The sequence below is a fragment of the Kitasatospora sp. NPDC004240 genome, from assembly GCF_053603215.1.
Window position 1 is genome coordinate 54,840 of the sequence record NZ_JBSGFD010000002.1, and the last position, 54,116, is coordinate 108,955.

The following is a 54,116-nucleotide window of genomic DNA, read 5'->3' on the forward strand; positions in this document are numbered from 1 at the left end:
GCGGCTGCCGGGTAGTGAGCGGCGTGGTGGGGGCCGGTCGGGTGGCTCGTCGTCGTCCCCGGTGGGCGGGTGCGGCGGTCCCGGAGGCGGGACGGCGCCGGGCGGTTTCGTCGGCGGCTCGTCCTCCTCGGTGGCGCTCGGTTTGCCGCTGTCCGTCGCCGGTGCGGGTTCCGGGGGCGGGGGCTTCTCGGCAGGCTCGGGCTCCTTGGGTTCAGGTTCCTTGGGTTCGGGCTCCTTCGCCCTGGGCTCCTCCGGGGCCGGCTTCGGCTCGGGCGCAGGTTTCGGCTCAGGCACCCGCTCGGGTTCGGGCGCCGGTGCCGGCGGCTTCTCCTCGTCGGGCCCGGCTGTCGGCGTCGCCTCGGTGGCCGGGTGGGGGCCTCCCTTGTGGCGCCGCAGCCGATGGGACCGGAAGAGGCCGTGGGACGTCTCCTCGTCGGTCGGCGGGGAGGTGAGCGACGGTACGAGCTGCGTCGGCGAGGTGTCGGCGATGTGGGTCCCGGGCGGTGGCTCGGCCGGCGTACTCGTCGCGACGGGTCCGGCCTCCCCGGTCTCCGCCTCGCCCTCGCCCTCCGCCTCACCCTCGGCCCCGCTCTCCGCGAGACGCGTCCGGGCCGCCGACGCCACCTGGGGGATGTCCGTCTCCGCGGTCTGCCGCAGGACCTCACGCGCGGTGAGGGCCCGGGCGGGATCGTCCCCGGTCAGCCAGGTGCCGAGGATGGCGACCCCGCCGAGGCGGACGGCCGGGTGGGGGCTGTCGAGGGCGCTGCGCAGGGCCTCGGTGAGCGGCGCGGGGGTGACGGTGATGCCGGAGGGGCTGCGGGCGAGCAGGATGTCCCCCTCGGCCCCGTACAGCCAGCGTTGCGGGGTCTGGCGGCTGCCCTGGTTGCGTAACTGGTCGAAGGCGTAGGCGTAGGCGTCGTCGACCGAGATGTAGCCGTCGTTGTCGCCGTCGGCCGCGCCGCTGCGGATGCCGTCGACGATGGCGCTGGTGAACACCGAGCCGCTCAGCACCTCGCCGGGCAGCGGGTCGCCCTCGAAGGAGTACTCGCTGCCGCGTGAGGCCGTCAGCACCACCCGGCCGCGGCCCTGGCCGTGGAAGTGCGCGCCCAGTCCGAGATCGGCCTCGCCCTTGATCCCCCGGGAGAACGCGCCGCTGAAGCAGCAGTCCAGGATGACCACCAGGCGTCGCGCCCGGCAGTCCTCCATCAGGTCGAGCAGCCACTGCGACTCGACACCGGTGGCGGCGAGGCGGGACTTGCGGGTGTCCGTGGCGGCGAAGTAGAGCCGGCGGCGGACGTCGACCAGCCCGTGGGAGGAGATGTACACCAGCAGCAGGTCGTCGGGGTCACGGTCGGTGAGGAACTCCTCGGCGGCCAGCCGGATCTCCTGGGCGGCCCGGTCGACCACCCGGGTGACCTCGAACCCGCCGACGGCCGGGTCGGCCAGGACGGTGCTCAGCTCGTCCGCGTCGTGGGCCGGGGCCCGTAACTGGCGCAGCGATTCGTCGCCGTACCGGGTGGTCGCGACCACCAGGGCGTAGCGGCGTCCGTCGGGGAGCTCAGGCGCGGGCCGGGTGACGGGCGAGCCACTCATCGATCAGCCTCTCCTGCTGCGCGGACGTCACGGCGGTGATCTTCAGGACGTCGCCGCCGTACGTCAGCTCGACGACGTGGTCGGTCCGGCCGACCCAGTGGCGGATGGCGTTCACCACTCCACGCAGCGTCTCGTAGGTCCCGAACTGGACGATCAACCAGCCGGCCAGGGTCGCCAGACCCTTCGCGTCGTCGGGTGCGGTCGGGTCGTCCACGGGATCGACGGCGGCCAGGTCGAGATCGTCCAGCAATTCGGTGCGGAGCCGGTCGGTGAGCTCCGCGTGCTCCTCCGGGTCGAGGTCGGAGTCGGGCCGGACCTGCACCAGCAGTCCGGTCTGCACTTCGAGGTTCGCCATGTCGCGCGCCCCTTCCGCGCCCCTGCTCGATTTCTTCGGCAGCCTCCCACCACCCCCTATAGCCATCATCATCCGGAATGCCCGGTGTGGCACGGCCTCCGCGGGAAGAGATTCAGGGAACCCGTCGGGTGGGGTCAGCCCGGCGGTCGCCGGGCGAGGGCAAGACTGCATCGTGTGCGATCCAGATTCCGGACGGTGACCGTCAGCTCCTCCCGACCCGGACCACGTCCTGCGGGCCCGCGCCCGGTGTCGAGGTGAGATCCCGCAGGTGGATCAGCCCCTCGACCCCGTCGGCGACCTCGACGAAGGCGCCGAACGGGACCAGGTGGGTAACCCGTCCCCGCAGGGTCCGGCCCACCCGGGTGTCGTCGGCGAAGGCCTGGAAGGGGTCGGGCCGGGTGGCCCGCAAGGAGAGCCGGGCCTCGCCGTTCGTGGTGTCGAAGTGGATGAACTCGCAGGTCACACGCTGCCCCACCCGGACGATCCCGGCGGGCGCCTCGAAGCGGTGCCAGGACAGCTCGGGGATCGTGATGAACCCGACGCCGGGGAAGGTCGGGTGACCGGGGCCCTCGTCCAGTGCCACGAACACGCCGAACCGCTCGATCGAGGCGACCGTGCCCGAGAGCCGGTCACCGACGGTGAGGGACTTCAGGAACGCGCCAGAGCTCAAGGTTCTCGTCGCTCCGTACGGGCTCGGGTCGGGGCTCGGGGTACGTCACGGGCGGAACCGTACCGCCGGGCGCCGGCCGGGAAAATCGGTGGGACGAGTCGACCACGGTTGGCATCATCGCCGGATGGGTGCATTGGACGCGGTGGCCGCCAGGGTCGCCGGTGGGGCCACGGTGGAGTTCCGGCCGAGCGGGTCGTCGATGGTGCCGCTGATCCGCAGCAAGCAGCCGGTGGTGGTGGCCCCGGTGGATCCGGCGCTGCTGGAGGTCGGGGACATCGTCCTCGCCCGCGTCTCCGGGACGGTCTACCTGCACCTGGTGTCGTCCGTGGACCCGGCCAGGCGGCGTGTGCAGATCAGCAACAACCGCGGCCGCGTCAACGGCTGGACCAACCACGACCGGGTCTTCGGCATCTGCGTCGCGGTCGACGGCAGCCCACGGCCCGGCGCCGCCGCCAAGACGCGTCCGTCCTGAACCGGGGAGCCGGGGGACGACGTCCGCCGAGCGTGCCGGGACGGCACCGGTCCCGGTGCCGTCCCGGGAAGGCGGCCGAGGCGCCGGCCGACGGCGCTCGGCGGGTTGTGGGTTCAGCTGGTTCGCCGCTCAGCGGGTGCGGCGGTCGGCGGCGTCGTGACGGGCGAGGGCGAGGGCGCCCGGGGCGAGGGCGGCGGCGAGGGCCCGGTGCTGACCGGTGTCGAGGCCGCCGAGGTCCTCGGCGAGTTCGGTGACCACGTCGGCCGTGACCTCGTCCGCCACCTCCTGCGGTGTCGCGTGCGGGCCGAGCTTGCCGACCGCGGCGGCGGCCCGGGTCGGGGTGAGCAACGTGGCCGCCTGCGCCAGCAGCCAGCCGGGGACGCCGGCCGCGCCCTCGGCCGGCGGACGGTAGGGGCGGGCGCCGGCGAAGCGCCCGTCCTCGGCGAAGGCGGGCTGCTTCACCTTGGCCACCGGGCGTTCGGGCCCGTCCGACGTCCACCAGTCGTCGGCGGGCTTGATCACCAGCCCCTCCGCCAGGTTGCCGGGCAGTTCCGGAAGGCCGAGCAGGCCGGGCAGCCGGGTCGCGAACTCGGCCGACAGCGCCTGCAGCCGGGTGAGGCCGCCGTGGCCGAGCAGTGGTGCGCAGTGAAGTCCCGCCGCCCCGGCCGCATCGCGCAGCCGCCCGTCGGACACCCAGCAGGTGCCGCGCGGCGCGCTGACGGTGGCGTCGAACGGGAACCAGTGCAGCCCGGGGCCGTACCAGACTCCGGTCTGCACCGGCTGCGACCCGGGGGAGGCGGGTACGTCGGGGTGCGGGTAGCGGCCGCCGGCCAGTTCGCCGTAGAGCGTCACGGGGCTGCCGGGTTCGGCGCCGTAGGCCGTACGCAGCGCGGCGGCGCAGCGGTCGGCGGCGACGGACAGCGCCGGCCAGATCCGGGCGAGGCCGAAGAAGCCGTCCAGCGCCTCGCCGTCGAGCAGTTCGCGCCGCTTGGCGGGGTGGGCGCCGGTGGCGTCGCAGAGGACGGCGAGGTTCGCGCCGTGCACCTTCTCGGCCGCCACCCACGTACGGACCCCGGTCGCGGCGGAGAGCCGGGCCCGGGCGGGGATCTTCGGGTACGGCGCCCAGTCGCGGGCGTCCGCGGGGCCGCCTGCGGGCCTGTCGCTGGAGTGAGGCATGAGTGAGATCATCACGCCCCGGCGGGGTGCCGGACAACCGACTTCCCGGTGGTCCGGGAGCGGGGCGCGCGGCCCTGGGAGATCTCCGCGTCCGGTGCGAGGCGCAGGCCCGCGAGGGCGAGGAAGTCGTCGAGCTCGATCACGCCGTCGTCCGTTCCGTCGTCCCACCTGGTCCAGAGCCTGGACTCCTCGCCGTCCCAGGTGTCGATGTCCTCGCCGGGGTGCTGCTCGACGCTGCCCTCGCCGTGGCGGTAGCGGAGGTACAGGTACTGGCCGCCGGTCGTCCAGGCGTCCCACTGCGCCGGACAGCCGCTGCGGGTCCGCACCACCTTCGCGAGGATCACGTCCTCCCGCAGGTGGGCCTCCACGGCGCCGAGGTGCTCGCCCTCCTCGGCGATGACGAGGTCGTCCACCAGGGCGAGCAACCGCACGCTCCCGCCGGGGAACCGGAGCGTCAGACCGGCCACGAAGCGGGCGCGGCCGTCGTCGTACCGGATCTCCCGCACCGAGCGCACCGGCTGCCCGACGAACCGGGTCAGCGGCACCCGCGGGGAGTCCTCCGTCACCAGGACGCTGCCGTGTTCGTCCATCGAGTACGGCCCGTGCGGCTGGTCGATGCTCAGCGCCAGTCCGGTGCCGGGCGTGTGGAACAGGACCGGCCCGAGCCCCTCCACATGGAGCCACAGGTGCACCAACGAGGGCTCGTCCACGCCGAAGTGGTGCCAGGCGGTGGTGACCCGGAGCAGCCGTCGGCCGATCAGGTCGGAGTCGTACAGCTCATCCGGTTCCTCGTCCTCGATCACGGCGCCGATGCTCGCACGCCCTCGCCGGTGGGGCCATCGGTTTGCCGGTCCACGCAGGGGGTACCGAGGTCGTGACCGCCGTCGCGCAGGACGCGGACGCCCTCCGGGGGGATTCGATCCTGCCGTCCCCGGTGCCGCGGCCCTGGACCCACTTGGTGTTGATGCCGTTGAGGTCGGCCTTGTCGGCCGCGATGTCGACCCGGGCCCGGCCGCCGTCCTTGCGGACGTCGATGCCGGGGCCCGGAGCCGGCCCGATCCGGTCCCCGGTCCGGCCGGAACGCCGGTGTGAACTCCCTTGGATCGAAAGCGCGTTGCAGGCCGGGGGCATCGCCCCGCCCGGGCCCCGGATCACTCCGTCCCGGGCCCGGCGGGGATGCCGAGGGCGGTCAGGAAGGCGGCCGCCGCCGGGGTGCGGCCGGAACGGCTCCAGACCGCGTACTCGACCCGGGCCGGCGCGTCGGCGACCTCGACGGCGACCACGCCGGTGAGCGACGGCACGAAGGACGAGGCGAACATGGCCACGCCGAGGCCCTGGCCGACGAGCCGGGCGATGTAGTCCGCGTTGGTCACCTCGAAGGCGACGTCACGGTCGAGGCCGGCGGCGGCGAAGGCCTGGTCGGACTGGACGCGTCCGGCGGTCCCGGCCGGCAGGTCCACGAACACCTCGGCGGCGAGCCGGCGCAGGCTCACCGCGGCCTCGCCGGCGAGCGGATGGTCCGGCGCGACGACGGCGACGAGCCGGTCGCGGGCGAGTTCGTGGGCGGCGACACCCCGTGGCCGTACGGTGGTCGGCAGCCCGAGGAAGGCGGCGTCGAGGGTGCCCTGCTCGACCTGCTCGGCGAGTTCCTCGCTGGCGCCCACCCGCAGGCTGATCCGCACCCGCGGGTAGCGGTGGCGGAAGTCGCGCAGCGCCTCCGGGACGTCGACCGCGGCGACCGTGGGGATCAGGCCCACCGCGAGCCGTCCGCGGACCTCGCCGACGGCCGCGGCGACCTCGGCGGCCGCGCGTTCGGCGGCGTCCAGGCACTGCCGGGCGGCCGGGAGGAATGCCGCTCCGGCCGGGGTCAGGCGCACCCGGCGGCTGGTCCGTTCGAACAGCTTTGCGCCCAACTCCCGCTCCAGGCGGGCGATCTGGTGGCTGAGGGCGGACTGCACCACCAGGCAGCGCTCGGCGGCCCGGGTGAAGCTGTTCGTCTCGGCGACCGCGATGACATAGCGCATCTGCTGGAGCTCCATGGATCCATCGTGGATCACGATCGGTGCGGTGACAAGCATGTGTTGGACTCATCGATCGCCGCCGGGTGGGATGGTCGGTATGACGAGTTCACCGGCGCGGCCGGCCGCTTCCGCCTCCCGCAGCGGCCGTGGAGCCGCCGCCTCCCGCAGCGGCCGTGGAGCCCCCGCCCCGCGCGGCCACCTGCCCCGCACCCTTCTGACGGCCCTCGCCCCGATGGCCTGGGGCACCACCTACGTCGTCACCACCGAACTCCTCCCGCAGGGGCACCCGTTGTTCGCGGGAGTCCTGCGCGCGCTGCCCGCCGGCCTGGTCGCGCTCGCCCTCGCCCGGACCCTGCCGCGGGGCGCCTGGTGGGGCAGGGCCGCCATGCTCGGCGTGCTGAACATCGGACTGCCCTTCCCCCTGCTGTTCGCCGCCGCCGAACGCCTGCCCGGTGGCGTCGCCGCCACGCTGGCCGCGGCCCAGCCGCTCGTCGTCGCCGTCCTGGCCGTGGCGGTGCTGGGCGAGGCGCTCTCCGCCTGGCGCCTCGCCTGGGGGGCGGCGGGCGTGCTCGGCGTCGGCCTGGTGGTGATCGGCCCGAACGCGGCGCTCGACCTCCTCGGTGTCGCGGCAGGCCTCGGGAGCGCCGCCTCGATGGCGTTCGGACTGACGCTCGTCAAACGGTGGGGACGCCCCGACGGGGCCGGGCCCACCGCCTTCGCGGGCTGGCAACTCACCGCGGGGGGAGTGTTCCTGGTGCCGGTCACCGCGATCGTCGAGGGGCCGCCGCCCGCGGTCGACGGGCACGCCGTGCTCGGCTACCTCTGGATGGGCCTGATCGGCGGCCTCGCCTCGTACGTCCTGTGGTTCCGCGGCATCGGCGGCCTGCCCGTCACCTCGGTGGCCGTGCTGGTGCTGCTGTCGCCGCTGGTCGCCGCGGTGCTCGGCGCCGTGCTGCTCGACCAGACCCTCGGGCCGGTCCAACTCCTGGGCTTCACAATCTCGTTGGCCGCGATCGTCGCCGGACAGCTCCCGGCGCCGACCCGCATCCGCCGCGCCTGACACCCCGCCGCGCCTGACACCCCGCCGCGCCTGACACCCTGCCACGCATGACGCCCCGCCGCGTCTGACACCCTCCATCGGAAGGAATCCAGCCATGACCGACCCCTCGACCCCGCCCGACCGTCGGACCGTCCTGGTCACCGGCGCGACCGGCGGCCAGGGCGGCGCCGTCGCCCGCAGCCTGCTCGCCGACGGCTGGACGGTCCGTGCCCTCGTCCGCGACCCGGACCGGCCGGCGGCCAGGCGACTCGCCTCACTCGGAGCCGAGTTGACCGTCGGAGACCTCGACCACCCGGGCTCCCTGCGCACCGCGGTGCAGGGCGTCGCCGGCGTCTTCAGCGTGCTGCCGGACCTGGCCGGTGACCACCCGTCGGTCGAGATACGGCGCGGCCGCGCCATCGCCGACGCCGCGGCGGAGGCGGCCGTCTCCCACCTGGTCCACAGCTCCGTCGGCGGAGCCGAACGCTCCACCGGCATCGCCCACTTCGAGACCAAGGCGACGATCGAGGCCCACCTCGACACCCTGGGCCTGCCCATGACCGTCCTGCGGCCGGTGTTCTTCATGGAGAACTGGCCGCACCTGCTGCCCGAACCGGCCGGTCATCGTCGCACCGCCGCGATCCCGCTCGACGCGGACACCCCGCTGCAGATGATCGCCCTGGCCGACATCGGCCGCATCGCCGCCGAGGCCTTCGCGAACCCCGCCGGGTACATCGGCAGCGCGACCGAGATCGCCGGCGACGAACTGACCGTACGCGAGATCGCCGCCACCTTCACCAGGGTCGACGGCGTCCCCACCCGTTTCACCCGCCGTCCGACCGCCGAACTCCGCTCCGAGGCCGAGGAGATGGCCGCCATGTTCGACTGGCTCAACACCCACGGCTACCGCGCCGACCTCCCCGCCCTCCGCGACCGCCACCCCTGGCTGCTCACCCTGGAGTCCTGGCTGCGCCGACGCCGCCGACAGGGCCGGCCGATGCGGGAAACCGGGGCGCTTCCCTCAGCCGGCCGGCGGTGACGGCTCCACCGGGGGAGGTTCGGGTGAGCGGTGGGCCCCGCGGGCGCTGAAATGGGCCAGGTGGTGGGTGATGCCGTCGCGCCGCAGCTCCATGGGCGGAGGATCGGTGACCAGGGGGGCCTGACCGGGTCGGCCGTCCACCCGGGCCCGGAGCTTCGGCGTGTTCCACGACCGTACCCAGCTCTCCGCCTGTTCCTGCGGCCACAGGTGGCGGGCGCCGAACTCCTTCTCCTCCCCGGGCTTCGCTCCGGTCAACGCACGCACCAGCGCCGGGCTGTAGACGGCACTGACCCGGAAGTTCGTCAGGAACCGGCTCCCGACGACGATCCGCGTGTAGCGACGGCCGGTACCCCGATGACGTCCGGCCACGATGACGTTCTCGCCGCCGTCGCCCCAGGCCGGGCGGGCGATCCACACCTTCGCCCCCGGCGCGAAGTGCCGCAGCCCCTCACGGATCTCCAGCCCGCCCTCGCCGTGGCCGGTCTCCCGGGCGACATTGGCCACGAGGCATACGCCCAGGGGCTCCGGTTCGGTTGCATCCGTCATGGCTGCCATGATCGCCCAAGTGCGGGTGTCGAGGCGCGGGAATTCCTCGGGGCCGGCCCCGAGGGTGTCGGGCGGCCGGGGCATCGTGCCGCCGGCCGCCTCGGATGCCACCGCGCGTCGGCCGTGGGACACGACGGGCTCGCCGCCCGTGACGGGGCGGCCGTGCCGGTCACGGCCGTCAACGGGTGGCGGTGACCGGCCCGTTCGGAGTGCGGCCTACCTCACCACGGTGAAGTGCCCGGAGCGGGGCGGGTGTTCGTGGCGATGTCGGGTATCGGTGCCGTCCACTCCTCGCGGAGGAGGCCGAAGAGGACCCGGTCGTGGTGGACGCCGGCGACGAGGGCGGCCTGGCGGCGGCGGCCCTCCTCGCGGAAGCCGGCACGGGTGAAGGCGCGGACGGCGCGTTCGTTGCCGCTCCAGGTGTCGAGTTCGAGGCGGCGCAGCGGGTAGGCGCCGAAGAGGTGGTCGACGAGCAGGCGCAGGGCCTCGGAGCCGTGGCCGCGGCCCCAGTGGGTCCGTTCGCCGATGGTGATGCCGAGGGTGGCGGTGCCGGTGTAGGGGTCGAGGTCGCGGTAATCGGCGAAGCCGATGGGGCGGCCGTCGGTGAGGTCCTCGACGGTGAGGACGGCGGCCTCGCGGGGCACCAGGCGAAGCATGGTGCCGAAGGCGATGTCGACGGCCTCGGCGGTGACGGGCCCCCAGCAGGGGTCGCCGGCGGCGGCGAGGCGGACGACCTCGGGGTCGTTGCGCCAGCGCAGGTGGTGTTCGGCGTCGTCCGCGTGCAGGGCGCGCAGCCGGACGAGGGTGCCTTCGAGCATGGTTCGGTTCCTGAGGGTGTCGGAGTGTGCGGGGCGGTGCGGGCCGGTGCGGTCGTGCCGGGGCTCAGCCGGCCGGGTTCTCGGCGAGGGTGTGGGCGACGAGGGCGTTGGCGTGGCCGTGGCCGAGGCCGTGCTCGGTCTTGAGCCAGGTGACCAGCTCCATGTGCCGGGTGAGCGGGGAGGAGCGGATGAGCTCCTTCCAGTGCTCGACGGGGTGGCCGTACTTCTTCTCGATGGAGGGGAAGTAGCTGGCGGGACCGGGTTTGGTGGCGGCCATGTCGGGGCTCCGTTCGGTGAGGCGGGGTCAGGCACGTTCGGACGAGGTGAGGTTACGTGAGGTTACGTGAGGTGCGGTGCGGGCGGACGGGTTCAGGCCGGCTGGTAGGTGAGGTCCAGGACGCCGCTGGAGTGGGCAACCGGCCGGCACGGCGCCCTGACCTGCCGCGGAGGGGGCGCATCCCGGGGCCCGCACCCCGCCGGCCTGCGGAAATCCCTTGGCGCGCCCGGTCCGGGTGTCCCTACCATCGCGGGCATGGGGCGGACCATCATCATCGGCGACATCCACGGCTGCTACGACGAACTGCTCGACCTCCTCGACCTGGTCGAACTCCGCCCGGAGGACCTGCTGGTCAGCGTCGGGGACCTCGTCGACCGCGGGCCGAAGCCCGGCGAGGTGGTGCGGTTCTTCCGGGAGCGGGCGAACTCCGTGGTGGTCATGGGCAACCACGAGCGCAAGCACGTGCGCGGGGTCCTCTCCTACGCCCAGGAGATCACCCGCCTGCAGCTCGGCGCCGCGTACGAGGAGAGCGTCGAGTGGATGCGGACGCTGCCGTACTCCTTCGAGAACGAGCACGTCCGGGTCGTCCACGCCGCGATGCTGTCCGGGGTGCCCCTGGGCGAGCAGCGGGAGGAGGTCCTCTGCGGTTCGACGCGGGGCGAACGGGAGCTGGCGGCGGCCTTCCCGGACGGGCACTGGCACGACCACTACACCGACGCCAAGCCGGTGGTCTTCGGCCACCACGTCACCGGCCGGGAGCCGATGATCCGCGACGGGCGGGTCTTCGGCCTCGACACCGGCGCCTGCCACGGCTGGAACCTCACCGCCCTGTGCGTGCCCGGCTTCACCGTCCACGCCGTCCAGGCGCGCGCCGACCACTGGGCGGACGCCCGGCGCCGGTGGCAGCTGCCCGTCCTCAGGTCCCGGCCCTGGCAGGACTCCACCTGGGAGGACCTGGACCGGACGATCGACCGGCACACCACGTCCACCGACCCCGCCACCGTCGACTGGCTGCGCTCGCTCCGGGCCTGGGCCGCGGAGCTGCGGTCCGCCCTCCCCGCCCTGCTCGCCGCCGCCCACCACGCCGCCGAGGGCCTCACCACGGACGAGCTGCGCCACCACCCGGCCGCCAAGCTGCTGTTCCAGGCCCACCACGGCCGCCTGGACCTCACCACCCTCACCCGGCACTGCCCGACGCCCCGCCGCACCCTCACCCTCGCCACCGCCCTCGGCGTCCCCCTGGCGCAGCCCCCGGCCTGAGCCTCAGCCGGCTCCCGCACGGGGATCCCGAGGGGCGCGCTCCGGTGGTGTCAGGCCGGGAGGGGGAGGTCGCAGGCGGTGAGCAGGTCCGTGATGGCGGCGCGGATGGCCTCGTCGTCGGCGAAGCCGCGCCAGCCGCCGCTGGTGCGCAGCCGCTGGTCGAGGGGCAGGAGGCCGCCGAGCAGGTGGGCGGCGGGCCGGGCGGGCCAGCCGATGCGGGTGAGGTGGCGGACGGCGGGGAAGGCGACCGGGAGGAGCCGGCCGTGGGGCAGGACCCGGACGGCGGCGGTGAGGGCGGGGACGGCGGTGTCGGTGTCGCCGGTGGCGGTCCAGAGGGCGTGCGCCGCCTCAGCACTGGTCCAGGGGTCGTCGACGGCCGTCAGAGCGCGGAGCGGGTCGGCGTACGGGGCGGCGAGCGGGCCGAGCTCGGAGATCATCCGCAGGGCCGGGTGCGGGACCCGGCGTGCGTCGGCGAGGTGTCCGAAGACCTCCAGGAGGGGCCCGGGCTCGCCGCCGACCTTCCAGGACGCCCAGGCCGCGAGCTCGGGCCAGGTCGTGCCGGTGCCCGTGCGGGCCAGCAGCGCGTCGCGGGCACCGGCGCCGGCCGGTCCGATCGCGGCGAGCGCCTGTGCGGCGGCCGCCCAGCTCCGGTCGTGGTCCAGGAGGGCGATCAGCCGGGGGACCATCGCCGCCGAGGCCGGGCCCCATTGCGCGAGCACCTCGCAGAGCCGGCCGACCGCGGGGTCGTCCGGGGCGGCGGCGTCGAGCCGTGCCGTGATCGCGGGCAGGAGCTCCCGCGCGTGGTCGGCGAGCGGGCCCAGCGCCTCGTGGAGGCCGGGGAGGACGGCGTAGTGCCAGTCGGACACGGGGTAGTGGCCGGAGATCCAGTTCCAGGAGCCCGCCCGCTCGGCGGCCACCGCCTCGACGAGGCCCGGCAGGCAGCGCGGATCGTTCATCCGGGCCAGCGCCCAGACGGCGGCCTCGGCGACCTGTTCCTGCCGGCGGGGGGCCCGGGCGACGCGATCGTCGAGCAGGGCGGCGACCTCGTCTGCGTGGGCGGCCGCGGCCGGGCCGAGGCAGGCCAGCAGCTCGACCGCCAGGAAGCGGACGTCCGGGGCGGGATCGTCCAGCCGGGCGGCGATCGCGGGCAGCAGGGCGGTGCCCGATGAGCGCCGGCGGGACAGCAGACCGCCCGCCACCGCCAGTGCGCCTTCGCGCTGCTCGGGGTCGGGGTGGTCGCGCAGCAGGCCGAGGGCGAAGGTGGTGGACGGCCCGTCGAGGAGGGCACCCGTCCATCGGTGGACGCCCGGCGGGCCGGTCGTCACGCTGCTGGTGCCCCGCCACAGGTCGACGCTCGGGTCCCGGACCGCCTCCAGCAGCTGGTCGAGCCGTCGCGCGGGGAGCTCCGGGTCGGTCGGGGCGAGCGCGTGCACGGCGGCCAGCCGGGTCTGCGGCTCCGGGTCGTCCAGTCGGCCGCGCAGCAGGTCGAGGGCCTCGGCGGCGCTCGCCTGGGCGGGCGCGCGTCCGGCCGCCCGGCCGAGGGCGAGGAGCAGGTCGAGGCGGGTGACCGGGTCGGTCTCGGCCGCCAGGGCGCGCAGCAGGGCGGGCAGGACGAGGCCGGCCGGGCCGTCGGCGAGGCCGAGGATGTGGGCGGCGTCGCGCCGGATCTCGGCGACCGGGTCGGCCAGCAGGGCGAGGACGTCCGGCAGGGCGCGGTCCCAGGCCGTGGGCCACTCGGGGTCCAGCCAGCGTCCGGTGACCGACCCGGCCTCCTCGGCGAGGCTGCGCACCAGCTCCAGCGTCACCCGGCGGGTGGGGAGCGCGGTGTCCGGCGCGGCGGCCAGGCGCAGCAGGAAGGGCAGCGCGGCCGTGGCCGCGGGGCAGATCCAACCCCCCTGGTGGAAGAGGTTGTTGAGCAGGTCGTACGCCGCGTCGACGGCGTCGTCCTCCGGCCCGGCGCAACGGCGCAGCAGCCCGGGTACGTCGTCGGCGTCACCGTAGTGGTGCTCCAGCGCCGCCCAGGCGATCTCGTCGAGTCCCTCCCACATGGCGGTGACCCTACCGGGAGAACCGCCGCCGCCGGCACCGGGTTTCCCCGCCTCAGGGGTGAGGGGCGGTGGAGGTCAGCCGCCCTCGGCCGGGGGCCGCAGGGCGCGCAGGACGGTCTCGGTGGTCCAGTGGCCGGCCGCGCCGGGGCGGGTGGCGAGGTAGCGGGCGGAGCGTGCCACCGGCCAGTCGTGGGCCTCGGCGAGGCCGCCGGCGACGTTGCGCAGATAGGTGGGGCTGGGCGCGTTCAGTTCGGCGTCGGGGAGGGCGACCGGCGCGGTGAAGGTGCAGACGGGGACGTCGTCGATGGTGCCGGGGCAGACCAGCGTCTGGTAGCGGCCGGGGCCGAGCCGGTCGCGGCCGGTGGCGAGCGTCCGGGTCAGGTCGAGGTCGGTGCCGGGGGCCCGGTGCATCTCCTGGGCGGCGAGGTCGCTGAACTGCCCGGCGGTGAGCAGGTACGCCCGGGCGGGCATCTCGCCGGGTTGGGAGGGGTCGTAGAAGCCCGTGCCACCGGTCCAGACGAGGGATTCCAGGGCGAAGTACAGCAGGCCGGGCAGCAGCACCGGGACGGTCCGCCCGGGCAGCCGGCGGTCGCGGCAGCCGGGGTAGGTGCGGGCCCCGCCGACCGGGCGGCCGCCCTGGATGTAGCAGGCCAGCCGGTCGGCGCGCATGTTCGAGCCGTACGCCGCGTACCAGACCGGCGCGTCCGGGCCGCCGCCGACGGCGGGCCGTCGCGGGGTGATGCGGGCCACCGCACCGGTGCTGACGGTCGGCCGGATCTCGTTCACGGTGGACCACGCTATCCGGCGGGGCCCGTCCGGGACGGGTGCCCGGCCGGGCGCCGCCGCCCGGGGGAGCGGGGTGGTTGCCGCCACGCGGCACGGGGGCGGTTGCCGCCACGCGGCACGGCGGGGCCGGCGGGGCGCCGGACGGTCATGGCCGGATGTGACAGAAGCTGGTCATTGCGGACGCACCCGTTCCGGCGGAAGGATCGGGGCATGTCCCAACCCCGTACCGTCGTCATCGCCGCCTTCCCCGGCGTCGAGCTGCTGGAGGTGACCGGCCCGGCCGAGGTGTTCTCGGTGGCCTCCCGCGTGGTCGCCGGCGACGCCCCCGCCTACCGGGTGGAGATCGCCGCCCCGCGGGCCGGTGTGCTGCCCACGGCCGCCGGCGTCTCCCTCGTGGCCCACCGCTCGCTGGACCAGGTGCGCCCCGGCACGGACACCCTGCTGGTGGCCGGCGGGATGGACCTCGCCGGCGGCCGGTTCGAGGCCGTCGTCGAGCCCGAGGTGGTGACCTGGCTCGCCGGGGCGGCGCCGTCCGCGCGGCGCGTCGGCGGGGTCTGTGCCGGGGTGCACATGCTGGCCGCGGCCGGGCTCCTGGACGGCCTCCCGGCCACCACCCACTGGCTCACCGCCGGCCGACTCGCCGACCGGCACCCGGAGATCGCTGTCGACCCCGAGCCGATCTTCATCCGGGCCGGACGGATCTGGACCTGCGCAGGGGTCACCGCGGCCCTGGACCTCGCCCTGGCGATGGTCGCCGAGGACCACGGCCCGGCCGTCGCGCTGGACGCCGCCCGCGCGATGGTCATGTACGTCAAACGGCCCGGCGGGCAGAGCCAGTTCAGCGTGCCGCTGGCGCTCCAGGGGGCCCTGCGCGGGGCGTCCGACGACCGCATCGAGGCGCTCTGCCGGTGGATCGACGAGAACCTCGCCCGGGAGCTCTCGGTCGAGTCCATGGCCGCCCATCTCCACCTGAGCGTGCGGCACTTCGCCCGGCTGTTCCGGCAGCGGACCGGCCGGACGCCGGCCGACTACGTGGAGGCGGTACGCCTGGAGGCGGCCCGGCGGCTGCTGGAGGACTCCGAGCGGGGTCTGCCGGAGGTGGCCGCCGCCAGCGGGCTCGGCTCCGTGGAGACGCTCCACCGGGCCTTCCGCCGCCGGCTGAACACCACCCCGGCCGAGTACCGGCGCCGGTTCCGCACACACCCGGCCGCCCGCTGAGCCACCGGCCCGGCCGTTCCCTCATCCCTCGTTCCCCTCAGCTCACCCCCGTTCCCCTCAGCTCACCCCCGTTCACAGGGCCGCCCGCCGGCCCTGCCCCCGGCGTGCCCGCGCACGACCGGTCACCCCCCCCACGCCCGCACTCACGCAGGAGAACTCCCGTGTCCCGTACGAAGGTCATCGCCATCCCCGTCCTGGGGCGGCACGCCGTCAACGCCTATCTGCTGCTCGGCCGGCACCCGGTCATCGTCGACGCCGGCACCCCCGGCAGCGGCGCGCGGATCGTCGAGCGGGTCGCCGCGCACGGCGTCGACCCGCAGGACGTCCGCCTCGTCGTGGTCACCCACGGCCACATCGACCACTACGGCTCCGCGGCCGAGCTGCGCCGCCTCACCGGCGCCCGGATCGCCGGACACGTCGCCGACCTCGCCCCCTACCGTTCCGGCCGGGCCCGGCTGCCGTACCTGCCGACCGGGCCGATGGGCCGGCTGATGGCCCGCAGCCCGAAGCTGTACGAGAGCGCCGAGCCCTTCGAACCCGACCTCCTGGTGGACGGGCGGACCTCCCTCGCGGACTTCGGCGTCGAGGGGAACATCGTGCCCACCCCGGGGCACACGGCCGGTTCGGTCTCCGTCCTCACCGACGACGGCGACCTGGTGGCCGGCGACCTCGTCGCCAACTCCTTCATGGGCCTCATCACCGGGCGTCCCGCCAACCCGCCGTTCCACGACGACCCGCTCGCCAACCTGGCCAGCCTGCGGTCGATGCTGGCCCTGGGCCCGACCCGGCTCCACGTCGGCCACGGCACGCCGCTCGACCCCGCCCGGGTGGAGCGCTGGGCCGTCGCCGAGCAGCGCCGGCTGGAGCGGCGGGCCGCCCGCGGACGGCTGCGCGTCAGGCCCCGGGAGCAGGAGACGGCGGACCGGGCCTGAGCACGACCGGGTTCGAGCGTGCCGGGCCGCGCCTCAGGACTGGTCCCAGGCGTCGACCGTCAGGAACCGGTCGGCGGGCAGCGCGGCGATCCGTTCGGGGAACACCCGCGCCCGGGCGGGAGCGGCCTACGCCGGGGGCGGGGTGAGCGGCGCCGAGAGCGCCGCCATCTCCTCCGCGTCCAGGGTGAGTTCGGCCGCCCGGGCCGAGTCCCGGATGCTGGCGGGCCGCCGGGCGCCGGGGATCGGCACGATGGCGGGGGAGTGGGCGAGCAGCCAGGCGAGCGCGACCCGCTGGGGCGAGACCCCGCGCTCGGCGGCGATGTGGTGGAACGCGTCGGGCTGGCTGCCTGCGGTGCCCGGGTTGTTCGGAAGACCGTCGCCGGGCCCGTCGAGGACGCTCCGGGAGATCCCGCCGAGCGGGCTCCACGGGAGGAAGGCCAGCCCCAGCCTCTCGCTGAGCCGCAGTTCGGGTTCGGCGTCGCGGACGGCGGGGGAGAACCGGTTCTGCACGGAGACCAGCGCGGGGCCGAGGATCTCGCGGGCCTCCAGGATCTGCGCCGTGTCGACGTTGGAGACGCCGGCGGCGCGGATCATCCCGGCGTCCAGGAGCCCGCGCAGCGCGCCCACGGACTCCGCCCACGGCACCCGCGGGTCGGGCTTGTGCAGTTGGTACAGGCCGATCTCCTCGACCCCCAGGCGCCGCAACGAGCCCTCGCAGGCCCGCCGCAGGTGCTCCGGGCGCCCGTCGACGGTCCAACTCCCGTCGCCGGGCCGCCCGCGGCCGCCCTTGGTCGCGACCAGGACGCCGGCACGCTCGGCCGCGGAGCGTCCGGCCAGCGCGCGGGCCACCAACTCCTCGTTGTGGCCGACCTCCCCGGAGTCCCGGTGGTACGAGTCGGCGGTGTCCAGCAGGGTCACCCCGGCGTCGAGCGCGGCGTGCAGGGTGGCGAGGGCGGCCTCGCGATCGGGGCGGCCCTCGACCGAGAGCGGCATCGCGCCGAGTCCGATCGCGCCGACCGTCGCGGTGCCGATGGTGCGCTGAAACATGTCAGAGTGTCCATTCGTCGGATCGGACGAGGGCGGCCGCCTCGTCGACCGCGCCGGGCAGCCACCGGGCGAGCGGCGAGAAACGCAGCCCCAGACCGACGGCCCGGCGGTTGTCCATCGGGTACCAGCGGTCGAAGGAGAACGGCGAGGCCGCCTCACCCTCCTCCACGACCCGGTAGCGGGCGGTGGTGCCGAGCCGTTCGGCGACCGCCTCGCAGAGCCCGCGTACGTCGAGCGCCTCCGGCGAGCAGGCGTTGACCGGCCCCACGGCCGTGGACGCGGCGACCCGGAGCAGCGCGGCGGCGATCTCCTCGTGGTGGACGAAGGAGGTCGGCCGCGGCTCCCGGTGCACGGGGACGGGCTCACCGGCCTCGATCAGCCGCGTGTAGTGGGCGAGCCGCCCGGTGAAGTCCTGCGCGCCGCCGCCCAGCACGTGCGCGCTGCGCACGCTCGCCCAGGGGAACGTCGCGTCCCGGGCCAGCACCGCCTCCGCCTGCCGCTTGCCCTCGGCGTAGCGGGCCGCCTCGTCCAGGCCGAACCGCTCGGCCAGGGCCGCCGGATCGTGCCACGGCAGGGCCGGGTCGACCGGGACCAGCGCCGGGTCGACGGCCTCCTCGGGCACCGGGACGCCCGCCTCGGTGCGGAGCGCGGGTGAGGTCGCCGGGTCGTACACCTCCATGGTCGAGGTCATCACGTACCGGCGGGTGCGGCCCGCGAAGACCCGGGCGGCCACCACGGCGTCGGCCGGCGTGTACAGCACCTGGTCGATCACCGCGTCGAAGGTGCGCCCGCCCAGCGCCGCGGAGAGCGCGGCCTCGTCCGAGCGGTCGGCGCGGACGTGGTCGACGCCGGGCGGCGGCGGGGTGGAGCCGCGGTTGACGACGGTGACGCGGACGCCGAGGTCCAGCAGCAGGGTGACCAGGTGCTGCCCGAAGTACCGGCTGCCACCGATCACGCAGACCTCCCGCAGGACGTCCCCGGGCTCGTTCGAAGGGGGGTTTCTCATGGCCACCACTCTGTCGGCCTATAGTCGCCAGCGGAACTGACGACCTGCTGAAGCAGTGTTAAGCGGAACTGTTGACCGGGGGAACGACATGATCGACGTACGACGGCTGACCGTGCTCCAGGCGGTGGCCGACCACGGCAGCTTCAATCGTGCCGCCGCGGCCCTGCTGCTCACTCCCTCCGCCGTCTCCCAGCAGATCGCCGCCCTCGAACGGGGCCTGGGCGCGCCGGTGGTCGTCCGCTCCACCCGCGGCGTACGGCTGACCGAGGCCGGGCGGGTGCTGGTCGAGGCGGCCGAGGCGGTCGGCGCCGAACTGCGGCACGCCCAGGAGCAGATCGGCCGGCTCGGCGCCGACCGGCCCCGGCTGACCCTGGTCACCTTCACGACCGGCGGACGGCACCTGCTGCCGGCCGTCCTCACCCGGTTCGCCGCCGAGCACCCCGAGGTCGAACTGCGCATCCTGGAACGGGAACCGGAGGACAGCCTGCCGATGGTCCGGGAGGGCGCCGCCGACCTCGCCCTCGCCTACCACTACGACGGACTGCTGCCCGTCCTGCCAGGGGACCGCTCCGGCCTCGACTGGACCCCGCTCATCGACGACCCGTTCTCGGTGGCCCTGCCGGCCGGCCACCGCCTGACCGGCCGGACCGGCGTGGAACTGGCCGAACTCGCCGACGAACGCTGGGTGCTGGGTTGTTTGAAGACCGAGGCCTTCCTGCGCCGCTTCGCCGCCGCGGCCGGCTTCGAGCTCCGGGTGGCGGGCTCCACCACCGACTACTTCTTCGCCCGCTCGCTGGTCGCCGCCGGCGTCGGGGTCTCGCTCGTCCCGCAGGTCGGGCTCGACCCCGAACTGCCCGGTACGCTCGTCCTCCCGGTGGCCCCGCCGCGCCCCGCCCGCCACTTCGGGCTCGCCCTCGCCCGCCGTCGCCGCACCCAGCCGTACGCCGACACGCTCGCCCGGATGCTCCGGGACCACGCCGCCTCGCTCACCGGGTGAACCGGGTGAACCGGGCCGTCGTCCGGAGCGGCACCGTGGCCTCCACAGGGCCGCGGCGAAACCGGGTTGATCGAACGGACGGCTGGCTCTACGCTGCCCGAGGCCGACCCGGCCGCATGCGAACCCTTACCGACACCGGAGGTCCTGCCGTGGAGTTGAGCAACCGTCACGCCGCCCTGATCGGCGCCGCCACCGCCGCCCTCGCCGCCGCGGCCGTCGTGGGCGCCGCCACCGTCGAGCCGCCCGCCGCCGCGCCCACCGGCATCGTCGTCGAGGCCCACATGGAGGTGGTCACCGCCCCGGCGGACCTCGCCGTCGCGGACCACATGGGGATCTGACGTCCCCCGGGGCCGGCCGCACCCGCACACCGGTGCCGACGAGGTAGCGAGGACCATGACCACCACCCCTCCGACGCGGCCGGCCCCGGACGGCGGACCGGCGGGCGACCCCACCGCCCGGCTCGTCACCGAGACCGCCGAACGCCTGATCCGGCTCTGGGAGCGGCACGGCGAGCTGCGCCACCCCGGCTGGGGCCGGTCCTTCCGCCCGCTCGCCGACCTGCTGCCCGAGCGGGACGTCGAGTTCGCCGCGCACAACCCGCAGATGGTGCCGCTGCTCTGGTACCCCGCGCTGCGCCGCGAGGCCGGCGGCGGCCGGATGGTGATCGACGTGTTCGACCACCTGCCCGCCGAGCTCGGGGCACCCCTGCCACGACGGCAGGAGCTCTCGCGCGTCTTCAGCTGGGCGCTGGCCTCGCGCACCGCCGTCGACTGGACCGCCGGGTGCCTGGACGGGCGCGGACTGCTGGAGGTGGGCGCGGGCAGCGGCTACTGGGCCTCGCTGCTGCGTGCCCGGGGCCTCGACGTGCTGGCCACCGACGCGGAGGCCCGGCCCGGCCACAACGGCTGGACCAACCGTTTCCGGTTCACCGACGTCCGCGCCGGCCTCGCCGCCGAGGACGCCGCCGCCCACCCCGACCGGGTCCTCGCCCTGCTCTGGCCCCCGCACCGCGACCCGATGGCCGTCGACACCCTCCGCGCCTACCGGGGCCCCGCCCTGCTCTACCTCGGCGACCGCCCCGGCGGACTCTGCGCCGACGACGCCTTCTTCGCCGAACTGGCCGCCCGCTGGCGCCCGGTCTCCCGCTGCCCGCTCGCCCTGCGCTGGCTCGGCAACCATGACACGGCCACCTGCTACGTCCGCCGCTGACCGAGTCGGGCCGACTCGGTCCGACTCGACCCTGCGGTAACACCCGGGCCCGCGAAAGCTCTTGACGGATGGTCAGGAGATCGGAATCCTCGCCCCATGGCGAAGGATCGCAGTGCCGACGAACTGGTGACCCGTCTCGCCCGGGCGGCCGTCGCCGAGCTGGCGCCGGCCGAACTGGAGCTGTTCGAGGAGACCAGCGCCGCCTACTTCTCCGCCCCCGCCGCCGTGCGCGGGACGGCCGCCAGGCCCGAGCCGCTGGGCATGGGGGTGGAGCTGGTCGAGGCCGTGCTCAGCGGGGTGGCACTCTCGGTGGCGACCGAGGTGGTCACCCGGCTGGGGCTGCGCGCGGCCGGCGGCGTCGGGCAGCGGCTGCGGCCCCGTCTGTCCAGGGTGTTCCGGCGCTCCCGACCCGCCGTGGCGGACGGGCCCGACCCGGCCGCCGGTCCCGCGCCGCTCGCCGCGCTCGGCCCGGCGGAGACGGTGACGCTGCGCCGGGTCGCCGTCGACCGGGCCAGGGCGCTCGGACTCGACGAGGCGCGGTCGGGCCTGCTCGCGGACGCCATCCTCGGCGCACTCGCCGCCGGGGCCGCCGACGCCGCCGCGACACCGGCCGCACCCGCGGCAGGCTCCGGCACGGCCCCGCCCGCCGGCACGACCTCGCCCGCCGGCACGGGTGGCGGCCCGGACGGGCGGCCGGGGCCGGCCGTCGAAGGGTCGTGAGCACACCGGGGCACGGCCGGGCGGTACGGCCGAACCCCTTCGCCGTCCCCTCGGGCACCTCGTTCCGGTTCGGGCTGCTGATCGTCGCCGTGACCGCCGCCGTCCTCACCAACGGCATCGCGCTGACCGCCTATCCGGTCTCCCGGTTCGACGACTTCCGCGACGAGGACCGGCCCGCCTACCACGACTGCATGCGCGCGCTCCTCGCCGACGCGCAGGCCGGCCGGCCGACACCGGAGGACTGGAACGGCCACTGCCACGGGCCCTCCCCGCTGCTGGAGTCGTTCGGCGAGCTCATCGCGCTGGCGCTGTTCTGGCTGGTGGTGCTGGCCTGCTGGTGGCTGCGGCCGGGCCTGCGGATCCGCCGCCGCGGACTGCGGCCCTTCCCGGCCGCCGCCAAGCCGCGCGAGGCCGCCGAACTGGCCGCGCTGGCACGGCTCTCGGGGGTCGCCGGACGCGTCGAGTTCCTGGTGGACCACCTGGACCCGACGGTCACCGGGCTGGCGTTCGGACGCCCCGGCCGCCGCTACGTCGTGCTCAGCCGGGGACTGCTCGCCCACCGCGCCACCGACCCCGCGGCGTACCGGGCGGTGGTCCTCCACGAGCTCGCCCACACGCGCAACCGCGATCTCGACATCACCTTCATCACCGATTCGGCCTGGCGGGTCTACCTGCTGGGGGTCTTCGTCCCGGCCGTCTTCTCCCTGCCGCTGACGCCGCTGCTCGCCGAGTACACCCCCGTCCCGGCCGCCTCGTACCTGTGGGACCTGTGGCAGCTGACCCTGCTCGCCGTGCTCGTCCCGCTCGCCCGCAACTCGGTGCTGCGCAGCCGGGAACTGCACGCGGACGCCCGCGCGGCCCGGTACCCCGGCGCGGCCGAGGGCCTGACCGCCGTCCTCGCCGCCGAACGCCCACGCGGGACCCCGCCCGCGTTCGGGGCCCGACCCGCGTCCGGGACCGCTGCTCCGGCTCCGGAGCCGGCCCCGGAGCCGGAGCTGCCGGACGTCCTGTCCACGCACCCGTCGCCGAGGACCCGCCTGGCCGCGCTGGCCGATCCGGGCCGGCTGTTCGCCTTCGGTCCCCGGACGGCCTTCGCCCTGGGCCTGGCCGGCTGCCTGGCCAGGGACGGGGTCACCACGCTGACGGCCATGGTCCTGCCGGACACCGTCGGCCCGCCGGCCCTGCTGCCACTGGCGCTGGTGCTCGGCGCCGGGCTCGCCTTCGGGGTCTGGCGGGGCACGCTCGCCGCCGTGCTGACCGCCCGTCGGTGGAACGCCCGTGGCGTGGGCCCGGGCTTCGGCCTGGGGCTCGCCGTCGGCACCCTCGGCGCCAACCGCAACCTGCTCGGGACCGTCGCCGAGGCCTCGTTCGCGGTCCAGGCCGCGTGGTTCGCGGGCTTCGCCGTCCTCGGCCACCTCTACACCCGGTGGCTCGCCCGGCTGGTCCGGGCGTGGGCACCGGCCGCCGTCCTCGCCGCCCGCCCGGCGGTCGTCACGGTCGGCACCGCCGTCCTCGCCGTGCTGGTGCTGGACGTGCTGCTCAGCCACATGTTCGCCGTGGTGGTGACCGGTTCGCTGCGGCCGGGCCTCACCGCCCCGCCGGTCCTGCTGGTGGCCCTCCTGGCCGCCGCCGTGGCCGCGCCCCTGCTGGGCGGCCCGGTGAGCCGCCGGATGCCCGTGGACCGGGCCGCCGTCGAGCGTTTCCTCCTCAGCCACCCGCACCGACCGCCGGAGCCGCCTCCGCCGTGAGCGGACGGCGCCGGACCGCACCACCACGACCGCTCCACCGAGGCGTTCTTCATGCTGGAGGGCGCCGTCCGGTTCCTGCCGGCCGGCCCGGAGGCCGTCCGCACCGAGACGGTGACCGCCGGCGGGCTGGTCGTCGTCCCGCCGGGCGCGGTGTACGCCTTCGGCGCCGCCCCGGACCGGAACGCGGACCTGCCGGTGGTGCTCACCCCCGGCATCGAACGCTTCGGGTGCTTCCGCGCCCTCGGCCGGGTCCGCCGCGGCGAGGAACCCTTTGCAAGCCTGCTGCCCCACCAGGGCCGCTAAGATGTCCACTTCGCCGAAGGCATGTGAGCCCGGCGCCTACGCCGCCGCCGCGGGGCTGTGCCGGACGACCGCCACCGGGCAGTGGGCGTGCTGGATCACCGCCTGGCTGGTGGAGCCGAGCAGCATGCCGGCGAAGCCGCCGCGGCCGCGCGCGCCGACGACCAGCAGTTCGGCGTCGCGGCTGGCCCCGATCAGCGCCTGGCGGGTGTGCTGGTCCACCAGGGTCGTGCCGACCGTGACGTCCGGGTACGCCTCGCGGTGGCCGGCCAGGGCCTCGGCGACCAGGCGTTCCTCCTCCGCGCGCCGGTCGGTGCCGGCGTGGGCGCGGCAGGCGTGCAGGGCGGTCAGCCCGGACCGCCGCGCCGAGGCCTCGGCGAAGGCGAAGGCCACCGCCTCCGCGCCCACCTCGGAGCCGTCCACCGCCACCAGCACACCGCCCGCCGGCTCCGGCCGGCCGCGGACGATCAGCACCGGGCAGTCGGCGTGCGCGGCCAGGTGCACCGCGACCGAGCCGATCAGCAGGCCGCTGAAGCGGCCCAGCCCCCGGCTGCCGACCACGGCCAGACAGGCGCCGCGCGAACGCCCGGCCAGCACGGTCAGCGGTTCGCCGGTGACGAGCGCCGCGTCGACGTCCAGGTCGGGGTCCCGGGCGAGCGCGCGCCGCCGCGCCTCGTCGAGGACCCGCTCCGCCTGGTGGCGCAGCCCGCCCTCGGCCGGGCCGTTCTTCGCGGGCCCGAGCGACACGTGCATCATCGGCCAGATGAACGCGTGCACGATCCGCAGGCCGCAGCCGCGCAGCCGGGCCTCGCGCACCGCGACGTCCACCGCGGCCAGGCTCGCCTCCGAGCCGTCCACGCCCACCAGCACCGGGTCGCTCATCGCGCACCTTCCGTCGGTCCACCCGCGTCACCGTCGCCGGCCGCGCGTCCGCCGCCCTCGTAGGGCACCACGGCGACCGGGCACGGCACGTGGTACAGGACCGCGTGGGCGACCGCGCCGACTTGGGCGGCCAGCGGCGACCTGCGCGCCCGCCGGCCGACCAGCACCATCGCGACGCCCTCCGCCCGCCGGACGAGCACCTGGGCCGCGCGTCCGTGCACGGCCTCCTCCACCACTGTCACCCGCGGGTACTTCTCGCGCCACGGCTGCACCACGTGCGCCAGCTCGCGTTCCGCGTGCGCGGCCAGCTCACCGACCACGTCGACACCCGCCGCGAGGCCCGCGTAGTGGAAGGGCGGCGGGACCGTCCAGGCGTACACGGCGTGCAGCGGCAGGCCCAGCCGTTCGGCCGTCTCGAAGGCGAGGGCGAGCACGGCGTCCGCCCCGTCGTGCGGGTCGACGCCCACCAGGACGGCGCCACCGCCCGTTTCGGCACCGGTCTCCGGACCGGTCTCCGCGGGCTCGCCGCGCACCAGGATCACCGGGCACGAGGCCCGGGCGACCACCCGGTGGGCCACCGAGCCCACCAGGAACCCCGCCACCGTTCCCAGCCCGCGCGATCCGAGCACCAGCAGCCCCGCCGAACCCGACTCCGCCACCAGCGCCCGAACGGGGTCCTCGCGGACCTGCACGGCGGCGAGGTCCGCCACCTCCGGGTGGCGCGCCCGCGCCCGGTCCTCGCCCTCCCGCAGCACCCGGGCGGCCTCCCGCTGCTCCAGATCGGCCAGGGCGAGCACCGACAGCGGGGTGAGCACCACCGGCGAGGCGTGCACCAGGCGCAGCGGCGCCCCTCGGCGGGCCGCCTCGTCCGCCGCCCAGTCCAGGGCCGCGAGACTCTCGGGCGAACCATCGACACCGACCACCACGGGCTCGGGCATGAGGGCCTCCACAGTTGTAAGAACGCGGCCGGCCCGGTTCGCCCGGCCACACCTCCACCCTCCCCGGACCGGCGCCGCCGACCCAGGGCCCAAGGTCCCGCCGGCCGGGCCATCGGTCCCGGCCGGCGGGGGTTGCGGCGTCGCCGCGTACGGGCCCGGCGCCGGGCGTGCGGCGTCGTCCGGGCTCGCCCCTCGGCTCGCCCGGTTACCCGGCTCGCCGGTTAATCGGATGCGGCCCCGGCGCCCGGCTCCCTAGACTCGCCGCGAAGAGCCCGCCGTCCGTGAACGGCGGCGCCACCGTGACGACATGGGAAGGGGAGACATCGTGCGCGAGCAGACCGCCGCCGTCGTCGTCCCCGCGTCGCGGTTCGAGGTGATCCTGGTGTCCTCGTCCGTCCGGTGCCGGCTGCGCGCCCGACACCGGATCCTCGCGACGAACGCCTGAGGGCCCCGCGCCCTCCCGGACGGCTCACCGAGCTCCCGAGCCCCCGCTCCGCCCCGCCCTGCCCCGCTCCGCCGGGGTGCGGCCGCGTGCCCGGAGCAGGCGTGTCCCGGCCCGTTCGTCCGCCCCATCGCGCCCCGCCCTTTTCACGTGTCACACCGAAAGGCCCTGGGCCGTGCGTACCGAGAACCCCGACCTCCGTCCCACCACCGTCACCGACGCCACCGTCACCGCGACCGACACGCTCGCCGCCGTCCGCAACCTGGGCATCCTCGCCCACGTCGACGCCGGCAAGACCACCGTCACCGAGCGCGTCCTGTACCTGGCCGGCGAGATCCACCGGCGCGGGGAGGTCCACGAAGGCACGACCGTCACCGACTTCGACCCCCAGGAACGCGAACGCGGCATCACCATCAACGCCGCGGCCGTCAGCTGCTCCTGGCAGGGCCACCGGATCAACCTGATCGACACCCCGGGCCACGTCGACTTCGCGGCCGAGGTCGAACGCTCCCTGCGCGTGCTGGACGGCGCGGTCGCGGTGTTCGACGCGGTCGCCGGGGTCGAACCGCAGAGCGAGGCGGTGTGGCGCCGGGCCGACCTGCACGGCGTCGCGCGGATCGCGTTCGTCAACAAGCTCGACCGCTCCGGCGCAGACCTCGACGCCGCCGTCGCCTCCATCCGCGAACGGCTGCACCCGGTGCCGCTGGCCGTCCAGCTGCCCATCGGGGCGGAGGACGCCTTCACCGGCGTGGTCGACCTGCTGCGGATGCGCGCCCTGCAGTGGCCGGCCGGCGGCGACGGCATGGCCGAGGGCCCGGTGCCGGACGACCTCCTCACCGAGGCGCGGCACCGCCGCCGCCTGCTGGAGGAGGCGGTCGCCGAACTGCACCCGGGCGCGCTGGAGGAGTTCTGCGCCACCGGCGCCCTGTCGGCGCCGGCCCTCGCCGGCGCGCTGCGCGAACTGACCGCGAGCGGCGAGGCGGTCGTCGTCCTCTGCGGGTCCGCCTACCGCAACCGGGGCATCGAGCCGCTGCTGGAGGCCGTGGTCGCCTACCTGCCCGCCCCGTCGGACGTCCCGCCGGTGCGCGGCACCCTGGACGGCGCCGAGCAGGAACGCGCCGCCGACCCGCGGGCGCCGTTCGCCGGGCTGGTGTTCAAGGTGAACGCCGCCACCACCGGCCGGCACGCCTTCCTGCGCGTCTACGCCGGAACCGTACGCAAGGGGGACACCGTGCTGGACACCGCCACCGGCCGCACCGAACGCGTCGGACGCATCCTGCGGGTGCGCGCCGACCGGCACACCGACGTGGACCACGCCGTGGCCGGGGACATCGTCGCCGTCGTCGGGCTCAAGGGGGCGCGGGCCGGCTCCACCCTGTGCGCGCCGGCCGCGCCGCTGCTGCTGGAACCGCCGTCCGTCGCCGACCCCGTGGTCACCGTCGCGGTCGAGGCCCGCCGCTCCACCGACACCGGCCGCCTCGCCGTCGTCCTGGGCCGGCTGGTGGAGGAGGACCCGTCGCTGGTGGTGCGCGCCGACCCCGAGACCGGCCAGACCGTGCTCTCCGGCATGGGCGAACTGCACCTGGAGGTGGCCGTGGAACGGATCCGCCGCAGCCACGGGCTGGAGGTCACCGTCGGCCGTCCGCAGGTCTCCTACCGGGAGACCGTGGTGGAGGGCGTCTCCGGCTGGTCCTACCGGCACGTCAAGCAGGACGGCGGGGCGGGCCAGTTCGCCCAGGTCGTGCTGGACGTCGAGCCGCTGCCCGAGGGCGTCGACGCGGCGTGCGGGTTCGAGTTCCGCTCGACCGTCACCGGCGGCCGGGTGCCGAAGGAGTACGTCCAGGCCGTCGAGGCCGGCTGCCGGGACGCCCTGGCGGACGGCCCGCGGGCCGGCCACCCGGTGACCGGCCTGCGGGTCACGCTCACCGACGGCGCCACGCACGTCAAGGACTCCTCGGAGCCCGCCTTCCGCACGGCGGGCAGGCTGGCCCTGCGCGGCGCCCTGCGGGCCGCGGTCACCGTGGTGCTCGAACCGCTGGCGGAGGTCACCGTCACCGTGCCCGACGAGGCCGTCGGCACGGTGCTCGGCGACCTGGCCTCCCGCCGCGGCCGCGTCACCGGCTCGGCCACCCGCGGCGGCACCGCCGTCGTCACGGCCCTGGTGCCGCTGGCCGGCCTCTTCGGGTACGCGACCGCGCTGCGCAGCCGCACCCAGGGCCGGGGGACCTTCACCACGCGTGCCGCCGGGTACGCGCCGGTGACGGCGGCGTAGCGCCCCGGCCGCCCGCCCGCCTCCTTCGCGGGGGCGGGCGGGCGCGGGCCGGGGAGTGTCGGAGGCGTCCCCTACAGTCACGGCCATGACGATCCTGCTGACCGATGCCGGGCCGGCGCCCGCCGACGCCCTCCTCACCCGGATCGGCGGCCGGCCGCTGGCCCCCGCCGGCACCGGCTGGCCGACGTGCGCGACCTGCGGAGGGCCGCTGCAGTTCCTCGCGCAGATCGTGCTGGATCCCGCCGGAGCCGAGGGCAGCGGCGTACTGTCGCTGTTCGCCTGCCAGATCGACCCGGGCCGCTGCCACGACTGGAGCGCCACCTCCGGGGCCAACCGCGCGCTGCTGTTCCCCGCCGAGGGTCTGGAGCCGATACCGCTGCCCGCCCTCGACGAGGACACCGAGGAGGAGGTGCTCGTCCGGTCGACCGTCCACGCCCTCGCCCCGCACACCGAGGACGGCGACGACCACGACGCGGCCCGCGCCGCCTGGGCCGAGCGGACCGGCCTGCCCACCCGTCAGGTCCTGGGCGGTCTCGGCGGCGCGCCCGCCTGGCTCCAGGACGACGAGACCCCCACCTGCCCGGCCTGCGCCACCCCGATGCCCCTCGCCGCCCAACTCCAGGAGGGCCCCGACCCCACCGGCGCGATGAACTTCGGCTCCGGCCGCGGCTACGCCTTCACCTGCCGCCCGTGCACCCGCGCCGCCTTCCTCTGGCAGTGCTGACAGGTGCCTCCGAGGCGGGGTCGGTCGAACGGGCGGCGGGAACGTTGCTTCTCCGCGGTCCGTGCGCCTGGCCCGCCCGGGTGTCGGTCACGTCTCCAGGATCACCAGCGTGCCCCGGCTGCCGGGGCGGACCGCGTGGGGGGTGTGGGCCGCCACCCAGTACATCTCGCCCGGACCCACCGTCACCTCGGTGTCGTCCACGAGCAGCTCAAGGATGCCGTCGATGACGAACAGCGCCTCCGGGGCCTCGTGGGTCTCGACCACCACGGGGCCCCCGTCCATCCGCAGGACCTTCACGCCGGCCGTCCCCACCTGACCCAGGAGGCGGGAGTTCCACGAAGCCGGCAGCGCCGATGCCGCCTCGAACACGTTGATCAGACTCATGGCACGCCTCTCAGCAGGCCGCCCTGCCGATAACAGGACGCCCGTGGACGAAAAGTGGATACCCGGAAGCTATCCGAGTACGGGCGCCGGTTGGTCGACCGTTTGGCAAAATCAGGGGCGCACCGTCGCCCGTGTGCGGTCGGTGGTCACCGAAGGCGCCGGCCCCGCCGCGTACGCACCGCCGCCGACGCGCTCCGCGAGCAGCCGCGCCCCGTGCCCGTCACGGCCCTCGATCGTCCGGAAGGTGCGGCGGTACGCCCGCGGCCCGACGCCGATGGCGGCCCGGAGGTGCTGGCGCAGCGAGGCGCCGGTGCCCAGGCCCGAGCGGACGGCGACCAGGTCGACGGGCCAGTCGGTGGTCTCCAGGTGGTGGCGGGCCAGGTCGACCCGCTGGCGGACGAGCCACTGGCCGGGCGTGGTGCCGGTCTCCGCGCGGAACCGGCGGGTGAAGGTGCGCACGCTCATGTGGGCGCGCGCGGCGAGATCGGCCATGGTCAGCGGGTCGGCGAGGTGCCGCATCGCCCAGGCCCGGGCGGCCGCGGTGCCGGTGTCGGCGGGGGCCGGTACGGGGCGCCGGATGTACTGGGCCTGGCCGCCGTCGCGCCAGGGCGGGACGATGCAGGAGCGGGCGACCTCGTTGGCGACCCGGCTGCCGTGGTCGCGGCGGACGAGGTGCAGACACAGGTCGACCCCGGCGGCCACCCCGGCGGAGGTGAGGATGTCGCCGTCGTCGACGAACAGCACGTCGGGGTCGACCCGGGTCCGGGTGAACATGCGTTGCAGGCGGTCGGCCTCGCGCCAGTGGGTGGTGGCGGGCCGGTCGTCGAGGAGCCCGGCGGCGGCCAGGACGTAGGCGGCGGTGCAGATCCCGACGATCCGGGTGCCGGGCCGTACGGCGTCGAGCGCCGCGCGCAGCGCGTCCGGGAGCCGACCCTCCTCGCGGATCGGGCCGAGGTCGTCGGAGGGCGGGATGACGACCGTGTCGACCTCGGCGAGCAGCCGGGCGTCGCGGGGGACGCCGAGGTGGTAGTCGGCGGCGGTGCGCACCGGGCCGCCGTCGAGGCTGCACGTGGACACCGTGTACAGCGGGCGGCCGGCGGTGTCGAGGGCGGCGCCGAAGATCCGGGCGGGGATGCCGAGTTCGAAGGGGAGGACGCCGTCCAGGGCCAGAACGCCGATGTGGTGCATGGCCGGATCCTTTCACTCGATGGCCGTGGCGCCACCACCGGGGGCCGGGCCGCTCCGGCACGCTGACGATGCGTCCGGAGCACCGGGCGCACCGTCCCGAGTACCACGATGTGAGACCGACATGACCATCCACGCCCACCCCACCACCATGTGCGCCGTCTCCCAGGACACCGCCGGCGGCCCCGAGGTCCTCAGGCTCGTCGAGGTGCCCCGCCCCCGCCCGGGCCGCGGCGAGGTCCTGGTCCGCGTGCACGCCGCCGGCGTCAACCCGGCCGACTGGAAGACCCGTTCGCGCGGTGAGTTCGCCACCGGGGCCCGGCCCCCGTTCACGCTCGGTTTCGACGTCTCCGGCGTCGTCGAGGAGGTCGGCGAGGGCGTCACCGTCCTGCGGCCCGGCGCGCCGGTGTACGGGATGCCGCGCTTCCCGTACCCGGCCGGCGCCTACGCCGAGTACGTGACCGCGCCCGCCCGCCACTTCGCGCCCCGCCCGGAAGGCCTGGGCCACCTGGAGGCGGGCGCCCTGCCGCTGGCCGCGCTCACCGCCTGGCAGGCGCTCGTGGACACGGCGGACGTCCGGCCGGGCCAGCGGGTGCTGATCCATGCCGCCGCCGGCGGGGTCGGCCACCTGGCCGTCCAGATCGCCAAGGCGCGCGGCGCCCATGTGATCGGCACCGCCAGTGCCGCCAAGCACGATCTGCTGCGCTCCCTCGGCGCGGACGAACTCGTCGACCACCGCACCCGGGACGCCGCCGAGGTGGTCCGCGACGTCGACGTCGTCCTGGACCCCCTCGGAGGTGCCAACCGGGCCCGCTCGCTGCGCACCCTGCGCCGCCCGGGCGGCACCCTGGTCTCACTCCTCCCGCCCGACGCGGCCTTCCCCCGGGCCGAGGCCGAGGCGGCCGGTGTCCGCGCCGTCTTCATGCTCGTCGAGCCGGACCTCCAGGGGCTGCGCGAGATCACCGCCCTGGTCGAGTCGGGCCGTCTGCGGGTCGTCGTCGACGCCGTGTTCCCGCTGGCGGCGGCCGCCGACGCCCACCGCCTGGGCGAGCGGGGGCGCACCACGGGGAAGATCGTCCTCTCGGTGGCCCCTGAGCCCCTGAGCCCCTGAGCCCCTGAGCCCTGGGCCCGCCCGCCTGCCCACGAGCGGCCGGGGCGAGCGGCCGGGGCGAACGGCCGCCCCGCCGGGCCCGGTGCGGGGAACGGGCCCATGATGGTCCTGGTGGCGGATTCCGGCCGGCGGTACGCGGTAGGTCCGCCGTCATCGCCCCACCACCCGGTTCGTCCGTCGTTCACCCGGCGCTCGACTTTCGGAGGGGCCCCGTTGGGGGTGGGCCGGGACGGTGGTGCCGGCCTGTCAGACCGAACCCAGGGCGGACATCGTGACCGAATCGCGCGCACCCCGGTGGCGCCGTAACCTCGCTCTCCTCCTCGCCGCCGTCGCCGGACCGACACTGGTCACCGGCGCGCTCGCCGTGGCACCGGCGTACGCGGCGCCGGCGGACGACATCCGGATCAACGAGGTGGTGACGACCGGGTCGGTCAACGACTCGATCGAGCTCCACAACAAGGGCACCGCGACCGTCGACGTCTCCGGCTGGATCCTCAAGGACGACAACAACGGCTCCACCTACACGATCGCCGCGGGCACCACCCTCGCCCCGGGTGCCTTCCGGGCGTTCGACGTGCACAACTCCTTCGGCCTGGGCTCCTCCGACAAGGCGCGCCTGTACCTGCCGAACGGCACCACCCTGGTGGACAGCTTCACCTGGAGCAGCCACTCCGCGCCGTCCTGGTCGCGCTGTCCGGACGGCACCGGCGCCTTCGCCCAGGCCGCGCTGACCCTGGGTGCGGCGAACTCCTGCGGCGGTGGCGGTGGCACCCCGGTGGCCTGGCCCGGCAGCGGGACCGTCACGACCGCGGACGCCTCCAACGTGTTCGGCACGGACCTCAGCGGCCTCGCCCCGGAGGGCAATGTGCTGTGGGGCGCGCAGAACTCCGGGAAGCTGTGGCGGCTGGTCCCGAACGGCTCCGGCGGCTGGACCCCGGACACCGCCAACGGCTGGGGCTCGGGCAAGACGCTGCGCTTCACCAACGGCTCCGGCAACCCCGACAGCGAGGGCGTCACGCTCACCGACGCCGGCGCCGCGGGCGGGGTGTACGTGTCGAGCGAGCGTGACGGCGCCGTGTCCGGCACCAGCCGGCTGTCGGTGCTGCGCTACGACGTGAGCGGTACGGGCACCTCGCTGACCGCCACCAAGGAGTGGAACCTGACCTCGGCCCTGCCGGCGGTGGGCTCCAACGCCGGCCTGGAGGCCGTCACCTGGGTGCCGGACGCGGCGCTGACCGCGGCCGGGTTCAAGGACGAGTCGACGGGCGCGGCCTACGACCCGGCCGGGTACGGCGCCCACACGGGCGGCGTGTTCTTCGTCGGCGTCGAGGGCACCGGCATGGTCCACGGCTTCGTGCTCCAGGACTCCGGCACCTTCACCAAGGTGGCCTCCTTCAGCAGCGGCATGGCCGGCGTGATGGAGCTCCAGTGGGAGCCGCAGGCGGGCCGCATGTGGGTCGTCTGCGACGACACCTGCAGCGGCCAGCACCGGACCGTGCAGGTCAACGCGTCGGGCGTGTTCTCCACCGTCGCGATCTACAACCGCCCGAGCGGGATGTCGAACATCAACAACGAGGGCTTCGCGGTCGCCGCGGCCGCCGAGTGCGTCGGCGGCTCCAAGCCGGTCTACTGGGCCGATGACAGCAACACCGGCGGTCACGCGCTGCGCAAGGGCTCCATCACCTGCTGAGCACCCCGCACACCACGCGCACCCGCGGCCCCGCCGGTCCTCCGGCGGGGTCGCGGCCTTTCACGCGGTCATGCGCCGGCACACGGTCAAGCTCCTTCGCGCGGTCATGGTTCAGGGCACCCGCTTGAGCGGGGCCGTCAGCTTGCCCGTGACCACCAGGGCGAAGTCCTGAGGCCCCTTCAGCAGGTTGCGGGCGAAGACCTGGATGAGGTACTTGCCGGCCTTGGGCGTGGGGAAGCGGACGACCTCCACGTTGTTGACGCAGTCCGTGGCCAGCAGTTGGGCGGGCAGGCCGGAGTTGCCGATCTGCTTGGTGCCGTCGGGCGCCTGCACCAGGACGCTGAGGTCGTTCTGCAGCGCCCGGCCCGGCAGGTCCGTGTACGCCAGGCACAGCCGCAGCGGCATGCCCGCCGCCGCCTCGACCGTGAAGCGGACCCGGTCGCCGGTGTTGTCCAGCTGCTGGGCGGGGGCCTCCCAGTTGTCCACGAAGCTGAGCACGAGGTCAGGGTTGCCGGGGTTGGGCACGGTCGTGGGCAGGTGGACGGCACCGAATCCCTGCTGGAAGTGCGGGTTGTCGGCGGCCGCGTCCTGGCCCGTCAGCGTCTTGGTCCCGTTGATGAGGGTGGCCTTGAGCAGGGCGGCGCTGGGCCTGGCCTGCCGCACCTTGACGTAGTACTCGCGGACCAGCGCGGCGCACCCCGCGACCAGCGGCGTGGCCATGCTGGTGCCGCCCATGAAGGCGTACTTGGTGTTCGCGTGCAGGCCCCAGAAGTGCCTCGGCGGTGCGGCGGCCGAGCGCGCCGAGAGGATGTCGGTGCCGGGGGCGACGAGGTCGGGCTTGACCCGCCAGTCGTCGCAGGGGCCGCGGCTGCTGAACGCGGCCAGCCCCTGCGGGTCGCCGGAGACCTTCTCGTCGGCGATCGGCGGGTCGGGGAAGGGCTGGCCCTCCTGCCAGTCACCCCAGGTGATGCCTCCGCCGGTCGGTCCGTCGGTCCGGCTGGTGCGGGAGGCGCCGACGGTCAGCGCGTTCTTGCTCGACCCGGGGGACTCCACGGAGAGCCAGTCGACGAACCCCGGCTGGGAGCGCAGGCGCACCGCCGCCGTGCCGGAGTTCCCGGCGGCGATGATGATCAGCATGTCGCGGCGGCGACGCACGAACGCGTCGACGTCGTCGGAGTTGGCGGTGTACGCGGCCTCGGTCTCCGCGCCCCAGCTGTTGTTGTGGATGCGGGCGCCGGCCTGGAACGCGGGCTCGAAGAGGTCCTCCAGGGACAGCGGCAGGCCGCCGAGGTTCCCGGCCGCGTCCATGACGGACTGGAAGTACAGCTTCGCCTCGGGGGCGACGCCCCGCAGGGCGCCCGAGGAGGCCGAGCCGTCGCCGAGGATGGAGCCGGACACGTGGGTGCCGTGGCCGTGCGGGTCCGAGGTGTCGCCGGGCCGGCCCAGCGCGACCGCGTCGACGACGCGGCCGGCGAAGTCCGGGTGGGTGGCGTCCAGCCCGGTGTCGGCCACCGCGACGATCTGGCCGTTGCCGCGGAACGGCAGGTCGGCGGTGCCGGGGTTGCCGTTCGCGGTGACGCCCATCAGGACGCGGGCGACGTCGTTCAGCAGCCGCGGCGGCACGTACTGGCTCATCTCTGCGACGCCCGGGACCTGCTTGATCTCGTTCTCCAGCGGCGAGCCGGCGGGCAGCCGGATGCGCAGCCGGCGTCCGCCCTCCGCGAGGATCGTCGTGTCGGGGTCGTCCACCCGGGCCGCGATCCAGCCGCGGACGGACGGGCGCACGGCCTCGTCGGTCACCACGAGGTCCCAGGTGCGGGCGGTGGGTTCGGCCTCCGCCGCTTCGGCGGCCTCGGGCCCGCCGCCTCCCTCGGCCACGGCGCCGGGCCCGCCGCCCGGCTCGGCGGCCGCGAGCCGCACCGGGGCGGCCAGCCGCGGGCCGTAGCGCTCGACGGATTTGACGAAGGGTAGGTTGACCACGGCCTCCGCCTGTTCGGGAGTCGCCGTCACCAGGTACGCGCGTGAGGGGAACGCCTGCTGCAGCACCGTGCCGGTGGCGCGGATCTGCTCCCGGTAGGCCTCCAGCAGCGGCTCGCCCAGCCGCAGCACCCACTGACCGGGTGTTCCCGGGTCGAGCGGGATGGCCTCGGCCTCGGGCGCGGCCTCCGCCGAGGCGAAGGCGGCGGAACCCGGCGCGGCGATCAGCGAACGGGCCAGCGCCGAGGAGTCGGCCTGGCCGTTCCCGTCGAGCCGGTCGACCGTCAGACCGGCCTCCTCCAAACGCGGCAGGTCGTTCTCCTCGGCGTCACCGACGACGAAACTCCCGGTGGACGAGGCGTTTCCCAGGATGCCCAGCGCCGCGGCTTCCTCGGATTCATGCATGTAGTAGGCGATCACACGCATGGGCAATCGCCCCCTTCCGGAGCGCAGGAATATGTTGAAGAGTTGAGGACAGGGGAATCGAATTCCGTCGGCCGAGACCAGCCGCAGGCATATGCACTCTCAATGTACCGCCGATGTGCGGAATAAACTCCACCGAAAGGAGCTGCGGGCTGCGGGAAGTGACCATTCGTAATCAAATGTTCGGCGGTATTCCTTATCGGTGATTTGCCATCCGGCAGGACGATGGGTCGGACTGTCCGTTCCTCGGCGGAATGCGGATCGATCGTCACACCGACCCGCGCGACGCACCATCGCACGAGGGGCCGGGGCCCGTCGCACCTCCGGTCCCGCCCCGTGGTCCTCCCGGCGGGGCCCGCCCGCCCCGCGGCCCGCCCGGCCGCGGCGGCCGGATCCGGATACGCTGAGCGGGGAGGCCCTGGGCCACCGGCGGTGGGGGTGGGAGCCGGTCACACCGTGCGGAGGTGCGAGGTGGCGGAGGAAGCGGAACCCCGGTCGCGCCGGGGCGCCCGAACGGCGGCCGCGGCCTTACGGCGGCTCCCCTTCACGCTCGCCACCGCCGCCGTGATCCTGATCGTGGGCCTGGCCGTCGGCGGGCTGTGGGACCCCGTGTCCGACCGCTCCTGGTACCCGGACGTCGCGTACGGCCTGCCCTCCTTCGAACAGGGGCACTGGTGGACGCTGCTCATCGGGCCGGCGTTCTGCGCGACGCCGCTCGAATACCTGCCGGTGCTGGTCGGGCTGGTCGTGCTGGCCGGCCTCGCGGAGCTGCGGATGGGCACCCGCCGGGCCGCCGCCGTGACGGCCGCCGGCCAGCTCGGCGCCGTCCTGCTGGCCGCGGGGCTGCTCGCCGTGCTGCGGCACACCTCGTGGTCCTGGGCCGAGGACCTGGCCCGGCTGCGGGACGTCGGCATCTCGGCGGGCTTCCTGTGCGCGGGCGCGGTGGCGACCGCGACCCTCGCCTCGCCGTGGCGCCAGCGCCTGCGGCTGGCGCTCCTCGCGTACACCGGGGTGGCCCTGCTGTACCTCGGCGGACTGAACGACCTGGAGCACGCGCTGGCCGTCGGCGGCGGACTGGCGGCGACCCACTGGCTGCGCGTGCCCGGCGCCGCGCCCGCCTCCGGCCGTCTGGGCCGGCGCGAGTGGCGGCTGCTGGCGACGGCCGGGCTGCTCCTGGTCGCGGCCGTCCTGGTGGTGGTCCGGCTGGTGCCCAGCCGCAGCCCGGTCGGTGACACGGCGGGGCTGGGCGACCCCTGGTGGCAGGTCCTGCTCTTCCTGCTGGTGGTCGCGCTGCTGGTCAACGGGCTGCGCCGGGGCAGCCGTACGGCCTGGCGCTGGAGCGTGCTGCTGTGCCTGCTGAACGTCCTGCTGGGCCTGCTCGTCGCGGTGGTGTACGTGATCGGCAAGGCCCTCGACGAGGAGGTGACCGTCACCGGCGCCGCGGTCTTCGTCCCCACGGCGGTCATCTGGACGGCGGAGCTCGTGGTGCTGCTCGCCGGACGGGACGCCTTCCGGGCCCGCCGGGGGAGGGCTCGTCGGGGGAGGGCGCGCGCGCAGGCCGGGGCCGTGGACGCGGATCCGCGGGAGCGGGCGGCGCGGGTGCTGGAACGCGAGGGCGGCGCCAACCTCTCCTGGATGACCACCTGGCCGGACAACTCCTACTTCTTCCCCGCCGACCACTCCTTCCCCGCCGACCAGGGCCCCGACGGCTCCGGCGGCGGGGCCCACGACCGTGTTCCCGCCGGTGCCCCCGGTGCCGCCGGGGGCGATCCCGGCAGCGATCCCACGGGCGGCCCCGACGAGGGCTACCTCGCCTACCGGGTGCACGCCGGCGTCGCGGTCGCGCTGGGCGACCCGGTGGGCGCGGCGGACGGCCGGGCCCGTTCGATCACCGGCTTCGCCGGGATGTGCGACCACGCGGGGCTGGTCCCCTGCCTGTTCTCGGCCACCCCCCGGGCCGTCGAGACCGGTGACCGGCTCGGCTGGCGGTCGGTCCAGGTCGCCGAGGACACCGTGATCGACCTGCCCGACCTGGAGTTCCGCGGCAAGGCCTGGCAGGACGTGCGCACCGCCCTCAACCGGGCGAAGAAGGAGGGCGTCGAGTACCGGCTGGCCGCCCTCGCCGAGGAGCCCCGCCAGGTGCTGGCCCAGGTGCGAGGCATCTCCGAGGAATGGGTCGGCGACATGGGCCTGCCGGAGATGGGCTTCACCCTCGGCGGCGTCGAGGAGGCCCTGGACCCCCGGATGCGGGTCGGCCTGGCGCTCGGCGCCGACGGCCACGTCCACGGGGTCACCTCGTGGATGCCCGTGTACGCGGGCGGCGCGGAGCGCGTACCGCACGGCTGGACGCTGGACATGATGCGCCGGCGCCACGACGGCTTCCGGCCGGTCGTCGAATTCATGATCGCCTCCAGCTGCCTGGCGCTGCGGGAGGACGGCGCACGGTTCCTCTCGCTCTCCGGCGCGCCGCTCGCCCGTACCGGCCCGGTCTCCGCGCCCACCGTCCTGGACCGCATCCTCGACCAGCTCGGCGGCGCCATGGAGCCGTACTACGGGTTCCGCTCGCTGCACTCCTTCAAGGCGAAGTTCCGGCCGCGCCACGAACCGCTCCACCTGATCTACCGCGACGAGGCCGACCTGCCGAGGATCGGCGTCGCCCTGCTGCGCTGCTACCTGCCCACCGCCACCGTGCGTGACCTGCTGACCGCGCCCGCGCGGCGCGGCTGACGGGAAGGGACCGGCCGTGCGCCCCTCCGAAGCAGCCGAGGTCGAGGTCAACGTCATCGCCCCGCACGGCTACGGCCTCTGGATGGTCGGCGCCTTCGTCCTCACCTTCCTGGGCACCCGCGCGGTCACCCGGATGATCCGGGCCGGCCGCGGGCCGTTCCGCGACGTCTCCGTCGGCGGCACCCACGTCCACCACCAGGTGTACGGCATCTTCGCGATGCTGGTGGCCGGTGCCATCGAGTTCGCCTACCGCCCGGGCACGCCCGGGGCGCAGATCCTGGCCGTGATGTTCGGCGCGGGCGCGGCCCTCGCCCTCGACGAGTTCGCCCTCTGGCTGCACCTGGAGGACGTCTACTGGGCCCGCGAGGGCCGCAAGTCCATCGACGCGGCCTTCCTGGCCGGGGCGGTCGGGCTGCTGCTGGTCGCCGGGTTCAACCCGTTCTCCGACGTCGGCCCGGGGCTCTCCGGCCACCTCGTCTTCGCGGCGGGGATGCTGATCAACCTGGCCCTGTGCGTCATCGCCATCCTCAAGGGCAAGACCGCCCTCGGCGTGATCGGCCTGATGGTGCCCCTGGTCAGCGTCTTCGCCGCCGGCCGGCTGGCCAAACCCGGCTCCCCGTGGGCCCGCTGGCGCTACCCGCCGGACTCCCGCAGGGACGCCCGCGCCCGCCGCCGCTACCCGCCCGACCGCCGCACCCGCCTGGACGCCCTCAAGGACTTCGTCGGCGGGACACCGCACCACTGATGCCGCGTACGGCGGTGGGCGGGTACGGCGGGGCGGACGGGCCCGAGGGGGCGGGCCTCAGATCTCCTTGACGAAGACGATGGCGTCGGTCCGGTCCGTGGTGGCCGGGTCGAGGGCGAAGTAGGTGTGGTCGGCCGGGATCCGCGGGGCCGGGGTCGCGTCGAGGGCCGCGGAGAGGCGTACTGGGTCGATCACGGCGCGCGGGTGGGGGAGGGCGGACAGCAGCCCTTCGAGGGTGTCCGGGGCGGGCACGTCGGCGCCGCGGGTGCCGAAGGTGGTGGCGGCGAAGGCGTACCGGTCGCCCAGCCGGGTCGCGAGGACGGCGCCCGCGCTCGACCACTTCAACGGCTGCCCGCCGAACCGGATCCTGCTCCGGTCACGCTGCAGGAGGCGGTTGTGGGCGAAGGCGAGGGTGGGCCCGCGTCCGGTCTCACGGCGGACGATCGCGTCCAGGTTGTCGGCCATCATCGCGCCGCGCAGGCCCATGATCGTGTCGAAGCGGTCGGGTGCGGTGCCGGCCAGGCCCGCGTGGTAGCGCAGCAGGCCGGTGGCGGTACGGGCGTACAGCTCGGCGTGCCACAGGTCCTCGGGGGAGGTGAGCTCCGCCAGGTCGGGGGCGTGCGTGGTGAGCAGCACGTGCAGGTCGTCGGCGATCAGGCGCAGCTCCGCCGCCTCGGGGGTGCGGCCGACCGAGCGGGCGGGATTCATCAGGGCGTCCGGGGCGGTCCAGCGCTCCTCGGCGCCGAGCAGCTCCTCGATGGCCGCCCGCCCGTGCGGCAGGTCGAGGCGGGCGGCGGCCAGGTAGTCGTACAGGGCGGTCAGCGCCGGGCCGGGCGAGGCGGCGCCGGTCATCTCCAGGGGCCCGTCGATGCCGTAGAAGCGCAGCCGCTCCTCGGCGGGGCGGCCCTCGTTGTGGCCGCGCATCCAGCGCAGCAGCTCCCGGTTGCCGGCCGCGGCGCCGAAGCCGTGGCTGAAGCCGCGGCTCATCGCCTCGTCCAGGCTCCCGGCGCCACCGGCCACGTACGCGTCGGCGGTCAGCGCCGCCAGGCAGTCGCTCTCGATGGCGATCGAGCGGTAGCCCTCGTGCTCGACGAGGTGGCGGAAGAGCTCGTTGCGCAGGTCGAGGAACGCCTCGACGCCGTGGGTGGGTTCGCCGAGGCCGAGCAGGCGGATGGTGGGGGACAGGAGCGCGGAGAGGGCGCCGCCGCCGAAGGGGCGGGCGGCGTCCTGGATCGATGCCGTCATGACCTCAACCGTATCGTTGAAGCCTCAGTGTAAACTTTTCCGGCATTTCCGTGGATGGCGAAGGGGAAAGTTTAAAAGTGCGGCTGAGACCCGTCGACCTGGCGCGCGAGCACGGCCTGTCCACGCAGGCGGTGCGCAACTACGAGGACGCGGGGATCCTCCCGCCGTCCGCCCGCTCCCCGCACGGGTACCGCGCGTACGGCCCGCGCCACTCGGCCGCCCTGCGGACCTTCCTCGCGCTGCTCCCCGCCCACGGCCACGCCACCGCCTCGGCGATCATGCGCGCGGTGAACGACGGGGCCCTCGACGAGGCGCTGCGCCTGATCGACGCCGGCCACGCCCGGCTGGCCGAGGACCGGAGCACCCTGGAGGCCGTCACGGCGGCCCTGGAGGACCTGGCGGACGCGCCCGACCCGTCCGGCGTACCCGGTGTGCCAGGCGGGGCCGACGTCGCCGGGGAGCCGGCGGTGACGTTCATCGGACCGCTCGCCCACCGCCTCGGCCTGCGCCCGGCGACCCTGCGCACCTGGGAACGGGCCGGGCTGACCCTGCCCCGGCGCGACCCCCGCACCGGCTACCGCGTGTACACCCCCGCCGATGTGCGTGACGCCCTGCTCGCCCACCAACTGCGCCGCGGCGGGCACGGCCTGGAACAGATCGCCCGGATCCTCGACCGGGTACGTACCGCCGGCGGGCCGGAGCCGCTGCGCGCGACGCTGCACGAATGGCGCGCCCGTCTGACCGCGCGCGGCCGCGCGATGCTGACGGGCGCGGCCGCCCTCGACGCCTACCTGCGGGAGTTCCCGGACGCCTGACCGCTCGGCGCCTGACCGCTCAGCGGGTGGGGCCGCCCGGCATCGCCGTGGCCGCCGCCGTCCGGGCGCGGGCCCGCTCGATCTCGTTGATGTGGCTCTCCGTCCACTCCCGCAGCGCCGCGATCGGCTCGGAGAGGCTGCGGCCCAGGTCCGTCAGGTCGTACTCGACCCTGGGTGGGATGGTCGGGTGCACGGTGCGGGTCAGGAACCCGTCCGCCTCCAGAGCGCGCAGCGTCTGGGTGAGCATCTTCTGCGAGACGCCCTCGATGCGCCTGCTCAGGTCGGTGTAGCGCAGTGTGCCCCCGGCCAGGGCGTCGATCACCAGGACCGTCCACTTCCCGGCGATGTGGTCGAGGACCTGACGCGTCGGGCACTTCGCGGAGTTGACGTCGGCCGGCAGTCCGGAGGATTCCACCGTGGTCTTCATGGAGGGAGAGTAACGCACTATTAAGTGCCTTCTTCCTCGCGGAGACTGACTCTCCGATAGTGAGTGCCATGAACACCACGCAGCAGCGGCTGTCCGTCGCCGAAGCCATCCGTACCCGTCGCACCGTCCGCCACTACCGGCCGGACCCCGTCCCGGACGCCCAGCTCACCGCACTGCTCGAACTGGCCGTCGAGGCGCCCACCAGCTTCAACCTGCAGGCCCGGTCGGTCGTCGCGGTGACCGGCGAGGAGGGCCTGGCCGCCCTCACCCGGGCCACCGGCGGCCAGCCCCAGCCGCAGGAGGCACCCGTCGTCCTGGTCTTCGTCGCCGAACCGCAGTCCTGGCGCCAGGACCCCACCGACATCCACGAGGACGCCCGCCGGAACGTCGCCTGGACCGAGGAGTTCATCACCGCGTTCTCCGCCGCCGCCCGGGAGTTCCACGAGGACCTCGACCGGCGCGGCCTGCTCCGCGAGTACGCGGTGAAGGACGCCATGATCGCCGCGTCCTTCGTCATGCTCGCCGCCACCGAGATGGGACTCGCCACCTCCCCGATGAACGGCTGGGACGAGGACCAGGTCAAGAAGGCCATCGGCATCGACGGCCGGGACGACCTGGCCATCGCCCTCCTGCTCTCCGTCGGCCACGGGGCCGAGACCCGCCGCCACCCGGGCCGCCGCCCCCTGCGCCGCAACGTCTTCCGCGAGCGCTACCCCGCCACCGCACGGCCCTGAACCGGCCCTTGCCGGTACGCGGCCGCGCCTTTGGGCCCGCGCCGTCCGTGCCCCTGGCCGCGCCCCCGGAAAACCAGGGGCGCGGTCTCCCGGTGCCGTGCTACGGTCGGGCCGTCCCGATGGGACGGGAACTTCGAGGGAGACAGGGAGGTGAGATCGTGGCCGCGGTGAGGACCGCTGCGCCTGTGCTGCGCGGCGCCCGGACGACCGATCTCATCTCCCGGGCCCCGGCCTCCTGACCCTCCGCACCCGTCGCCGCGTCCACCCGTCCCGTACGGGGCGGCCGCCCGACCCGTGCCGTCGACGTACGCCGGGGCCCTTCCTCCGAAGGGTTTCTCACCATGCGTTCCTCCACCACCTCCTGGCACACCCGCGCCGAGACCACCGCGGACATCCCCGCCGTACGGGCGCTGACGCTCGCCGCGTTCGGGCGCGCGCACGAGGCCGAACTCCTCGACGGGCTGCGGCTCGACGAGGCGTGGATCGACGGGCTCTCCGTCGTCGCCACCGACCCGGCCGACCCCGACGGCACCCCCGTCGGACACGTCGTGCTCACCCGCGCGTCCATCGACGACCTCCCGGCCCTGGCCATGGGCCCGGTCTCCGTACACCCCGACCACCAGCGCTCCGGCGCCGGCTCCGCGGCCGTACGGGCCGGGCTCGACACCGCCCGGGCCAGGGGCGAACGCTACGTCTTCCTGCTCGGACACCCGACGTACTACCCGCGGTTCGGCTTCGTCCGCGCCTCGGCCCACGGCCTGCGGCTGACGATCGACGCCCCCGACGAGGCATGGATGGCCCTCGCCCTCGACCCCCGTCACCCCCTCCCGCCCGGCACGGCCCACTGGGCCACCGCCTTCGGCATCTGACCGGACCCCCGGGGCCGCCGCCCCCTCGCGCGGCGGCGGCCCTCCCGAAGCACCACACCGCAGCCGAACTGTCCGACCCGTTCCGTCAGTTAGGGAGCGGACCGCTTGCTCCGAGGCCGCCGCGTTCGTGGGGAAGGCCGGGGTGCCGGACCGGATGTGATGGCGGATGCTTCGTTGGCATACGGTGGGCGGATGATTCAGGGGGTGGACGGCGTGGTGCGGACCGTGCCGCGGGAGCAGCGGGCGAGGGGGCGGCATGCCGCCCGGCGGGACAAGGACCAGGGCGGCCCGGCCCGTTCGTCCTTGCTGATGGCCGTCGGCACCGTGGTGTCACGGGCGACCGGGCTGATCCGTCAGGTGCTGCAAGGCGCGGCGCTGGGGACGGGGTTGCTGGCCAGTACGTACAACACGGCGAACACGGTGCCGACGAGCCTGTACACGCTGTTGATCGGGGGTGCGCTCAACGCCGTGCTGGTACCGCAGTTGGTGCGGGCCAGGGCGACGCAGCCCGACGGCGGGCGTGCCCACGAGCAGCGCCTGGTCACGCTCGTGGTGTGCGTGCTGGGCGTGGGTACGGCGCTCGCGGTGTGGGCGGCGCCGCAGATCGTCGGCCTCTACATGCGGGACACCCCGGACGGTCACGAGTCCTTCGAGCTGACCGTGACCTTCGCGCGGTTCCTGCTGCCGCAGATCTTCTTCTACGGCCTGTTCGGCATCTACGGACAGGTGTTGAACGCGCGCGAGAAGTTCGGCGCGATGATGTGGACCCCGGTGCTGAACAACGTCGTGCTGATCGGCATGTTCGCCGCCTACCTGGGGCTGATGACGGTCCCGGACCGGGTGGAGGACATCACCGCCGACCAGGTGCGCCTGCTGGGGATCGGGACGACGGCGGGGATCATCGTGCAGGCCCTGGCGCTGATCCCGTTCGCCCGGGCGGCCGGCTTCCGGCTCCGGCCCCGGTTCGACTGGCGGGGGACCGGCCTCGGCGGGAGCGTCCACGCCGCGAAGTGGACGCTGCTGTTCGTCCTGGCCAACCAGGTCGCCCTGACCGTGGTCACCAACTACGCCAACGCCGCCGACCAGGAACTGCCCGAGGCCGGAGTGGGCTACTCCGCCTACACCTACGCGCAGACCATCTGGATGCTGCCGCAGTCGATCGTCACGGTGTCCCTGGTGACGGCGCTGCTGCCGCGCATGAGCCGGGCCGTCGCCGAGGGGCGCATCCCGGACCTGCGCGCGGACCTGGCGCGGGCGCTGCGGATCAGCGGCGTGATTATCGTGCCCGCTGCCTTCCTCCTCCTCGCCCTCGGACCGCAGATCGCCTCGCTGCTCTTCGGCCACGGCGCGGCGGACGACGACTCGGTCCGCCCCCTCGGCCAGATGCTCCAGGCCCTCGGCCCCGGGCTCATCCCGTTCTCCGCCCAGTACCTGCTGCTGCGCGGCTTCTACGCCTTCGAGGACACCCGCACCCCGTTCCTCATGGCCGCCTGGATCGCGGCGGTCGACATCGCCCTGGCCACCGCCTGCCACCTGCTCCTGCCGGCCCGCTGGGCGGTGGTCGGCATGGCCGGTGCCTACACCCTCTCCTACGCGGCCGGACTCGCACTCACCGCGCGCCTGCTGCGCCGCAGGCTCGGCGGCCGGATCGACGACGGAGGCCTACGTCGAACGTACGGGAAGCTGCTCTGCGCCGCGGTCCCGGCCGCGGGACTGGGCTGGGCGGTGGCGCGCGCGTGCGGTCGGACGGGACCGGGCACCTGGCCCACCGCCACGGCGCTGGCCGCCGGAACGCTCGCCACGGTCCTGGGGTACCTCGTCCTCGCCCGGCTGCTGAAGGTCGAGGAGCTGCGCCGCCTCCCCGGGATGCGCTGAGGCGGGGCGCGCTGAGGCGGGGCGCGTTGGGGCCGGGACGCACCGAGGCCGGGCGGCGTTCAGGCCCGGGCGGGCGGCCTCGCGCCGCGGGCTCCGGTCAGGAGGCCGCGGCGGAACCGTCGAGGGAGGAGGCGAAGGCGGCCAGGGCGGTGAAGTCGTCCTGTCGCAGGCCGATCCTGGGGTTGACGTGGTGGAGCAGGGCCCGGGTGGGGTGGGTGGCGGTGATGTGGGCGTGGTCGGCGTCGGTCTGCTCGTCGTCCACCCAGGCGAACGGCCGGCCGTCGGCGTACGCCATGAGCGGTTCGCACTTCCAGTGCACCCCGTCCGGGCGCTCGCGGAACAGGGCGTCGCCGAAGTCGACGAACGGCAGCCGGGGCAGGCCCAGGACCGGGCCGATCAACTGGTTCGCCCGCCCCATCCAGGCGCTCGCCCAGCACAGCTCGTACAGCTCGTCCCCGAGGGCCAGCAACTCCTCGCCGTGCCCGGGGTCGAGCCACACCGTCCGCGGCAGCGCGTACGACCGCCGCCCGCCGGTGACCGGGAGCTTCCGTGCCGCGGAGGGGACGTGGACGGTGGTGTAGGCCGGCGGGCAGGTGCCGCCGAGCGCCGCGTACGGGTTGAGCGGTCCGTCGATGTCCAGGAACAGCAGTGGCCGCTGACGCATGATCCCCCCGTGATGCAGTCGCCCGGTCCCCGCAGGGTAGCCGGGCGGGGTGGCGCGCGCTACGACCCGGGGCGTCCCGGATGGCGCCGGCTCCGGCCGTGCCTGCCCTCGGGGGCAGGAGATCTTGCGGCTGACGTCCCTCCAGGTGGCACCCTCCCACCGGCCAGTGCCGAAGAATCTCCTGTCCCAGCCGCCGGGCACCCCGACTCAGCCTGTGCCGCCGGAGCGAAGTAAGGTCCGGTCAGGTGAAGGGGGATCATGTGGAACGGGCGCGAGTTCTGCTGCTGGACGCGGCTCCCGGCGAACTGCTCGACCGGGAGCTGGAACGGTTCCTCGGCCACGGGCTGGCCGTCACGCTGAACCTCCGGCGGGTCGCCGACCGGGCCGCGGCGCGGGAGGCCTGGGCCGGCCGGGTGGACCTCGCCGACTTCGACGCCTTCGACGAGGAGGCGCTGATCCGCGCGTGCGTCCGGGACGGCATCGGCTACCACGCCCTCAAGTCCCGGGCCGGCGTCCCGCTGCGCGCCGCGTTCCTCACCGCCGCGACCGACCCCGCACTCGCCAACCGCCTCCGGGTGATCGGCCGGGCCGGCGCGGGCACCGACCACGTGGAGGCGCCCGCCGCCGCCCGCCACGGCGTCACCATCACCCACACCCCGGGCTCCAACGCCGCCGCGGTCGCCGAATTCGCCCTGGCCCAGCTGCTCACCCTGACCCGCGACCTCCCCGCGTACAACGAGGCCGCACACCGAGGCCGGTGGAGCACGCCGACAACCCCGGCGGTGGAACTGTCGGAGCTGACCCTGGGCATCGTGGGCCTGGGCCGGATCGGCCTGGCCCTGGCCGAACGGGCGGGCGCGCTCGGCCTGCGGGTGCAGGGCCTCCGGAGGAGCCCGGCCGAGGGCCGGGTGCGGCGGGCCGAGTCCCTCGCCGCACTGCTGGCCACCAGCGACGTGGTCTCCCTGCACGTCCCCCTCACCCCGCGGACCCGCGGCCTGATCGGACGGGCGGAGCTGGCGCTGATGCGGCCCGGGTCGATCCTGCTGAACACCGCCCGCGGCGGGATCGTCGACGAGCAGGCGCTGGCCGACGCGCTGCGCGACCCCGACCATCCGCTCGGTGCCGTCGCCGTCGACACCTTCGAGCACGAGCACGCGGCCTTCGCCTCACCGCTCTTCGGCCTGCCGAACGCCCTGCTCACCCCGCACGTCGCCGGGATGACGAGGGCCGCCATGGCCACCGCGGCCCTCCGCTGCGCCGACCACATCGCCGCCCTGCTGGCCGGCCGAACGGACGGCGTCCCCGTGGCGACCGCCTGACCCGGCCCGGAAGCCGGCCCGGAAGCCGGCCCGGAAGCCCGGCCCGGAAGCCGCCGCGATACCCGTGCCGGCCCCGAGGACGCCGCGACACCCGTGCGCGGCACAAGGCGGCCCGGCCGTGCTCGGGGGTTCACGGCCGGACCGCCTTCCCTCCCAGCGTGCGGCCGCCCGCACCCCGGCGCCCAGCGGACTGCGCCACGTGGAGGACCCGATGACCCGTCAGGGGTGCGGCCAGGACTCGCATCAAGATCGCCCGGAAACGGTCCGGCTCGTGCCCGGCGCTCAGTCCGAGCTGAACCACAGCAGCCCCCGGGACCGTCCGGCGCGATCACCGGCACCCAGGCCTCGTCCGCCTCGCGGATCCGGCTCTCGTCCAGGCGCAACTCTCGTGGGCCGCCCGCCCGGAGCTCAACGTCATTTCCCCGCGGTCCCGAGCCATCGCAGCGTTTCGACCAGTTCCGCGCCGAAGGCCTCGCAGAGCCCGATCAGCTCCCGGCCCGTGGCGGTGTCGGGCAGAGCCGCCCCCGGTGGCAGTTCGCGCAGGCCCTCCTCGCAGGCCAGCTCGACGACGAGCCCGCGGGAGGCCAAGTAGCCGAGGCCGCGACCGCGGACGGGCTCCGGCAACGAGGTGAGGTACCGGCGGCGGGCCTCCTCCGCCGGGTGCGGGCGGAACGAGTCCTCGACCAGGTCGTCCAGGTACCCCGCCATCTCACGCGGTCCGTCCATGACGTGGCCGAACCTGTCGGCGTCCGATGCCGTCGACGGCCCCGGCTCCGGATCGGCCAGCTCCTCGCCGAACACCAGCAGCCGGCTCAGGGCCTCCAGCTGGACGAGCTCCCGCACCTCCGGATCCACCTCGGAGTCGAACAGCGGGGCACGGCGGAGTGCGGCGACGGCCTCCCCGTACCGCGCCTCGGACCGTCCGCCGGGAGCCGCGGCCGCGAGGTCGAACAGCGACTCCACCACGGCGAGGTCCACTCCCCATGCCGCGTCCATGTCGCACCCGAACAGCGGCGCCCGCAGCCGCCACAGCGCCAGCGCGGACGCCCGCCGCCGAAGGAGGTACACCCGCGCCCGGTCCGTCGTTCTCATGGGCAGACGGTAGCCAGTGACCCCCGCAGGGCACCACCGGCCCTGCGGTCCCGCCGGGCGAGGGGGCGCTCGATGAGCCGGTCGGCCGCCTTGGCCCGGGCGCACCTCCCTCGTAATGTTCGTGTACTACAACGTCTTTGACGCGCGATCGGACGGATCGGGCGAGTCGGGCGCGATGCGGAGGAGGACGGGCATGGGTGTGCGGCCGGGGCGGCGTGGGGTGCTCGGTGGGGCGGCCGCGGGGGCGCTCGCCGTAGTCCTGCCCGCGGGCGGGGGCGCTTCCGCGCGGGGCGCGGGCGGTGGCGTGGCGGCGGTCGACCGGCGGCTGCGCGCCCTTGAGGAGGAACACGGCGCGCGGCTGGGCGTCTTCGCGTACGACACCGGCTCCGGTAGGACGGTGACGTACCGGGCGGACGAGCCGTTCCCGATGTGCTCGACGTTCAAGACGATCGCGGTGGCCGCGGTGCTGCGGGACCTCGACCGTGACGGTGCCTTCCTGGCCGAGGTGATCCACTACACGGCGGAGGACGTCACGGGGTCGGGCCACGCCCCCGTCACCGGGCGGCCGGAGAACCTCGCCGAGGGCATGACCGTCGCCGACCTGTGCGCGGCCGCCATCCGGTACAGCGACAACGCGGCGGCGAACCTCCTGCTGCGCGAGCTCGGCGGCCCGCAGGCGGTGACCCGGTTCTGCCGCTCCATCGGGGACGGGGTCACCCGGCTCGACCGGTGGGAGCCCGCCCTGAACTCGGCGGAGCCGGGCCGGGTGACCGACACCTCGACCCCGCGCGGCATCGGCCTGACCTACGCCCGGCTCACCCTCGGGAACGTCCTGGACGCGCCCGGACGCGAGCGGTTGACCGGGTGGCTGCGGGGCAACACGACCGGCGGCGCGCGCCTGCGCGCGGGTCTGCCCGGGGACTGGACCGTCGGGGAGAAGACCGGCACCGGCGCCTACGGCACCACCGATGACGTGGGCGTCGCCTGGCCGCCCGGCCGGAGCCCGGTCGTGATGGCGGTCCTGTCCACGAAGCACGAGGCCTCCGCCGCCGCGGACGAGCCGCTGGTCGCCGGCGTCGCCGCGCTACTGGCAACGGAGTTCGGCGACCGCCGACGGCCCTGAGAGGCGCGCACACTCGTGATCTAGGGTGCTGCCGTGACCGGCACCGCGCAGCGTCCGCTGCTCTTCCTCGACGTCGACGGCCCGCTCATCCCGTTCGGCGGGCCGCCCCAGGAGTACCCGACCTTCGCGGCGGAACCCGAAGCCCTGGACCCCGAAGCCCCGGGCGTCGGAGCGATCCCGGGGGCCGGGGCCGGGGCGGGGGCCAACCCGCTGCTGGCGAGGCTGGATCCCGGGCACGGGCCGCGGCTGGCGGCGCTGCCGTGCGAGGTGGTCTGGGCCACCACCTGGATGGAGGACGCCAACGACTGCCTAGCGCCTCGGCTCGGCCTGCCGCGGCTGGAGGTGGTGGACTGGCCGGAGCCGTCCGAGCTCGACGACCGGGACGCGCGCCGCGGGCTGCACTGGAAGACCCGGGCGCTCGTCGGCCGGGCGGCGGGCCGGCCCTTCGCCTGGGTCGACGACGAGCTCACCGACGCCGACCGGTCCTGGGTCGCCGCCCACCACCCCGGACCGGCCCTGCTCCACCGCGTCGACCCCCGACGCGGTCTGACCGCCGCCGACTACGAGGCCCTCGACACCTGGCTCCGGCACCCGTCCTGACAGCCGATCGGGAAGACCGGGAAGACCGGGGAGACCGCGGAGGAACTGATCGCGGAGGAGGGTAAGCGGTTTCGGCCTCACCCGGGCTCTAGAGGGGTGAGGAGGTGCTCATGGGAGACAGGAAGATCGACCGGGACGAGGAGTTCCGGTCCTTCATCGTCGGGGCCTGGCCCCGGCTGATGCGAACGGCCTACCTGCTGGCGGGGGAGCGGTACGCGGCCGAGGACCTCGTGCAGTCCGCGGCGGAGAAGGCGTGCGCGGCCTGGGGGAGGGTACGGCGGGCCGACGACCCGTACGCCTATGTGCGGCGGATCCTGGTGAACCAGCACACCCGCCGGGCCAGGCGCAGGCCGCCCGAGCTGCTGGTGGACGCCGGCCCCGGTCGCCGTGGGCGACTCACCGATCCACCACCTCGCGCTGGCCAGGCCGGCGGGCAAGGCGGCGAAGTCGTGGCAGTTCTTCGACCACCAGGGCGGCAGGCTCCCGGACGACGGCACCCGGCTGCTGGAGTGAGGCGGTGACCCGGTGCGGTGACCCGGTGAGGTGAACGGGCGGGTGGGCCGCCGGGCGGAACCGCCGGCCCGCTGAACGCCGGGGGCCCGGCGCGCGCGGAGTGGGTTCCGCGTGCGCCGGGCCCTGCCGGGTTTCGGGTGGGGTCAGTGCTGCCAGACCCGCACGTAGTCGACCTGCATGTCGGCAGGGGCCAGGAGCGGGCCGCCCTCCGCGTGCATCGCGTTGTTGAGGATCAGGTACTGCGGCGAGGAGGTGATGCCGGTGGTGATCTGGCCGACCTTGACGCCGTCGTAGTAGTAGGTCACGGAGCCGGGCTGCCAGTCGGCACCGAAGGTGTGCCAGCCGGTGTAGTCGCCGGAGGCACAGCCGCCGGGGCCGCCAGCGGGCGAGTGGAAGTGGTAGCAGGCGTTTCCGCCCAGGCCCTCCATCACGTCGTTCTCCCCGTCGCCCGGCCAGCTCTGGCCGTCGGTCCAGAAGGCCGGCCAGTTGGCGATCTTCGTACCGGAGGCGGGCACGTAGATCCGCGACTCGACCATGCCGTAGGTGAACTCGAAGCCGCCGGAGGCCCGTCCGTCGTGCGGGTTCGTCGACACCAGGCCGGAGGTGTACTCCTTGGTGGCCGTGACGCGGTTCGAGGTGCAGGTGTTGGACTGCTTGACGGCGGTCAGGTGCAGGTTGTCACCGCTGACGGTGGCGTTCTTCGCGGAGTAGCACTGGAGCTCCGTGGAGCCCACGGCCCCGGAGATGCCGTTCCAGGCGGACAGGCCCTGCCCGAGGTCGCCGAACCACCCGGGGATCCACTTGTTGGTGTCGAGCGAGCTGCCGCTGAACTCGTCCGTGAAGACCCGGCGCCAGCTGCCCTGGACACCGAGCGGGCCGGCCGAGGAGCCGGAGGTCGGACCGGCCGTCGCGGAGGGGCTGGCCGTCGCGCTCGGAGTGGCCGTGGCGCTCGGGGTGGGGCTCGCCGTCGCCGTCGCACTTGCCGTGGGGCTGGCGAAGGGCGAGGTGGGGGCCGCCGTGGCGGTGGCGGTCGCCGTCGGCGTCGCGGTGGCCGTGGCGCTCGGCGACGAGGTGGCGGTGGCCGAAGGCGAGGGCGAGGTGGTGGCGGTGGGCTTGGCCGTGGCGCTCGGCGACGAGGTGGCCGTCGGGGTCGGCGTCGGGGACGGGCTCGGGGTCACGGTCGTGGCCGCGTCCGAGGTGAAGCCGTTGACCGGCTTCAGGTTGTGCCAGCGGTTGTCGGAGCCCTTGTACGCGACGAAGTACGTGTACTTGCCCGTCGGGAAGGTCCGGCTCTCCGGGGTGAAGGTGGTCTGCTGCCCGCCCAGCGTGGTCGCGATCGCACCGCGGAAGTCGTAGTTGGTGCCGTCGGCCGAGCGGACCGCGATGGTCAGGGACTGCACCGAGGTCTGCTTGGTGGCGTGCAGCTTGGCGGTGGCGGTGACCGGCGAGGCGGCACCGGGGGCGGTCGGCGTGAGCGTGAGCGAGTCGACGACGACCGGCTCGGACGGCTTGTTCGGTACGGCCCACGCGGCCGTACCGGTGCCGACCGCGGCGAGGGCGATGCCGATCGCGGCGAACCGGTGCCGGGTGCCGAACCGGCTCGTGCGGCGATGCTTCGGATGCTTGGGCATACGGGAGGACCCTTTCGTTCCCCCCTCTGCTGGACCGGCAGCAGCCTGCGCGGCGGGACGGTCCGTACGCAAGCCGTCCGCACGCCCGCTGCCGTGTCCGGGCCCGCTGCGCCGATCATGTTCGTGCGCAAAACACCAGGCGGGAGCGGGCTTCGAGGCGTCAGCGGCACACCCCTGTGAGATGGGGCACAGGTGCAGGTCACGGTTTCGTCATAGTCGTGACATTCAAGTCCAATTCGGACAATGCGCGCACCGGCGTGGTCGACCGCCGCGCCGGGGTCTCAGTCGTCGAGGTCGGGCCAGCCGTCCCGGTCGGTGTACGACTCGTAGTCGTACCGGGTCAGCCGCCGCCACTCCGTCCCGGTCACCCGCTCGTAGGCCGCCACGTGGACGTACAACAGCTTCTCGCACTGGCGCCGGCTGAACGGCTCGAACCGCTCCGGGTGGCCGAAGACGCCCCCGTACGCCTCGCGGCCCGCGGCCACGAACCCCGCCGCCGCGCGACCCCCTCCATCTCCGCCCTCCACCTCCCGGCACCCCCGGCCCCACCGACATGCCCGGGGTCCGGTCCGAGGTGCTGGCCTGACGGGGTGCCGGCCGGTCAGGGGTGGCAGATCAGGAGGGAGGACACCGGGGCCGCCCGGTAGGCGGCCCAGGTCCGCTCGTCGTGGTGGGAGTCGGGCGGCGGGGTGGTGATGGGGTGCCGGTCGACGGTGGTGAAGCCGGCGGCGCGGGCGGCGGCCTCCAGGTCGGGGTGGGGCCACTCGTAGAACTCGTACGGGGTGGGCGGGTCGGTGAGGAAGGCCGCGCGGAGGACGGGCACCTCAGGGCCGGGAACCCGTTCGTGGACGGTGACGCCGACCGCGTCCCAGTTGCCCTCGGGGAAGGGCGACCGGTTGGGGACGACGGCCACCAGGCGGCCGGCGGGGGCGAGATTGGCGCGGATCGCCGTGAACATCGCGCGCAGTGAGGCGCGTGTGGGCGCGTAGTTGAACAGGTAGACGGCGGTGGCCAGGTCGAACGCGCCCAGCCGGGGCATGGCGGCCACGTCGTGCACGGCGTACTCGATGCCCAGCGGGCGTCGTGCCTCGTGCCCGCGCGCCAGGCGCACCATCTCGCCGGAGATGTCGACCCCGACCACGGGTGCCGCGCCCCGTTCGGCGAGCAGCCGGGTGTTGTACCCCGCCCCGCAGGCGAGGTCGAGGGCGGATGTCCCGGTCACGTCGCCGATCTCCAGCAGCAGGCTGTGGGTGTCGGCGGCGGAGAACGCGGCAGTGGACTTGGACTCCTCGAAGCGCGTCCCGATCCGGTCGTACTGGTGCTGGTCCGTCATCGCGCCGTCGGCTCCTCAGAACATCGTCGCCCTCTTCTACCACCGCTCCGACCAGCGGCGACCGGTGGCGCGCCGGGGCGCCCGCGTCCCCCTCCACACGGCGGGCGTGCGATCATCGCGCGGTGGACGAGTGGGGATCGCGGGCGGCCGACGCCGTCGAGGCGCATGTGCGGGGGTTCTTCGCGGGGCACGGGGTGGAGGCCGTGGAGGTCGACCCGGGGCCGGAGCGGCGCGGGGTGGTTCCGGGGCTGCGTGTGCTCGTGGTGGGGCCGGGGCCGCGCGGCGACGCGTGGGCGTACGTGACGGCGGGGTGCGCGGACGAGGGGAAGGGGCTGGAGTTCGTGATGACCGCGCACGTCCGGGACCATCGGTTCGTCGAGCTGATGGCGATGGTCGCGTCCTACCACCGCGGGGGGCGCCGGCTGGATCTGGAGCACAGCATGCCGATCGGGGAGCCGTGGGTACCGGGCTCGTCCTGTGACCATCTGCTGATCAGCCTGCCCTATCTGCACGGGCCCGAGCTGGAGCACTGTCCGCTGCCGGACGGGCGCGCCCGTGTCCTGTGGGCGCTGCCGGTGACCGCCGCCGAGATCGCCTACCGGAGGACGCACGGGCACGGGGCGCTGGAGGAGCTCTTCGACGAGGCCGGGATCATCCCGACCGACCCCTTCCGGGCGTCCGTCGTCTGACACCCGGGCTCCGGGCTCCGGCTTGAGGGCCCGGACTTCCGGGCCCTGGCCTCTGGGCCTCGTCACACCTGGTGGCGGTCACCGCGCCCGTATGATCACGCCGCGGCCCGTGGTGGTCCGGAAGGAGACGACGAAACCGATGACGCGACGCGCGGCGGCCTCCCCCGAGGAGCGGTACGAGCAACTGGTCGAGAAGTTCGCGGAGCTGCCGGGGGTGGAGGTTCCCGGTGACGTGCCCGGGCGGGAGGGGAAGTTCGGCGCCTCCGCGCTGAAGGTCGGCGGGAAGATCTTCGCGATGCTCGCGCAGGGCCGGCTGGTGGTGAAGCTGCCGCGGGCGCGGGTCGACGAACTGGTGGACGCGGGTGAGGGCGAGCGCTTCGACCCGGGGCACGGGCGGCTGATGCGGGAGT

Annotated in this window: 53 protein-coding genes and 2 pseudogenes (2 of these 55 cut by a window edge); 30 read left to right on the forward strand and 25 right to left on the reverse strand. The window is 75.0% G+C overall.

Annotation, left to right across the window (positions count from 1 at the left end; all coding sequences use genetic code 11):
• The 3 genes from ACWEQL_RS00910 to ACWEQL_RS00920 all read right to left on the reverse strand — a co-directional run.
• Positions 1 to 1,593, reverse strand: partial view of a caspase, EACC1-associated type gene (locus ACWEQL_RS00910; protein WP_452147975.1) — the 5' portion only. 936 nt of this gene lie to the left of the window's left edge; only the first 1,593 of its 2,529 coding nucleotides appear in the window; the start codon lies at positions 1,591 to 1,593; its stop codon lies beyond the left edge, outside the window.
• On the reverse strand, positions 1,559 to 1,948 hold the full coding sequence (locus tag ACWEQL_RS00915; RefSeq protein ID WP_452147976.1) for a hypothetical protein: 390 nt from the start codon (positions 1,946 to 1,948) through the stop codon (positions 1,559 to 1,561). The genes ACWEQL_RS00910 and ACWEQL_RS00915 overlap by 35 nt, the downstream gene beginning before the upstream one ends.
• Before the next feature lie 202 nt (positions 1,949 to 2,150).
• Positions 2,151 to 2,618, reverse strand: a complete 468-nt coding sequence (locus ACWEQL_RS00920; RefSeq protein WP_452147977.1) for a S1 RNA-binding domain-containing protein — start codon at positions 2,616 to 2,618, stop codon at positions 2,151 to 2,153.
• A gap of 124 nt (positions 2,619 to 2,742) precedes the next feature.
• Here ACWEQL_RS00920 and ACWEQL_RS00925 point away from each other — a divergent pair, with 124 nt between their 5' ends.
• Positions 2,743 to 3,090: a S26 family signal peptidase gene (locus ACWEQL_RS00925; protein WP_452147978.1), complete on the forward strand. Its 348-nt coding sequence runs from the start codon at positions 2,743 to 2,745 to the stop codon at positions 3,088 to 3,090.
• Positions 3,091 to 3,219: 129 nt separating this feature from the next.
• Here the strand turns inward: ACWEQL_RS00925 and ACWEQL_RS00930 are convergent, their stop codons facing one another.
• From ACWEQL_RS00930 to ACWEQL_RS00940, 3 genes are all read right to left on the reverse strand, one after another.
• Positions 3,220 to 4,266, reverse strand: a complete 1,047-nt coding sequence (locus tag ACWEQL_RS00930) for an RNA ligase family protein (protein WP_452147979.1) — start codon at positions 4,264 to 4,266, stop codon at positions 3,220 to 3,222.
• Positions 4,267 to 4,277: 11 nt separating this feature from the next.
• A complete protein-coding gene (locus ACWEQL_RS00935; RefSeq protein WP_452147980.1) occupies positions 4,278 to 5,069 on the reverse strand; it encodes a hypothetical protein in 792 nt (263 codons plus the stop codon).
• 348 nt (positions 5,070 to 5,417) lie between these two features.
• Entirely contained in the window at positions 5,418 to 6,305 is an 888-nt protein-coding gene (locus tag ACWEQL_RS00940; protein WP_452147981.1) for a LysR family transcriptional regulator, read from the reverse strand.
• Positions 6,306 to 6,384: 79 nt separating this feature from the next.
• On the opposite strand from ACWEQL_RS00940, the gene ACWEQL_RS00945 reads away from it, so the two are divergent.
• Together ACWEQL_RS00945 and ACWEQL_RS00950 are read left to right on the forward strand one after the other, a co-directional pair.
• Positions 6,385 to 7,347, forward strand: a complete 963-nt coding sequence (locus tag ACWEQL_RS00945; RefSeq protein ID WP_452147982.1) for an EamA family transporter — start codon at positions 6,385 to 6,387, stop codon at positions 7,345 to 7,347.
• 94 nt (positions 7,348 to 7,441) lie between these two features.
• The gene (locus ACWEQL_RS00950) at positions 7,442 to 8,365 is read left to right on the forward strand and encodes an NmrA/HSCARG family protein (RefSeq protein WP_452147983.1); all 924 of its coding nucleotides are present in this window, start codon (positions 7,442 to 7,444) and stop codon (positions 8,363 to 8,365) included.
• Here ACWEQL_RS00950 and ACWEQL_RS00955 read toward each other — a convergent pair.
• The 3 genes from ACWEQL_RS00955 to ACWEQL_RS00965 all read right to left on the reverse strand — a co-directional run bounded on the left by ACWEQL_RS00955 (position 8,348) and on the right by ACWEQL_RS00965 (position 10,006).
• Complete coding sequence (locus ACWEQL_RS00955) at positions 8,348 to 8,911, reverse strand: hypothetical protein (RefSeq protein WP_452147984.1); 564 nt, start codon at positions 8,909 to 8,911, stop codon at positions 8,348 to 8,350. The two genes, ACWEQL_RS00950 and ACWEQL_RS00955, sit on opposite strands and share 18 nt — an antisense overlap.
• A gap of 221 nt (positions 8,912 to 9,132) precedes the next feature.
• On the reverse strand, positions 9,133 to 9,729 hold the full coding sequence (locus tag ACWEQL_RS00960; RefSeq protein WP_452147985.1) for a GNAT family N-acetyltransferase: 597 nt from the start codon (positions 9,727 to 9,729) through the stop codon (positions 9,133 to 9,135).
• 64 nt (positions 9,730 to 9,793) lie between these two features.
• The gene (locus ACWEQL_RS00965) at positions 9,794 to 10,006 is read right to left on the reverse strand and encodes a DUF4287 domain-containing protein (protein WP_452147986.1); all 213 of its coding nucleotides are present in this window, start codon (positions 10,004 to 10,006) and stop codon (positions 9,794 to 9,796) included.
• A 255-nt stretch (positions 10,007 to 10,261) separates the two neighbouring features.
• Here ACWEQL_RS00965 and ACWEQL_RS00970 point away from each other — a divergent pair, with 255 nt between their 5' ends.
• A complete protein-coding gene (locus ACWEQL_RS00970) occupies positions 10,262 to 11,266 on the forward strand; it encodes a metallophosphoesterase (protein ID WP_452147987.1) in 1,005 nt (334 codons plus the stop codon).
• Positions 11,267 to 11,316: 50 nt separating this feature from the next.
• Here ACWEQL_RS00970 and ACWEQL_RS00975 read toward each other — a convergent pair whose 3' ends face one another.
• Together ACWEQL_RS00975 and ACWEQL_RS00980 are read right to left on the reverse strand one after the other, a co-directional pair.
• Positions 11,317 to 13,314 (reverse strand): hypothetical protein, encoded by a 1,998-nt coding sequence (locus tag ACWEQL_RS00975; protein WP_452147988.1) that lies wholly within the window; start codon positions 13,312 to 13,314, stop codon positions 11,317 to 11,319.
• Between the two features lie 75 nt (positions 13,315 to 13,389).
• The gene (locus ACWEQL_RS00980; protein WP_452147989.1) at positions 13,390 to 14,100 is read right to left on the reverse strand and encodes a histone deacetylase; all 711 of its coding nucleotides are present in this window, start codon (positions 14,098 to 14,100) and stop codon (positions 13,390 to 13,392) included.
• Between the two features lie 210 nt (positions 14,101 to 14,310).
• Between ACWEQL_RS00980 and ACWEQL_RS00985 the strand changes: the two genes are divergently transcribed.
• Both ACWEQL_RS00985 and ACWEQL_RS00990 read left to right on the forward strand, forming a co-directional pair.
• A complete protein-coding gene (locus tag ACWEQL_RS00985) occupies positions 14,311 to 15,318 on the forward strand; it encodes a GlxA family transcriptional regulator (RefSeq protein WP_452147990.1) in 1,008 nt (335 codons plus the stop codon).
• 161 nt (positions 15,319 to 15,479) lie between these two features.
• The gene (locus tag ACWEQL_RS00990) at positions 15,480 to 16,250 is read left to right on the forward strand and encodes an MBL fold metallo-hydrolase (protein ID WP_452147991.1); all 771 of its coding nucleotides are present in this window, start codon (positions 15,480 to 15,482) and stop codon (positions 16,248 to 16,250) included.
• Positions 16,251 to 16,376: 126 nt separating this feature from the next.
• On the opposite strand, the gene ACWEQL_RS00995 is transcribed toward ACWEQL_RS00990, so the two are convergent.
• Together ACWEQL_RS00995 and ACWEQL_RS01000 are read right to left on the reverse strand one after the other, a co-directional pair.
• Entirely contained in the window at positions 16,377 to 17,297 is a 921-nt protein-coding gene (locus tag ACWEQL_RS00995; RefSeq protein WP_452147992.1) for an aldo/keto reductase, read from the reverse strand.
• 1 nt (position 17,298) lies between these two features.
• Positions 17,299 to 18,303, reverse strand: a complete 1,005-nt coding sequence (locus ACWEQL_RS01000; RefSeq protein ID WP_452147993.1) for an NAD-dependent epimerase/dehydratase family protein — start codon at positions 18,301 to 18,303, stop codon at positions 17,299 to 17,301.
• 88 nt (positions 18,304 to 18,391) lie between these two features.
• On the opposite strand from ACWEQL_RS01000, the gene ACWEQL_RS01005 reads away from it, so the two are divergent.
• The 6 genes and pseudogenes from ACWEQL_RS01005 to ACWEQL_RS01030 all read left to right on the forward strand — a co-directional run.
• Positions 18,392 to 19,300 carry a LysR family transcriptional regulator gene (locus tag ACWEQL_RS01005; RefSeq protein ID WP_452147994.1) on the forward strand — a complete coding sequence of 303 codons (909 nt, stop codon included), beginning with the start codon at positions 18,392 to 18,394 and terminating at the stop codon, positions 19,298 to 19,300.
• A 149-nt stretch (positions 19,301 to 19,449) separates the two neighbouring features.
• On the forward strand, positions 19,450 to 19,638 hold the full coding sequence (locus tag ACWEQL_RS01010; RefSeq protein ID WP_452147995.1) for a hypothetical protein: 189 nt from the start codon (positions 19,450 to 19,452) through the stop codon (positions 19,636 to 19,638).
• 55 nt (positions 19,639 to 19,693) lie between these two features.
• On the forward strand, positions 19,694 to 20,509 hold the full coding sequence (locus tag ACWEQL_RS01015; protein ID WP_452147996.1) for a hypothetical protein: 816 nt from the start codon (positions 19,694 to 19,696) through the stop codon (positions 20,507 to 20,509).
• Between the two features lie 96 nt (positions 20,510 to 20,605).
• Positions 20,606 to 21,229, forward strand: a complete 624-nt coding sequence (locus ACWEQL_RS01020; RefSeq protein ID WP_452147997.1) for a hypothetical protein — start codon at positions 20,606 to 20,608, stop codon at positions 21,227 to 21,229.
• Positions 21,226 to 22,977 carry a M56 family metallopeptidase gene (locus ACWEQL_RS01025; protein WP_452147998.1) on the forward strand — a complete coding sequence of 584 codons (1,752 nt, stop codon included), beginning with the start codon at positions 21,226 to 21,228 and terminating at the stop codon, positions 22,975 to 22,977. The genes ACWEQL_RS01020 and ACWEQL_RS01025 overlap by 4 nt, the downstream gene beginning before the upstream one ends.
• Before the next feature lie 21 nt (positions 22,978 to 22,998).
• A pseudogene (locus ACWEQL_RS01030) lies at positions 22,999 to 23,280 on the forward strand (cupin domain-containing protein); the annotation flags it as partial.
• Between the two features lie 36 nt (positions 23,281 to 23,316).
• Here the strand turns inward: ACWEQL_RS01030 and ACWEQL_RS01035 are convergent.
• Both ACWEQL_RS01035 and ACWEQL_RS01040 read right to left on the reverse strand, forming a co-directional pair.
• Positions 23,317 to 24,159 (reverse strand): universal stress protein, encoded by an 843-nt coding sequence (locus tag ACWEQL_RS01035; RefSeq protein ID WP_452147999.1) that lies wholly within the window; start codon positions 24,157 to 24,159, stop codon positions 23,317 to 23,319.
• Positions 24,156 to 25,097: a universal stress protein gene (locus tag ACWEQL_RS01040; RefSeq protein WP_452148000.1), complete on the reverse strand. Its 942-nt coding sequence runs from the start codon at positions 25,095 to 25,097 to the stop codon at positions 24,156 to 24,158. The genes ACWEQL_RS01035 and ACWEQL_RS01040 overlap by 4 nt, the downstream gene beginning before the upstream one ends.
• 307 nt (positions 25,098 to 25,404) lie before the next feature.
• Here ACWEQL_RS01040 and ACWEQL_RS01045 point away from each other — a divergent pair, with 307 nt between their 5' ends.
• From ACWEQL_RS01045 to ACWEQL_RS01055, 3 genes are all read left to right on the forward strand, one after another.
• Complete coding sequence (locus tag ACWEQL_RS01045) at positions 25,405 to 25,542, forward strand: hypothetical protein (protein WP_452148001.1); 138 nt, start codon at positions 25,405 to 25,407, stop codon at positions 25,540 to 25,542.
• 172 nt (positions 25,543 to 25,714) lie between these two features.
• Positions 25,715 to 27,811, forward strand: coding sequence for an elongation factor G (gene fusA, locus ACWEQL_RS01050; protein WP_452148002.1), 2,097 nt, complete (start codon positions 25,715 to 25,717; stop codon positions 27,809 to 27,811).
• A gap of 85 nt (positions 27,812 to 27,896) precedes the next feature.
• The gene (locus ACWEQL_RS01055; RefSeq protein WP_452148003.1) at positions 27,897 to 28,535 is read left to right on the forward strand and encodes a hypothetical protein; all 639 of its coding nucleotides are present in this window, start codon (positions 27,897 to 27,899) and stop codon (positions 28,533 to 28,535) included.
• Between the two features lie 87 nt (positions 28,536 to 28,622).
• On the opposite strand, the gene ACWEQL_RS01060 is transcribed toward ACWEQL_RS01055, so the two are convergent.
• A complete protein-coding gene (locus ACWEQL_RS01060) occupies positions 28,623 to 28,919 on the reverse strand; it encodes a cupin domain-containing protein (protein ID WP_452148004.1) in 297 nt (98 codons plus the stop codon).
• A 111-nt stretch (positions 28,920 to 29,030) separates the two neighbouring features.
• The gene (locus ACWEQL_RS01065) at positions 29,031 to 30,107 is read right to left on the reverse strand and encodes a GlxA family transcriptional regulator (protein WP_452148005.1); all 1,077 of its coding nucleotides are present in this window, start codon (positions 30,105 to 30,107) and stop codon (positions 29,031 to 29,033) included.
• Positions 30,108 to 30,228: 121 nt separating this feature from the next.
• Here ACWEQL_RS01065 and ACWEQL_RS01070 point away from each other — a divergent pair, with 121 nt between their 5' ends.
• Positions 30,229 to 31,215, forward strand: coding sequence for an NADP-dependent oxidoreductase (locus ACWEQL_RS01070; RefSeq protein WP_452148006.1), 987 nt, complete (start codon positions 30,229 to 30,231; stop codon positions 31,213 to 31,215).
• Positions 31,216 to 31,486: 271 nt separating this feature from the next.
• Positions 31,487 to 32,905: a lamin tail domain-containing protein gene (locus ACWEQL_RS01075; protein WP_452148007.1), complete on the forward strand. Its 1,419-nt coding sequence runs from the start codon at positions 31,487 to 31,489 to the stop codon at positions 32,903 to 32,905.
• Between the two features lie 111 nt (positions 32,906 to 33,016).
• Here ACWEQL_RS01075 and ACWEQL_RS01080 read toward each other — a convergent pair whose 3' ends face one another.
• Positions 33,017 to 35,308 carry a S8 family serine peptidase gene (locus ACWEQL_RS01080; protein WP_452148008.1) on the reverse strand — a complete coding sequence of 764 codons (2,292 nt, stop codon included), beginning with the start codon at positions 35,306 to 35,308 and terminating at the stop codon, positions 33,017 to 33,019.
• Positions 35,309 to 35,869: 561 nt separating this feature from the next.
• Here ACWEQL_RS01080 and ACWEQL_RS01085 point away from each other — a divergent pair.
• Together ACWEQL_RS01085 and ACWEQL_RS01090 are read left to right on the forward strand one after the other, a co-directional pair.
• The gene (locus tag ACWEQL_RS01085; protein ID WP_452148009.1) at positions 35,870 to 38,032 is read left to right on the forward strand and encodes a bifunctional lysylphosphatidylglycerol flippase/synthetase MprF; all 2,163 of its coding nucleotides are present in this window, start codon (positions 35,870 to 35,872) and stop codon (positions 38,030 to 38,032) included.
• Positions 38,033 to 38,048: 16 nt separating this feature from the next.
• Positions 38,049 to 38,777 (forward strand): hypothetical protein, encoded by a 729-nt coding sequence (locus ACWEQL_RS01090; protein ID WP_452148010.1) that lies wholly within the window; start codon positions 38,049 to 38,051, stop codon positions 38,775 to 38,777.
• A 57-nt stretch (positions 38,778 to 38,834) separates the two neighbouring features.
• Here the strand turns inward: ACWEQL_RS01090 and ACWEQL_RS01095 are convergent, their stop codons facing one another.
• Positions 38,835 to 40,022, reverse strand: a complete 1,188-nt coding sequence (locus tag ACWEQL_RS01095; RefSeq protein ID WP_452148011.1) for an erythromycin esterase family protein — start codon at positions 40,020 to 40,022, stop codon at positions 38,835 to 38,837.
• A 77-nt stretch (positions 40,023 to 40,099) separates the two neighbouring features.
• Here ACWEQL_RS01095 and ACWEQL_RS01100 point away from each other — a divergent pair, with 77 nt between their 5' ends.
• Positions 40,100 to 40,837, forward strand: coding sequence for a TioE family transcriptional regulator (locus ACWEQL_RS01100; RefSeq protein ID WP_452148056.1), 738 nt, complete (start codon positions 40,100 to 40,102; stop codon positions 40,835 to 40,837).
• A 19-nt stretch (positions 40,838 to 40,856) separates the two neighbouring features.
• On the opposite strand, the gene ACWEQL_RS01105 is transcribed toward ACWEQL_RS01100, so the two are convergent.
• Positions 40,857 to 41,264 carry a winged helix-turn-helix transcriptional regulator gene (locus tag ACWEQL_RS01105; RefSeq protein WP_452148012.1) on the reverse strand — a complete coding sequence of 136 codons (408 nt, stop codon included), beginning with the start codon at positions 41,262 to 41,264 and terminating at the stop codon, positions 40,857 to 40,859.
• A gap of 68 nt (positions 41,265 to 41,332) precedes the next feature.
• Between ACWEQL_RS01105 and ACWEQL_RS01110 the strand changes: the two genes are divergently transcribed.
• The 3 genes from ACWEQL_RS01110 to murJ all read left to right on the forward strand — a co-directional run bounded on the left by ACWEQL_RS01110 (position 41,333) and on the right by murJ (position 44,742).
• Positions 41,333 to 41,998 (forward strand): nitroreductase family protein, encoded by a 666-nt coding sequence (locus tag ACWEQL_RS01110; protein ID WP_452148013.1) that lies wholly within the window; start codon positions 41,333 to 41,335, stop codon positions 41,996 to 41,998.
• A gap of 341 nt (positions 41,999 to 42,339) precedes the next feature.
• Positions 42,340 to 42,867, forward strand: coding sequence for a GNAT family N-acetyltransferase (locus ACWEQL_RS01115; protein ID WP_452148014.1), 528 nt, complete (start codon positions 42,340 to 42,342; stop codon positions 42,865 to 42,867).
• A gap of 192 nt (positions 42,868 to 43,059) precedes the next feature.
• A complete protein-coding gene (gene murJ / locus ACWEQL_RS01120; RefSeq protein ID WP_452148015.1) occupies positions 43,060 to 44,742 on the forward strand; it encodes a murein biosynthesis integral membrane protein MurJ in 1,683 nt (560 codons plus the stop codon).
• Positions 44,743 to 44,839: 97 nt separating this feature from the next.
• On the opposite strand, the gene ACWEQL_RS01125 is transcribed toward murJ, so the two are convergent.
• Positions 44,840 to 45,406, reverse strand: a complete 567-nt coding sequence (locus ACWEQL_RS01125) for a hypothetical protein (protein ID WP_452148016.1) — start codon at positions 45,404 to 45,406, stop codon at positions 44,840 to 44,842.
• A gap of 245 nt (positions 45,407 to 45,651) precedes the next feature.
• Here ACWEQL_RS01125 and ACWEQL_RS01130 point away from each other — a divergent pair, with 245 nt between their 5' ends.
• Positions 45,652 to 46,725 carry an NAD(P)-dependent oxidoreductase gene (locus ACWEQL_RS01130; RefSeq protein ID WP_452148017.1) on the forward strand — a complete coding sequence of 358 codons (1,074 nt, stop codon included), beginning with the start codon at positions 45,652 to 45,654 and terminating at the stop codon, positions 46,723 to 46,725.
• Positions 46,726 to 47,139: 414 nt separating this feature from the next.
• Here ACWEQL_RS01130 and ACWEQL_RS01135 read toward each other — a convergent pair whose 3' ends face one another.
• Complete coding sequence (locus ACWEQL_RS01135) at positions 47,140 to 47,817, reverse strand: hypothetical protein (RefSeq protein ID WP_452148018.1); 678 nt, start codon at positions 47,815 to 47,817, stop codon at positions 47,140 to 47,142.
• 193 nt (positions 47,818 to 48,010) lie between these two features.
• Between ACWEQL_RS01135 and bla the strand changes: the two genes are divergently transcribed.
• The 4 genes and pseudogenes from bla (at position 48,011) to ACWEQL_RS01155 (ending at position 50,053) form a co-directional block, all read left to right on the forward strand.
• Entirely contained in the window at positions 48,011 to 48,940 is a 930-nt protein-coding gene (gene bla, locus ACWEQL_RS01140) for a class A beta-lactamase (protein ID WP_452148019.1), read from the forward strand.
• 33 nt (positions 48,941 to 48,973) lie between these two features.
• Complete coding sequence (locus ACWEQL_RS01145) at positions 48,974 to 49,540, forward strand: HAD domain-containing protein (RefSeq protein WP_452148020.1); 567 nt, start codon at positions 48,974 to 48,976, stop codon at positions 49,538 to 49,540.
• A 179-nt stretch (positions 49,541 to 49,719) separates the two neighbouring features.
• Positions 49,720 to 49,878, forward strand: a pseudogene (locus ACWEQL_RS01150) (sigma factor); the annotation flags it as partial.
• Positions 49,879 to 49,927: 49 nt separating this feature from the next.
• Positions 49,928 to 50,053 carry a hypothetical protein gene (locus ACWEQL_RS01155; protein ID WP_452148058.1) on the forward strand — a complete coding sequence of 42 codons (126 nt, stop codon included), beginning with the start codon at positions 49,928 to 49,930 and terminating at the stop codon, positions 50,051 to 50,053.
• A gap of 143 nt (positions 50,054 to 50,196) precedes the next feature.
• Here the strand turns inward: ACWEQL_RS01155 and ACWEQL_RS01160 are convergent, their stop codons facing one another.
• From ACWEQL_RS01160 to ACWEQL_RS01170, 3 genes are all read right to left on the reverse strand, one after another.
• Positions 50,197 to 51,684, reverse strand: a complete 1,488-nt coding sequence (locus ACWEQL_RS01160) for a family 16 glycosylhydrolase (RefSeq protein ID WP_452148021.1) — start codon at positions 51,682 to 51,684, stop codon at positions 50,197 to 50,199.
• A 281-nt stretch (positions 51,685 to 51,965) separates the two neighbouring features.
• Positions 51,966 to 52,169: a hypothetical protein gene (locus ACWEQL_RS01165; RefSeq protein ID WP_452148022.1), complete on the reverse strand. Its 204-nt coding sequence runs from the start codon at positions 52,167 to 52,169 to the stop codon at positions 51,966 to 51,968.
• A 116-nt stretch (positions 52,170 to 52,285) separates the two neighbouring features.
• The gene (locus tag ACWEQL_RS01170) at positions 52,286 to 53,017 is read right to left on the reverse strand and encodes a class I SAM-dependent methyltransferase (RefSeq protein ID WP_452148023.1); all 732 of its coding nucleotides are present in this window, start codon (positions 53,015 to 53,017) and stop codon (positions 52,286 to 52,288) included.
• Positions 53,018 to 53,139: 122 nt separating this feature from the next.
• On the opposite strand from ACWEQL_RS01170, the gene ACWEQL_RS01175 reads away from it, so the two are divergent.
• Positions 53,140 to 53,706 carry a suppressor of fused domain protein gene (locus ACWEQL_RS01175; protein ID WP_452148024.1) on the forward strand — a complete coding sequence of 189 codons (567 nt, stop codon included), beginning with the start codon at positions 53,140 to 53,142 and terminating at the stop codon, positions 53,704 to 53,706.
• A gap of 139 nt (positions 53,707 to 53,845) precedes the next feature.
• Positions 53,846 to 54,116: the 5' portion of a hypothetical protein gene (locus ACWEQL_RS01180; protein ID WP_452148025.1), read on the forward strand. The gene runs 83 nt beyond the window's last position; 271 of the gene's 354 nt are visible here — the first part of the coding sequence; its start codon is at positions 53,846 to 53,848; the stop codon falls past the right edge of the window.

Excerpts from the sequence above, each read along its gene's own strand:
- ACWEQL_RS01105 (WP_452148012.1), bottom strand. The coding sequence starts at position 41,264 with ATGAAGACCACGGTGGAATCCTCCGGACTGCCGGCCGACGTCAACTCC.
- ACWEQL_RS01095 (WP_452148011.1), bottom strand. The coding sequence starts at position 40,022 with ATGACGGCATCGATCCAGGACGCCGCCCGCCCCTTCGGCGGCGGCGCC.
- bla (WP_452148019.1), top strand. The coding sequence starts at position 48,011 with ATGGGTGTGCGGCCGGGGCGGCGTGGGGTGCTCGGTGGGGCGGCCGCG.
- ACWEQL_RS00915 (WP_452147976.1), bottom strand. The coding sequence starts at position 1,948 with ATGGCGAACCTCGAAGTGCAGACCGGACTGCTGGTGCAGGTCCGGCCC.
- ACWEQL_RS00960 (WP_452147985.1), bottom strand. The coding sequence starts at position 9,729 with ATGCTCGAAGGCACCCTCGTCCGGCTGCGCGCCCTGCACGCGGACGAC.
- ACWEQL_RS00925 (WP_452147978.1), top strand. The coding sequence starts at position 2,743 with ATGGGTGCATTGGACGCGGTGGCCGCCAGGGTCGCCGGTGGGGCCACG.
- ACWEQL_RS00950 (WP_452147983.1), top strand. The coding sequence starts at position 7,442 with ATGACCGACCCCTCGACCCCGCCCGACCGTCGGACCGTCCTGGTCACC.
- ACWEQL_RS01135 (WP_452148018.1), bottom strand. The coding sequence starts at position 47,817 with ATGAGAACGACGGACCGGGCGCGGGTGTACCTCCTTCGGCGGCGGGCG.
- ACWEQL_RS01020 (WP_452147997.1), top strand. The coding sequence starts at position 20,606 with ATGGCGAAGGATCGCAGTGCCGACGAACTGGTGACCCGTCTCGCCCGG.
- ACWEQL_RS01045 (WP_452148001.1), top strand. The coding sequence starts at position 25,405 with ATGGGAAGGGGAGACATCGTGCGCGAGCAGACCGCCGCCGTCGTCGTC.
- ACWEQL_RS00930 (WP_452147979.1), bottom strand. The coding sequence starts at position 4,266 with ATGCCTCACTCCAGCGACAGGCCCGCAGGCGGCCCCGCGGACGCCCGC.
- ACWEQL_RS01115 (WP_452148014.1), top strand. The coding sequence starts at position 42,340 with ATGCGTTCCTCCACCACCTCCTGGCACACCCGCGCCGAGACCACCGCG.
- ACWEQL_RS00965 (WP_452147986.1), bottom strand. The coding sequence starts at position 10,006 with ATGGCCGCCACCAAACCCGGTCCCGCCAGCTACTTCCCCTCCATCGAG.
- murJ (WP_452148015.1), top strand. The coding sequence starts at position 43,060 with ATGATTCAGGGGGTGGACGGCGTGGTGCGGACCGTGCCGCGGGAGCAG.
- ACWEQL_RS01005 (WP_452147994.1), top strand. The coding sequence starts at position 18,392 with ATGATCGACGTACGACGGCTGACCGTGCTCCAGGCGGTGGCCGACCAC.
- ACWEQL_RS01170 (WP_452148023.1), bottom strand. The coding sequence starts at position 53,017 with ATGACGGACCAGCACCAGTACGACCGGATCGGGACGCGCTTCGAGGAG.
- ACWEQL_RS01160 (WP_452148021.1), bottom strand. The coding sequence starts at position 51,684 with ATGCCCAAGCATCCGAAGCATCGCCGCACGAGCCGGTTCGGCACCCGG.
- ACWEQL_RS00955 (WP_452147984.1), bottom strand. The coding sequence starts at position 8,911 with ATGACGGATGCAACCGAACCGGAGCCCCTGGGCGTATGCCTCGTGGCC.
- ACWEQL_RS01060 (WP_452148004.1), bottom strand. The coding sequence starts at position 28,919 with ATGAGTCTGATCAACGTGTTCGAGGCGGCATCGGCGCTGCCGGCTTCG.
- ACWEQL_RS01110 (WP_452148013.1), top strand. The coding sequence starts at position 41,333 with ATGAACACCACGCAGCAGCGGCTGTCCGTCGCCGAAGCCATCCGTACC.
- ACWEQL_RS00985 (WP_452147990.1), top strand. The coding sequence starts at position 14,311 with ATGTCCCAACCCCGTACCGTCGTCATCGCCGCCTTCCCCGGCGTCGAG.
- ACWEQL_RS01000 (WP_452147993.1), bottom strand. The coding sequence starts at position 18,303 with ATGAGAAACCCCCCTTCGAACGAGCCCGGGGACGTCCTGCGGGAGGTC.
- ACWEQL_RS00970 (WP_452147987.1), top strand. The coding sequence starts at position 10,262 with ATGGGGCGGACCATCATCATCGGCGACATCCACGGCTGCTACGACGAA.
- ACWEQL_RS01070 (WP_452148006.1), top strand. The coding sequence starts at position 30,229 with ATGACCATCCACGCCCACCCCACCACCATGTGCGCCGTCTCCCAGGAC.
- ACWEQL_RS01055 (WP_452148003.1), top strand. The coding sequence starts at position 27,897 with ATGACGATCCTGCTGACCGATGCCGGGCCGGCGCCCGCCGACGCCCTC.
- ACWEQL_RS00940 (WP_452147981.1), bottom strand. The coding sequence starts at position 6,305 with ATGGAGCTCCAGCAGATGCGCTATGTCATCGCGGTCGCCGAGACGAAC.
- ACWEQL_RS01065 (WP_452148005.1), bottom strand. The coding sequence starts at position 30,107 with ATGCACCACATCGGCGTTCTGGCCCTGGACGGCGTCCTCCCCTTCGAA.
- ACWEQL_RS01125 (WP_452148016.1), bottom strand. The coding sequence starts at position 45,406 with ATGCGTCAGCGGCCACTGCTGTTCCTGGACATCGACGGACCGCTCAAC.
- ACWEQL_RS01040 (WP_452148000.1), bottom strand. The coding sequence starts at position 25,097 with ATGCCCGAGCCCGTGGTGGTCGGTGTCGATGGTTCGCCCGAGAGTCTC.
- ACWEQL_RS00995 (WP_452147992.1), bottom strand. The coding sequence starts at position 17,297 with ATGTTTCAGCGCACCATCGGCACCGCGACGGTCGGCGCGATCGGACTC.
- ACWEQL_RS01035 (WP_452147999.1), bottom strand. The coding sequence starts at position 24,159 with ATGAGCGACCCGGTGCTGGTGGGCGTGGACGGCTCGGAGGCGAGCCTG.
- ACWEQL_RS00975 (WP_452147988.1), bottom strand. The coding sequence starts at position 13,314 with ATGTGGGAGGGACTCGACGAGATCGCCTGGGCGGCGCTGGAGCACCAC.
- ACWEQL_RS00945 (WP_452147982.1), top strand. The coding sequence starts at position 6,385 with ATGACGAGTTCACCGGCGCGGCCGGCCGCTTCCGCCTCCCGCAGCGGC.
- ACWEQL_RS01015 (WP_452147996.1), top strand. The coding sequence starts at position 19,694 with ATGACCACCACCCCTCCGACGCGGCCGGCCCCGGACGGCGGACCGGCG.
- ACWEQL_RS01080 (WP_452148008.1), bottom strand. The coding sequence starts at position 35,308 with ATGCGTGTGATCGCCTACTACATGCATGAATCCGAGGAAGCCGCGGCG.